48 protein-coding genes and 1 pseudogene (2 of these 49 only partly in view) are annotated in these 57,411 nt (G+C 64.5%); 30 read left to right on the forward strand and 19 right to left on the reverse strand.

What is annotated here, in order from left to right:
* Together BLT08_RS00495 and BLT08_RS00500 are read left to right on the forward strand one after the other, a co-directional pair.
* Positions 1-8 carry the final stretch of an enolase-like domain-containing protein gene (locus tag BLT08_RS00495; protein WP_090302851.1) on the forward strand. The gene continues 1,093 nt to the left of window position 1, outside the view, so the window shows 8 of its 1,101 coding nt (coding positions 1,094-1,101); its start codon lies off the left edge, out of view; the stop codon is at positions 6-8.
* Positions 9-152: 144 nt separating this feature from the next.
* Complete coding sequence (locus tag BLT08_RS00500) at positions 153-1,502, forward strand: metallophosphoesterase (protein ID WP_090302852.1); 1,350 nt, start codon at positions 153-155, stop codon at positions 1,500-1,502.
* Positions 1,503-1,606: 104 nt separating this feature from the next.
* On the opposite strand, the gene BLT08_RS22785 is transcribed toward BLT08_RS00500, so the two are convergent.
* On the reverse strand, positions 1,607-1,756 hold the full coding sequence (locus BLT08_RS22785; protein WP_175529202.1) for a DUF7557 family protein: 150 nt from the start codon (positions 1,754-1,756) through the stop codon (positions 1,607-1,609).
* Positions 1,757-2,037: 281 nt separating this feature from the next.
* Here BLT08_RS22785 and BLT08_RS00505 point away from each other — a divergent pair, with 281 nt between their 5' ends.
* From BLT08_RS00505 to BLT08_RS00515, 3 genes are all read left to right on the forward strand, one after another.
* Positions 2,038-2,277: a hypothetical protein gene (locus BLT08_RS00505; RefSeq protein ID WP_090303887.1), complete on the forward strand. Its 240-nt coding sequence runs from the start codon at positions 2,038-2,040 to the stop codon at positions 2,275-2,277.
* 111 nt (positions 2,278-2,388) lie between these two features.
* Positions 2,389-2,844, forward strand: coding sequence for a hypothetical protein (locus BLT08_RS00510; protein ID WP_090302853.1), 456 nt, complete (start codon positions 2,389-2,391; stop codon positions 2,842-2,844).
* A 47-nt stretch (positions 2,845-2,891) separates the two neighbouring features.
* Positions 2,892-3,356, forward strand: coding sequence for a DUF6653 family protein (locus BLT08_RS00515; protein WP_090302854.1), 465 nt, complete (start codon positions 2,892-2,894; stop codon positions 3,354-3,356).
* A gap of 16 nt (positions 3,357-3,372) precedes the next feature.
* Here BLT08_RS00515 and BLT08_RS00520 read toward each other — a convergent pair whose 3' ends face one another.
* Positions 3,373-4,152, reverse strand: a complete 780-nt coding sequence (locus tag BLT08_RS00520) for a hypothetical protein (protein ID WP_090302855.1) — start codon at positions 4,150-4,152, stop codon at positions 3,373-3,375.
* Positions 4,153-4,303: 151 nt separating this feature from the next.
* Here BLT08_RS00520 and BLT08_RS00525 point away from each other — a divergent pair, with 151 nt between their 5' ends.
* Together BLT08_RS00525 and BLT08_RS00530 are read left to right on the forward strand one after the other, a co-directional pair.
* Positions 4,304-5,416: an aminotransferase class V-fold PLP-dependent enzyme gene (locus tag BLT08_RS00525; RefSeq protein WP_090303888.1), complete on the forward strand. Its 1,113-nt coding sequence runs from the start codon at positions 4,304-4,306 to the stop codon at positions 5,414-5,416.
* Positions 5,417-5,473: 57 nt separating this feature from the next.
* Positions 5,474-6,304, forward strand: a complete 831-nt coding sequence (locus BLT08_RS00530) for a universal stress protein (protein ID WP_090302856.1) — start codon at positions 5,474-5,476, stop codon at positions 6,302-6,304.
* Positions 6,305-6,366: 62 nt separating this feature from the next.
* On the opposite strand, the gene BLT08_RS00535 is transcribed toward BLT08_RS00530, so the two are convergent.
* On the reverse strand, positions 6,367-6,861 hold the full coding sequence (locus BLT08_RS00535) for a hypothetical protein (protein ID WP_090302857.1): 495 nt from the start codon (positions 6,859-6,861) through the stop codon (positions 6,367-6,369).
* A 417-nt stretch (positions 6,862-7,278) separates the two neighbouring features.
* On the opposite strand from BLT08_RS00535, the gene uvrA reads away from it, so the two are divergent.
* The 3 genes from uvrA (at position 7,279) to BLT08_RS00550 (ending at position 11,856) form a co-directional block, all read left to right on the forward strand.
* A complete protein-coding gene (uvrA, locus tag BLT08_RS00540; RefSeq protein WP_090302858.1) occupies positions 7,279-10,242 on the forward strand; it encodes an excinuclease ABC subunit UvrA in 2,964 nt (987 codons plus the stop codon).
* Positions 10,243-10,411: 169 nt separating this feature from the next.
* Complete coding sequence (locus tag BLT08_RS00545) at positions 10,412-11,248, forward strand: proline dehydrogenase family protein (RefSeq protein WP_090302859.1); 837 nt, start codon at positions 10,412-10,414, stop codon at positions 11,246-11,248.
* A 152-nt stretch (positions 11,249-11,400) separates the two neighbouring features.
* A complete protein-coding gene (locus BLT08_RS00550) occupies positions 11,401-11,856 on the forward strand; it encodes a hypothetical protein (protein ID WP_090302860.1) in 456 nt (151 codons plus the stop codon).
* A 30-nt stretch (positions 11,857-11,886) separates the two neighbouring features.
* Here the strand turns inward: BLT08_RS00550 and BLT08_RS00555 are convergent, their stop codons facing one another.
* On the reverse strand, positions 11,887-12,636 hold the full coding sequence (locus BLT08_RS00555) for a helix-turn-helix domain-containing protein (protein ID WP_090302861.1): 750 nt from the start codon (positions 12,634-12,636) through the stop codon (positions 11,887-11,889).
* A 105-nt stretch (positions 12,637-12,741) separates the two neighbouring features.
* Here BLT08_RS00555 and BLT08_RS00560 point away from each other — a divergent pair, with 105 nt between their 5' ends.
* The 3 genes from BLT08_RS00560 to BLT08_RS00570 all read left to right on the forward strand — a co-directional run bounded on the left by BLT08_RS00560 (position 12,742) and on the right by BLT08_RS00570 (position 15,493).
* Positions 12,742-14,277, forward strand: a complete 1,536-nt coding sequence (locus BLT08_RS00560; RefSeq protein WP_090302862.1) for an aldehyde dehydrogenase family protein — start codon at positions 12,742-12,744, stop codon at positions 14,275-14,277.
* Positions 14,278-14,577: 300 nt separating this feature from the next.
* Positions 14,578-14,997: a DUF7994 family protein gene (locus tag BLT08_RS00565; RefSeq protein WP_090302863.1), complete on the forward strand. Its 420-nt coding sequence runs from the start codon at positions 14,578-14,580 to the stop codon at positions 14,995-14,997.
* Between the two features lie 121 nt (positions 14,998-15,118).
* A complete protein-coding gene (locus BLT08_RS00570) occupies positions 15,119-15,493 on the forward strand; it encodes a hypothetical protein (RefSeq protein WP_090302864.1) in 375 nt (124 codons plus the stop codon).
* A 90-nt stretch (positions 15,494-15,583) separates the two neighbouring features.
* Here BLT08_RS00570 and BLT08_RS00575 read toward each other — a convergent pair whose 3' ends face one another.
* Positions 15,584-15,988, reverse strand: coding sequence for a CBS domain-containing protein (locus BLT08_RS00575; RefSeq protein ID WP_090302865.1), 405 nt, complete (start codon positions 15,986-15,988; stop codon positions 15,584-15,586).
* Between the two features lie 197 nt (positions 15,989-16,185).
* On the opposite strand from BLT08_RS00575, the gene BLT08_RS00580 reads away from it, so the two are divergent.
* From BLT08_RS00580 to BLT08_RS00590, 3 genes are read left to right on the forward strand one after another with little or no spacing between them, the layout of a single operon-like run.
* The gene (locus BLT08_RS00580; RefSeq protein ID WP_090302866.1) at positions 16,186-18,498 is read left to right on the forward strand and encodes a PD-(D/E)XK nuclease family protein; all 2,313 of its coding nucleotides are present in this window, start codon (positions 16,186-16,188) and stop codon (positions 18,496-18,498) included.
* Complete coding sequence (locus BLT08_RS00585) at positions 18,491-19,555, forward strand: PD-(D/E)XK nuclease family protein (RefSeq protein WP_090302867.1); 1,065 nt, start codon at positions 18,491-18,493, stop codon at positions 19,553-19,555. The genes BLT08_RS00580 and BLT08_RS00585 overlap by 8 nt, the downstream gene beginning before the upstream one ends.
* Positions 19,548-23,333 carry a UvrD-helicase domain-containing protein gene (locus tag BLT08_RS00590; protein ID WP_090302868.1) on the forward strand — a complete coding sequence of 1,262 codons (3,786 nt, stop codon included), beginning with the start codon at positions 19,548-19,550 and terminating at the stop codon, positions 23,331-23,333. The genes BLT08_RS00585 and BLT08_RS00590 overlap by 8 nt, the downstream gene beginning before the upstream one ends.
* Before the next feature lie 18 nt (positions 23,334-23,351).
* On the opposite strand, the gene BLT08_RS00595 is transcribed toward BLT08_RS00590, so the two are convergent.
* Positions 23,352-23,771: an EamA family transporter gene (locus BLT08_RS00595; protein WP_090302869.1), complete on the reverse strand. Its 420-nt coding sequence runs from the start codon at positions 23,769-23,771 to the stop codon at positions 23,352-23,354.
* Positions 23,768-24,190 (reverse strand): EamA family transporter, encoded by a 423-nt coding sequence (locus tag BLT08_RS00600; protein ID WP_090302870.1) that lies wholly within the window; start codon positions 24,188-24,190, stop codon positions 23,768-23,770. The genes BLT08_RS00595 and BLT08_RS00600 overlap by 4 nt, the downstream gene beginning before the upstream one ends.
* Before the next feature lie 93 nt (positions 24,191-24,283).
* Between BLT08_RS00600 and BLT08_RS00605 the strand changes: the two genes are divergently transcribed.
* The 4 genes and pseudogenes from BLT08_RS00605 (at position 24,284) to BLT08_RS22790 (ending at position 27,283) form a co-directional block, all read left to right on the forward strand.
* Positions 24,284-24,802, forward strand: coding sequence for an 8-oxo-dGTP diphosphatase (locus tag BLT08_RS00605; RefSeq protein ID WP_090302871.1), 519 nt, complete (start codon positions 24,284-24,286; stop codon positions 24,800-24,802).
* A 198-nt stretch (positions 24,803-25,000) separates the two neighbouring features.
* Positions 25,001-25,792, forward strand: a pseudogene (locus tag BLT08_RS00610) (RNA-guided endonuclease InsQ/TnpB family protein); the annotation flags it as partial.
* 121 nt (positions 25,793-25,913) lie between these two features.
* The gene (locus BLT08_RS00615; protein WP_090302872.1) at positions 25,914-26,600 is read left to right on the forward strand and encodes a polymer-forming cytoskeletal protein; all 687 of its coding nucleotides are present in this window, start codon (positions 25,914-25,916) and stop codon (positions 26,598-26,600) included.
* Between the two features lie 182 nt (positions 26,601-26,782).
* Positions 26,783-27,283, forward strand: coding sequence for a hypothetical protein (locus BLT08_RS22790; protein ID WP_090302873.1), 501 nt, complete (start codon positions 26,783-26,785; stop codon positions 27,281-27,283).
* A 45-nt stretch (positions 27,284-27,328) separates the two neighbouring features.
* Here BLT08_RS22790 and BLT08_RS00625 read toward each other — a convergent pair whose 3' ends face one another.
* A complete protein-coding gene (locus BLT08_RS00625) occupies positions 27,329-28,300 on the reverse strand; it encodes a quinone oxidoreductase family protein (protein WP_090302874.1) in 972 nt (323 codons plus the stop codon).
* 114 nt (positions 28,301-28,414) lie between these two features.
* Positions 28,415-30,145 (reverse strand): alpha-amylase domain-containing protein, encoded by a 1,731-nt coding sequence (locus tag BLT08_RS00630; RefSeq protein WP_090302875.1) that lies wholly within the window; start codon positions 30,143-30,145, stop codon positions 28,415-28,417.
* A gap of 355 nt (positions 30,146-30,500) precedes the next feature.
* Here BLT08_RS00630 and proS point away from each other — a divergent pair, with 355 nt between their 5' ends.
* The gene (gene proS / locus BLT08_RS00635) at positions 30,501-31,982 is read left to right on the forward strand and encodes a proline--tRNA ligase (RefSeq protein WP_090302876.1); all 1,482 of its coding nucleotides are present in this window, start codon (positions 30,501-30,503) and stop codon (positions 31,980-31,982) included.
* A 444-nt stretch (positions 31,983-32,426) separates the two neighbouring features.
* Entirely contained in the window at positions 32,427-36,977 is a 4,551-nt protein-coding gene (gene gltB, locus BLT08_RS00640) for a glutamate synthase large subunit (protein WP_175529203.1), read from the forward strand.
* Positions 36,978-37,018: 41 nt separating this feature from the next.
* On the opposite strand, the gene BLT08_RS00645 is transcribed toward gltB, so the two are convergent.
* Together BLT08_RS00645 and BLT08_RS00650 are read right to left on the reverse strand one after the other, a co-directional pair.
* Positions 37,019-37,621 (reverse strand): peroxidase-related enzyme, encoded by a 603-nt coding sequence (locus BLT08_RS00645; protein WP_090302877.1) that lies wholly within the window; start codon positions 37,619-37,621, stop codon positions 37,019-37,021.
* Positions 37,622-37,685: 64 nt separating this feature from the next.
* Complete coding sequence (locus BLT08_RS00650; protein WP_090302878.1) at positions 37,686-38,099, reverse strand: GIY-YIG nuclease family protein; 414 nt, start codon at positions 38,097-38,099, stop codon at positions 37,686-37,688.
* A gap of 110 nt (positions 38,100-38,209) precedes the next feature.
* Here BLT08_RS00650 and BLT08_RS00655 point away from each other — a divergent pair, with 110 nt between their 5' ends.
* Positions 38,210-39,199 carry an NAD-dependent epimerase/dehydratase family protein gene (locus tag BLT08_RS00655; RefSeq protein ID WP_090302879.1) on the forward strand — a complete coding sequence of 330 codons (990 nt, stop codon included), beginning with the start codon at positions 38,210-38,212 and terminating at the stop codon, positions 39,197-39,199.
* 44 nt (positions 39,200-39,243) lie between these two features.
* On the opposite strand, the gene BLT08_RS00660 is transcribed toward BLT08_RS00655, so the two are convergent.
* Complete coding sequence (locus BLT08_RS00660; RefSeq protein WP_245724122.1) at positions 39,244-40,449, reverse strand: MFS transporter; 1,206 nt, start codon at positions 40,447-40,449, stop codon at positions 39,244-39,246.
* Positions 40,450-40,545: 96 nt separating this feature from the next.
* On the opposite strand from BLT08_RS00660, the gene BLT08_RS00665 reads away from it, so the two are divergent.
* Positions 40,546-41,607, forward strand: a complete 1,062-nt coding sequence (locus BLT08_RS00665) for an NAD(P)-dependent glycerol-1-phosphate dehydrogenase (RefSeq protein ID WP_090302881.1) — start codon at positions 40,546-40,548, stop codon at positions 41,605-41,607.
* Positions 41,608-41,643: 36 nt separating this feature from the next.
* On the opposite strand, the gene BLT08_RS00670 is transcribed toward BLT08_RS00665, so the two are convergent.
* Positions 41,644-42,660, reverse strand: coding sequence for a lysylphosphatidylglycerol synthase transmembrane domain-containing protein (locus BLT08_RS00670; RefSeq protein WP_175529204.1), 1,017 nt, complete (start codon positions 42,658-42,660; stop codon positions 41,644-41,646).
* Between the two features lie 487 nt (positions 42,661-43,147).
* On the opposite strand from BLT08_RS00670, the gene BLT08_RS00675 reads away from it, so the two are divergent.
* Positions 43,148-44,902 (forward strand): acetate--CoA ligase, encoded by a 1,755-nt coding sequence (locus BLT08_RS00675; protein ID WP_090302882.1) that lies wholly within the window; start codon positions 43,148-43,150, stop codon positions 44,900-44,902.
* Positions 44,903-44,932: 30 nt separating this feature from the next.
* Here BLT08_RS00675 and BLT08_RS00680 read toward each other — a convergent pair whose 3' ends face one another.
* Positions 44,933-46,768, reverse strand: a complete 1,836-nt coding sequence (locus tag BLT08_RS00680; RefSeq protein ID WP_090302883.1) for a S9 family peptidase — start codon at positions 46,766-46,768, stop codon at positions 44,933-44,935.
* 300 nt (positions 46,769-47,068) lie between these two features.
* On the opposite strand from BLT08_RS00680, the gene BLT08_RS00685 reads away from it, so the two are divergent.
* From BLT08_RS00685 to BLT08_RS00700, 4 genes are all read left to right on the forward strand, one after another.
* Positions 47,069-47,665, forward strand: a complete 597-nt coding sequence (locus BLT08_RS00685) for a hypothetical protein (protein ID WP_090302884.1) — start codon at positions 47,069-47,071, stop codon at positions 47,663-47,665.
* A gap of 397 nt (positions 47,666-48,062) precedes the next feature.
* Positions 48,063-49,259, forward strand: a complete 1,197-nt coding sequence (locus BLT08_RS00690) for a hypothetical protein (RefSeq protein WP_090302885.1) — start codon at positions 48,063-48,065, stop codon at positions 49,257-49,259.
* 141 nt (positions 49,260-49,400) lie between these two features.
* The gene (locus tag BLT08_RS00695; RefSeq protein ID WP_090302886.1) at positions 49,401-50,462 is read left to right on the forward strand and encodes a glycosyltransferase family 4 protein; all 1,062 of its coding nucleotides are present in this window, start codon (positions 49,401-49,403) and stop codon (positions 50,460-50,462) included.
* An 80-nt stretch (positions 50,463-50,542) separates the two neighbouring features.
* Positions 50,543-50,953: an HIT family protein gene (locus BLT08_RS00700; protein ID WP_090302887.1), complete on the forward strand. Its 411-nt coding sequence runs from the start codon at positions 50,543-50,545 to the stop codon at positions 50,951-50,953.
* Positions 50,954-51,035: 82 nt separating this feature from the next.
* On the opposite strand, the gene trpB is transcribed toward BLT08_RS00700, so the two are convergent.
* A complete protein-coding gene (gene trpB / locus BLT08_RS00705) occupies positions 51,036-52,187 on the reverse strand; it encodes a tryptophan synthase subunit beta (RefSeq protein WP_090302888.1) in 1,152 nt (383 codons plus the stop codon).
* A 171-nt stretch (positions 52,188-52,358) separates the two neighbouring features.
* On the opposite strand from trpB, the gene BLT08_RS00710 reads away from it, so the two are divergent.
* Positions 52,359-53,777: a hypothetical protein gene (locus BLT08_RS00710; RefSeq protein ID WP_090302889.1), complete on the forward strand. Its 1,419-nt coding sequence runs from the start codon at positions 52,359-52,361 to the stop codon at positions 53,775-53,777.
* Positions 53,778-53,832: 55 nt separating this feature from the next.
* Here BLT08_RS00710 and BLT08_RS00715 read toward each other — a convergent pair whose 3' ends face one another.
* The 4 genes in view from BLT08_RS00715 to BLT08_RS00730 are tightly spaced (at most 2 nt apart) and all read right to left on the reverse strand, a layout consistent with a single transcriptional unit that may run on beyond the window.
* Entirely contained in the window at positions 53,833-54,666 is an 834-nt protein-coding gene (locus BLT08_RS00715) for a phosphate ABC transporter ATP-binding protein (RefSeq protein WP_090302890.1), read from the reverse strand.
* Positions 54,663-55,520 carry a PstA family ABC transporter permease gene (locus BLT08_RS00720; protein WP_090302891.1) on the reverse strand — a complete coding sequence of 286 codons (858 nt, stop codon included), beginning with the start codon at positions 55,518-55,520 and terminating at the stop codon, positions 54,663-54,665. The genes BLT08_RS00715 and BLT08_RS00720 overlap by 4 nt, the downstream gene beginning before the upstream one ends.
* On the reverse strand, positions 55,520-56,467 hold the full coding sequence (gene pstC, locus BLT08_RS00725; RefSeq protein WP_090302892.1) for a phosphate ABC transporter permease subunit PstC: 948 nt from the start codon (positions 56,465-56,467) through the stop codon (positions 55,520-55,522). The genes BLT08_RS00720 and pstC overlap by 1 nt, the downstream gene beginning before the upstream one ends.
* Positions 56,468-56,469: 2 nt before the next feature.
* A protein-coding gene (locus tag BLT08_RS00730; protein ID WP_090302893.1) for a PstS family phosphate ABC transporter substrate-binding protein crosses the window boundary here: on the reverse strand, positions 56,470-57,411 show its 3' portion. The gene runs 42 nt beyond the window's last position; 942 of the gene's 984 nt are visible here — the last part of the coding sequence; the start codon falls outside the window, past its right edge; its stop codon occupies positions 56,470-56,472.

Genomic DNA, 57,411 nt, shown 5'->3' on the forward strand with positions numbered 1-57,411 from the left:
ACGCGTAGCCGAGCGGGACGGTCCGGTGGGGGCAGACGACTGTCGACTCCTGTGCGCAGGCGACGCCGAACTGGTGTGAGCCGGCTCGAGTGCGTATCGCCGTGTGACGAGCGGGATTAGCACTATACCCGTCGAAGTCGAACGTCGAGGCCATGGCCGATACTGTCGCCGATCCGGTCTACTACGTGATCAGCGACCTCCACATGGGCGGCGACGAGCAACTGGGTGAGATCGACTTCCTCGATGAGTTACTCGCGTTTCTCGAGCGGTTGGAGACGACCGACGAGGATGTGGAGTTGATAATCAACGGCGACGCGTTCGGACTGTGGGAGTACACCGAGACCGAGGGGGTGGCGAAGTTCGACCGGCTCACCGAGCGCTATCCCGATCTGTTCGAGCAGTTGCGCGCGACCGGCGATTCGATACCGATAACGTTGCTGCCGGGCAATCACGACAGCGATCTCGCCGCCTACGACGAGTACGTGAGCCGGCTGGCCGACTACAACGTCGACCTCGTCCAGGACCAGTCGGTCGTTCGACCGGTCGGCGACCGAACGATCCACTTCGAACACGGGCACCAGCAGGATCCAAACAACCGATTCAGGGACTTCGGCAACCCCTTCGAGACGCCGCTTGGCTACTTCTACAACGCGCTCGTCACGAGCCGAGCCGGTCAGCTTTCCGACCGGGGACGGTACAACTGGCTGAAAGACGTCCAGGCGGTCACGCCCACCGAGCGGGTCCCGAACTGGCTCCTCTCGAAGTACTTCTACCGCGAGATGAACCCGCTCTTGCGCTACGCCGTGATTCCGTTCCTGTTGCTGTTCTACGTTAGCGTCATCATCGCCGTACTGGCGGGGCTGGACGTCGCCGGTATCTGGACGATGCCGGTCGAGCGGACGGACGCAGTTCTCGACCGGATGGGACTGGTCGGCGAGACCGTTCACTTTCTCCTCGTCGTCAACGCGGCGATCACCGGCATGATCCTTCTCGTCGGCATTCCGGTCTACTTCGTCTTCCGCGACGTCGGGAAAACCGTCGATCGGTTCGGCGTGTTCGAGACGGACCTCACCGTCGACCCCGAAACGCCGTATATCGAGGCCGCCCGCGAGGTGTTCGCCGAGCGTCCGGAGACGGCGATCTTCTGCTACGGCCACACCCACCGACCGTCGGTGACAGAGATCGACGGCCGGCTGCTCGTTAACACCGGCACCTGGCTGAAACGCCTCCACCGTCGGGACGTCGTCGCGGGGCTGCTCCCGCCGGTGTTCTATCCGTCCTACCAGCTCTGTGCCGTCCGAATATCGGACGGTCCCGACGGTGTGGCCGTCGAGTACGAGGAGATCGAGAAAGCAAACCCCAGTTCGGAGGAGATCACCCGAACGGAACGCCTGCTCACGCTGGGACGGGCACCGACGCCGACGCTGCCGGATCGAGCGGTCGTCACCGACGAGCGACCGGACTCGACGACTGACGCGGATCGAGAGGCGGATCCACCGTGAAAACGCCGTACAGCGGGCCAGAGTCGTAAACCGGCCATCGTCAACTCGCTATTCGCGACGAGAAATCGAACGAAAACGGAGGGTGTCGGCCGCCATCGCTCGAGTCACTCGGAGTAGCCTTCCTGGAGGAACGTGCCTTCGGTCTCGTAGATCGAGACCAGTTCCTCGAGGAGCTCCTCGATGGTCTGATCCTCCTCGCAGTGGCTGTCGAGTCGGTCCTTCAGGTCGTCGCTGATCTCGATGGTGTGAGTCATGGGTGGAACGAGGCGTCGTCACTAGTCACGCCAGCCGGCGTCAAATACTCCGGGGGCGCGTGTGCAGTGGGTCACATCGGCCGAAGGGACGTCCCTCGAACCGACTGGCGGGACGGCCGTCGCTCCGATCGACGGGACGATACTTCGCCTCGGGCCGCCGGAGGAAATCTGCACAGACTGGCACGGGAGTACGCCCACCCGGACTGGCACGGGTGGATCACCCGCCCGAACCGGCACGGGACGGCCACGACGTTATCCCGGCGGTCGTGATACTGTCCGGTATGACAGCGACACTGACTGACGACGAAGTCGGGAAGACAGTGATCGACGCGGAAGGGAAAGAGCTCGGAATCGTCGCGCAGGTCGACGGTGGCCGCGCCGCCGTCGATCCGAACCCCTCCGTCGCGGAGCACGTGCTCGCGAAGATCGGCGTGGAAGGGGAGGACGACGAGGACTACATCGTCACGGAAGACATGCTCGAGACCGTCGGCGAGGATATCGTGCTGCGCGGCGAACTCTGAGTCGGCGTTCCGAGCGCGCGAGACCCGATCGATACCCACGATTCGCGTACCGTCTGTGAAACCCGCGAGATGTGTTATCGTGACTGAGCGCGAGAGATACGGCGAGAAGCGATGCGCCCAGTCGTCACATACGGACTCGGTGTCGGCGCGGTCGCGGTCGTGGTGTTCGTCCTGTTCGTCGCCTTCGTCTCCGGTGTCGGCGGCCTCTACACGCACGATCACGGAACGCTCGAGGTGTCGATCGACGGGGAGCGAATCGACTTCGACCAGCCGCAGTACCACGACCGACACCCCACGTTCCACTTCCACGAGGGCGGGGGCCAGGAGTGGCACCACCACCCCGAGAGCCCGTTGGCGGTCCTCGAGTTCGAGCGGCTGTCGGTCGCGGAGGCGCTTGGAACGCTGGAGATCGACGTGACGGACTCGAGCGTCACGATCGACGGGAGGATCTACGAGGATGGCGAGCCGGGAACGACGGTTTCGATCACGGTCGACGGCGAGCCGGCCGATCCCGACGCGCACCTGTTGCAGGACGGTGACGACGTCGTCCTCGAGGTGGTGTCGTGATTCGTACGGACGGAAGCGTCGGCCGGTGACCCGAGTCCGTCGCGTCGATGGTCGTCGAAACGCGTTTGCAGATCGCGACCGTCTGTTCGTCCGTGCTCCCCGAAACCGTCTGGGACCGTCACTCGAATCCGAAAAGCGGCTGGAGCCGACTGCTCTCGTATCCGGTCCTGATTGTCGCGCTGTACGCTCGAAACTGGCGGCTGCTCGGAGCGACCTGTGTCTTCCTGTTGATCAACCCGATCCTGTTTCCCGCCCCCGAGTCGGACTCGAAGGCCTGGATGTCTCGAGTCGTCCGCGCCGAACAGGAGTGGACGGACGCCGGCAACCCCCTCGTTGGACTCGGATTTCCGCAGGTGCTGAACCTCGTCCAGATACCGGTGTTCTGCTACAACGTCTACGCCGCGTACAGGCGATATCCGTTCCGAACGGCGGTGTTCACGGTTGCGACGATGATCCTCAAGCTCTGGTTCGTCGCCGAACTCGTCGAGCGATCGTCGCCTGCCGAGACCTGAACAACGAACTACCGGATTAGTCGTCGAGCGACTGCTCGCGCCAGGTCGTCCAGTCGTACAGCCGCTCGAGTTCGCCGCCCTGCTGTCGGATAGCGACGGCGGTGTTGAACAGGAAGGCGGCGACGAGCGTCGTACCAACGATCCAGGCGGCGTCGGCGAGCGCGCCGTAGCCGGCGAAATACCCCGTCACCAGGTCGACGAAGACGACGGCAACCACGACGACGATAGCCGGTAGCAGGTGGCGGGTCAGCGCAGCCAGGGTGGTTCCCTCGTGGACGCGGACGGCCTGCACGCCGTAGAGGATCGCCCAGCCGGAAGTGAGGATCCAGCCGACCGCGACGACCGGGCGCGTCCAGTCGGTGTCGACGAGAAAGGTCCCCCACCACGCGGCGACGAAGACCGCGATGACGGCGACGTCGGCCCACGCGGGAAGCACTCGAGAACGCCCTTCCCCCGGCCGTTCGGCGTGGTACAGCGCTCGGATACCCAGCGTGAGAAAGAGGATGAAAAACAGCACCGCGCCCTCGACGAACGAACTGGGCCAGTCGGACTCGAGCAACAGCGTTCCGACGCCGGCCGCGGCGTAGACGATCGCGGCGCCGATACCGGCGAACAGGTACCACTGTGCCTCGCTCACGTCGGCCGCGAGCACGTCGCGGACGTAGACGGACGTGTAGTACAGCAGGACGACCGCGGCGACGGCGATCGCGAGGTAGGCGAACAGGGAGCCGATCGCGACCGTCGTTTCCGGATCGCTGGCGTCGAACGCGATCGACGGTGCGGAGACGAACATCATCGGCTGCTAGGTGATCGCCAGACCGGTAAAAGTCCACCTTCGGTTACCGCCTTTCGGGAACCAACTGGTGGCGTACGGGACGGCGACACGAGAACTGAACGGAGCTGCGCGAAAGCGAGTTGCTAACACGATGGATCGCGAACGGCCCGTTATGACACCGCTGGAGCTTCGCGAGACCGTTCCGGCCCTCGAGTCCACCGCCTACCTGAACTGGGGTGCGGGCGGACCGAGTCCGCGACGCGTCGTCGACGCGGCCGAATCGGCCCTCGAGTACCACGAGTACGAGGCCCCTGCCAACGAGGGACAGTACCCCGCGGCGTTCGACGTCTACGACGAGGCGAGAGCGTCCGTGGCCGACCTGCTCGGCGCCGACGCGGACGAAATCGCGCTCACCGAGAGCACGACGGACGGGATCAACCGGGTCGCGGGCGCCATCGACTGGGAGGCGGGCGACGTCGTCGTCCGGACCGACCTCGAGCACTCCGCAGGGATCCTCCCGTGGCAGCGTCTCGAAGACGAACGCGGGATCGAGGTTCGGACGCTCGAGACGGAACGCGGGCGCCTCGATCTCGAGTCCGTGAAAGCGGCGGCGAGCGAGGCGACCCTGATCTGTGTGAGTTCGCTCACCTGGACGCACGGCACCCGACTACCGATCTCGGATATCGTCGACGTCGCCCACGATGCGGGTGCGCTCGTGCTCGTCGACGCCGTTCAGGCCCCCGGACAGCTGCCGGTCGACGTTGGACAGTGGGGTGCCGACTTCGTCGTCGCCGCGGGCCACAAGTGGCTCTGTGCGCCGTTCGGCTCCGGCTTCCTCTACGTTCGAGAGGGACTCGTGCGCGAACGAAATCTCGTGCCGCCCGCGATCGGCTACCGCAGCGTCGTCGACGAGAACGCCGTCGACTACCGATACGAATCGGGGGCGAAGCGGTTCGAGGTCGCGACCTCGAGTCCGGCCCCCTACGCCGGATTGACGGCGGCGATCGACTGCCTCGAGGAGACCGGTATCGAGACGATCGGCGACCGAATCGAGACGCTGACGGACCGGCTCAAAGCGGGCCTCTCCGACGAGCAGTTGCTGAGTCCGCGACGCTACGAGTCGGGCCTCGTGACCATCGCGGTCGACGAACCGGAGCCGACCGTCGAGCGGCTCTCGGAACGCGGAATCGTGGTTCGGTCGCTTCCCGGCCCCGAGGCGATTCGCGCGTCGGTCCACGCGTTCAACACCAGGGAAGAGGTGGACGCGCTGCTCGAGTGCTTGTAACTCCCGATCGACTGGAACGAGAGATAGCTGTAAGGTGCACCGGGCTGTCGAGTACGTATGTTCGACCGGATCCTCGTTCCGACCGATGGCAGCGGCCCAGCGAACGCGGCGCTCGAGTACGCCGGCGAAATAGCCGCCGTCGAGCAGGTGACCGTCCACATCCTGTACGTGGTCGATCCCGACGAGACTGACGAGACGGACGACCCCCTCGCGGTGAGTCGCGACTGGACGGGGGAGACCGGCTCGCCCATTATCGAAGAGATCGAGACGGGCGAGCCGCGGGACGCGATCCTCGAGGCCGCCGCCGAGCACGACGTCGACGCGATCGTCATGGGGACGCGCGGCCGACGCGGCGTCGGTCGACTCCTGCTCGGCAGCGTAACCGAGTCGGTCGTCCGGGACGCCGACGTCCCCGTCCTCGTCGTCCGGGGTGCGCCCGAGGTCAGACGCCCCTACCCGATCGAGACGATCGTAGTTCCGACCGACGGCAGCGCGCACGCGGACGTCGCACTCGAGCGCGCACTGACGGTCGCAGCCCACCACGACGCGACCGTTCATCTCCTTTCGATCGTCGACGTGACGCCGGCGGGAATCGAAGATCAGAACGATCTCAGACTCGATCGACTCGAGCGGTACGCCCGCCGAGTCGTCGAGGAGGGCGTCGAGCGGGCGGCAGACCTGGGTGTCGAGACGGAGGTGACGGTTACGTACGGCTCGACGCACCAAAAGATTCGGACGTACACGGACGCCGTCGATGCTGATCTCCTCGTGATGGGAACGCACGGACGCAGCGGCCTCGATCGACTCCTCCTGGGAAGCGTCACGGAACGTGTTCTCCGGACGGCGACGACGCCGGTGCTGACGGTTCGTGCAGCGAGCGAGGAGTGAGCGGCCGGTTGTTCCGGCATTGCTGCCTCGGGCAGTCGACCTCGAGTCCGCGAGTGCCGGTGTCAGTCGGGATCGGTCTCACTCGAGTCCGCCGCGGCTTCGACGAGGGTCTGTCGTTCCTCGAAGTACGCCGGGGCGTCGTGGTCCGCTTCGAACTGGATGACGCGTTCCAGCGCGGCCGACCCGTCGTCGTCGGACTCCAGGTCCTCGGCGAGATCGGTGTACGCCGCCGCGAGATCCTGAAAGGCCTGCATGCGCGTTTGCTTTGCCTCGACGAGGAGCTGTTTCTCCTTGACCTCGCTCTCTAACTCCTCTAAGGCGTCGATGTCGACGTCACCGGGTCCGGCCGGGGTCGACGGGCCGCCGACGCCTTCGACGCCCGACGCGTGCTCCTCGAGTCGCGTCCGAAGTTCGGCCATCTCCTCGTCGATTTCGGAGAGCAGGTCGTCCGCTTCGTCGCGCATCGTCTCGACGCGGCCCGAGAGCAAGCCGGCCTGCGTGTGACAGTAGTCGACGAACTCCTCGACGACCAGTTCCGGGCCGCTGTCGTCGCTCATAGCGGTCCGTTCGTGCTTCTACCCGAAGTCAGTTTGGACTGAGCGGTTCGGCGGCTCGAGGGTGCCTCGAGGAGGGGTGTCGACACTCGTACAATACCGATGCAGCAACGGTTTTATTGGTGGTTCCAGAACGCTATGTTACGTGGTTGCTGACGCCGTCGATGCCGTCTCCTACGTGATCGGGGGGCTTTCATATCGGTGGCAAGCAACTCGAGCGGGCGTTTCCTCGCTGTTCGACGGTTCCGGGCACGCGGCGAGAACTCGATCGATATCTCCGATCTTCCCGAAGATCCATTTGCTAGCATAGCCCACGCTACGGCGGTTCCAGACCCGTTAAGTCCCTTCGGCCACTGACTCACTCACAGTGAATCGAGCAGCGAGTCGCGAATATCTGCAGTCACCAGTCACCACCCATACATGAGCAAAGACTACATCGAGGTACGGGGGGCGGAGGAGCACAACCTCAAGGACCTCGACGTCACGATCCCCCGCGAGGAGTTCACCGTCGTCACCGGCCTCTCCGGATCGGGGAAGTCGTCGCTGGCGTTCGAGACGATCTACGCCGAAGGCCAGCGCCGGTACATCGAGAGCCTCTCGGCGTACGCCCGAAACTTCCTCGGCCAGATGGACAAACCCCAGGTCGAGACCGTCGAAGGCCTCTCGCCGGCGATCTCGATCGACCAGAAGAACGCCGCGAACAACCCGCGATCGACGGTGGGGACGGTTACGGAGCTCCACGACTACCTCCGGCTGCTCTACGCCCGCGTCGGCACCCCGCATTGTCCCGACTGCGGCCGCGAAGTCGGCGAGCAATCGGCTCAGAACATGGTCGAACGCATCCTGGAGCTCCCCGAGGACACCAAGGTCAAACTCGCGGCCCCCGTCGTCCGCGACCAGAAGGGGGCTTTCGAGGACCTGTTCGACGAACTCGTCTCGGAGGGGTACGCCCGCGTCGAGGTCGACGGCGAGGAACACGACCTCACGCTCGACAAACCCGAACTGGACGAGAACTTCGACCACACCATCGACGTGATCGTCGACCGCATCAAGGTCTCGACCGAGGCCCGTCCGCGGATCATCGACAGCGTCGAGACGGCGCTCGAGGAGGCCGAGGGCGTCCTGAAGGTCATCCTCCCCGACGCGCCGAAAGACGTCGCGAGCGATCTGGGCGACGCGGCCCGCCGGACCGGCGCGTTGGGCGACGAGACCGAGGAGGACGACCGCTTCGTCGTCGAGTTCTCGAAGGACCTCGCCTGCACCCACTGCGGGATCGACGTCCCCGAGATCGAGACCCGATCGTTCTCGTTCAACTCGCCCCACGGTGCTTGTCCCGAGTGTGAGGGGCTCGGCGAGACGAAGGAGATCGACGAGAGCCTCGTCATCCAGGACGAGTCCAAGTCACTGAAACACGTCTTCGAGCCATGGAGCTACAACCGCTCGTACTACCAGACCCGGCTCGACGCCGTCGCCGAGCACTTCGACGTCTCGCTGTCGACGCCGTTCGCGGAGGTCGACGACGAGATCCAGCAGGCGTTCCTCTACGGCACCAGCGAGAAGGTGACGTTCGAACGGCACACGAAAAACGGCACTCGGCGCAAGCGCAAGCGCTTCGAGGGCGTGATCCCGAACCTCGAGCGGCGCTACCTCGAGACCGACTCCGACTCGACGCGCGACCACATCGAGGACTACATGTCGGCGACGGAGTGTCCGGCCTGCGACGGCACCCGGCTGAAGGCCGCGAGTCGGGCCGTGCTGGTCGACGGCACCGCCATCACGGAGATCAACGGACTGAGCATCGGCGACGCCCTCGAGCACTTCGAATCGATGGAAGCCGACCTCACCGAACGCGAGAAGGTGATCGCCGAGGAGATTCTCAAAGAAATTCGATCGCGGCTCGGCTTCATGTGCGAGGTCGGCCTCGAGTACCTCACGCTCGACCGCGAGGCTGCGACGCTCTCCGGCGGCGAGAGCCAGCGAATTCGACTGGCGACGCAGATCGGCTCCGGTCTCGTCGGCGTCCTCTACGTGCTCGACGAGCCCTCGATCGGGCTCCACCAGCGGGACAACGACCGACTGCTCGACACCTTAGAGGAGCTGCGCGACATCGGCAACACCCTGATCGTCGTCGAACACGACGAGGAGACGATGCGCCGGGCCGACCAGGTCATCGACATGGGGCCCGGCCCCGGCAAGCGCGGCGGCGAGGTCGTCGCGAACGGGCCCGTCGAGGAGGTCAAGTCGACCGAGGGCTCGATCACCGGCGAGTACCTCTCCGGAAAGCGACAGATTCCGGTTCCCGACGAGCGACGCGACCCCGACGGCGCGCTGACGATCCGCGGGGCCCGTCAGCACAATCTGGCCGACGTCGACGTCGACATTCCGCTCGGCAACTTCACCGCGATCACCGGCGTCTCCGGCTCCGGCAAGTCCACCCTGATGCACGAGGTGCTCTACAAGGGACTCGCTCGCCAGATGAACGACAACACGAGCGTGATTCCGGGCGAGCACGACGCCCTCGAGGGGCTCGACAAGATCGAAACCGTACGGCTGATCGACCAGTCGCCGATCGGTCGAACCCCCCGGTCCAATCCGGCGACGTACACCAACGTCTTCGACTACATCCGCGAGCTGTTCGCCTCGACGAAGCTGGCGAAACAGCGCGGCTACGAGGTTGGACGCTTCTCGTTCAACGTCAAGGGCGGCCGCTGCGAGGAGTGTGGCGGCCAGGGAACGGTCAAGATCGAGATGAACTTCCTCTCCGACGTGTACGTCCCCTGTGAGGAGTGCGACGGCGCGCGGTACAACGACGCCACGCTCGACGTTACCTACAAGGGCAAGACGATCGCCGACGTGCTCGAGATGGAAGTCGAGGAGGCCTACGACTTCTTCGAGTCCTCGAGCCAGATCCGGCGTCGCCTCCAACTCCTGAAGGACGTCGGACTGGGCTACATGACGCTCGGCCAGCCCTCGACGACGCTCTCCGGCGGGGAGGCCCAGCGGGTCAAGCTTGCGGAGGAACTCGGAAAGAAGGACTCCGGCGAGACGCTCTACCTGCTCGACGAGCCGACGACCGGACTCCACAGCGAGGACGAGCGGAAACTCATCGACGTTCTCCACCGGCTGACCGACAGCGGCAACACCATCGTCGTCATCGAGCACGAACTCGACCTCGTGAAGAACGCCGACCACGTCATCGATCTCGGTCCCGAGGGCGGCGAGAACGGCGGCGAGATCGTCGCGACCGGGACGCCGGAAGACGTCGCCCGACTCGAGGCTTCGCATACGGGACGGTACCTGCGCGATCTGCTGCCGAAGATCGACCTCGAGGGGCCGCGCGGCGAGCGCGTCGAACCGGTGTCGGCACCGATGGACGACGACTGAGCCTCCAATCCGCTCTCGAGCCGTTTTCCCGTGTCGCTCCGTCCGGAGCCAGTCTCGAGTCGAAACGCGAACGGTCGGTCGCTGCGCGGACATCTCGTGAGTCGGCCGCGATCTGGGGCGTCTATGGTCGGGTGGCCGTTTACACCGTACTCGTTCTAACCGTCGGTCAATGCTCCCGCCAATCGCGAGCAACTTCGTCGCGGCGGAGGACCCTTCCGGGGCCCTTTCTCACGTCGAGACGCTCAACGGCGACGGTATCAGCGGCATTCTGAATCTACTCGGCGAACACTACGACGATCCGTCGGCGGCCGCTGCGGACGCCGACGCCTACGTCGACTTAATTGAGGCTATCGACGACGCCAACCTCGACTGTTGCGTCTCGGTCAAGCCCTCCCAGATCGGACTCGACATCGGCGACGACGTCTTTCAGACCCACCTCGAGCGAATCGTCGACGCGGGCGTCGAGCACGACGTCTTCGTCTGGATCGACATGGAAGATTACACCACGACCGACGTGACGCTCGACGCGTTCGAACGGCACGCCCATGAGACCGACGGGAACGTCGGCGTTTGCGTGCAGGCGAACCTGAAGCGGACGCGGGAAGACGTCGAACGACTGGCCGACGTCCCCGGTAAAGTACGCTTCGTCAAGGGGGCGTACGACGAGCCGAGCAGCGTCGCCTACAAGCAAAAAGCGCGGGTGAACGAAGCGTACCGCGAACTGCTGGCGTTCGCCTTCGAAGCGTTCGACGACGGGATCGCGGTCGGCAGCCACGATCCGGAGATCGTCGAGTACGTCGAGGGGCTCTCGGAGGCCCACGACACGCCGTTCGAGTTCCAGTTGCTCATGGGCGTCCGCGAGGGCGCACAACACGACCTCGCTGCGGAGTACGAGGTCTACCAGTACGTCCCCTACGGCGGGAAGTGGTTCTCGTACTTCTACCGTCGCGTCCGCGAGCGTAAGGAGAACGCCCTGTTCGCCCTTCGAGCGGTCGTCGGGTCGTAGCGAGCGACTCGAGCGCAGCGCGCGGCCGATCGCCCGATAGCCGCAATTCGTCTCGGAGACACCTCTACTGGTGTCTCTCGAGCAACCGAGAATGAACTCGGTTCTGTCAACCGCTCCACAAACTATTTGATCGCCTTGTGAAAGATACTCGTATGGAACGGCGCGAACTCTCTCGCAGAACGATCGCACTCTGTCTCGCTGGCGGGGTCGGTCACGCTCTCTTTGCGCTCTGGCTGATCGGATTCGTCCGTGAGGGATCGTTTTGGGGAACGAACACGCCAGAATCGCCCTCGGGAGCGGCGTTCCTTTCGGTTACGATCCTCGGGCTCGTTTTACTCGGCGGTGTTCCATTCGTGTTGTTCTTCCGTTATCGGCTCCTGTCACCGTTCGTCGCCCTCTTCACCCTTTTCACGTGGGCGTTCTACGGCAGCTATCAACACTTCGAGGAAGCGCGCGCCACCGGTGCAACACCGATCGGTCTCTACGCCGATTCGCTGTTCGGCATTCTCTGGTTCGTTCCGCTGGCGATCGTTCTTCTCGTCGGGCTGGTCGAGTATCTTGTTCGTAGCCGTTTCGATAGCCGTCCGCTCGAGGCTCCCTCCGATTGAGACGACCGACCGCGTCGCTATTGAACTTCGTCAGCCTTCGCCGCCGAGGTCGTCGGGATCCAACAGTTTCGATTCGGCCTTTCGCAGGTGGTCGAGTAACGTGGTCTTCGAGATATCGAACTCGCTCGCGAGTTCGCGGGTCGAGACGCCGCGCGGCCACTGGTAGTAGCCCCGTTTACGCGCGAGTTCGAACACCTCTCGCTGGGTACTGGTGAGCGCGTCCATTCGACGCTTGCGCTCGGATTCGCCCGTCGGCGTGCTCGTGACGGTTTCGACCGAGACGTCGGCGTTCCCGTCCTCGCAAATGCTCTCGATCGCGGTTTCGATCCGCTCTCGATCGCCGGCGAAACAGACTTGCCAGTGTTCCCGGCCGTTCTCGATCCGGACGGGTGCGCTGTGGACGAACCCGTGTTCTAACAGCGTCGGACAGATCATCTTCTGGGGGTCGTACTCGAGGAAGAACTCGCGGGCGACGTTTCCCGGGAGGGACGACGATTGCCGTCGGCCGAACCGCTCCTGAAGCTCGAGCACGTCGCCCGCCAGCGACGAGTCGTCGATCTCGGTGAGCAACGCCTCGACCTCTTCGGTCGTCTGGCCGAACGCGGTGAACAGTCCGTTGACCGAGGCCGACTCCGTTTCCGCCGTCGGCGCGGTGTACACCGCGTGCGCCAGAATACCGCCGCCGACCCGATCGGTCGCCTCGATCGCCCAGCAGTTCGGATGCCAGACCTCGAAGGACAGCCTCGTCCCCTGGACCGGCTGATCCCAGTTCGTTGCCATTCTACGGTACTTCTTTGCAGTGATCACCAAGAAGGTCTCGTTTCGCGAGGCGACCCTCCCATGGACGGGTGACGTTATTCGAGACGCACGGCCCAATCGGTATCCATGAGTCAGCAATCCTCAGATCAGCTGTACGGCCACCACATCGACGGTGAGTGGACCGATGGTAGTGGCACCGAAACGTTCGCGAGCGAGAATCCGGCGACGGGCGAGGAACTCGCACGGTTCCACCGGGGGACCGACGCCGACGTCGACGCCGCGCTCGAGGCCGCCGAAGCGGCGACCGACGAGTGGCGCGAACTCTCCTACATCGACCGCGCGGAGTACCTCTGGGACATCTACCACGAACTCCGCGAACGCACCGACGAACTGGCCGAAATCGTCACGAAGGAGTGTGGCAAGGAGATCAGCGAGGGCCGCGCTGACGTCGTCGAGGCCTACCACATGGTCGAGTGGGCGGCGGGCAACGCTCGCCACCCCCACGGCGACGTCGTCCCGAGCGAAATCGGGAGCAAAGACGCCTCGATGCGCCGGAAACCTCGCGGCGTCATCGGCTGTATCACGCCGTGGAACTTCCCGGTCGCCATCCCGTTCTGGCACATGGCTATCGCCCTCGTTGAAGGGAACACGGTCGTCTGGAAGCCCGCCGAACAGACGCCGTGGTGCGGGCAGATCATCGCCGAGATGATGGACGACGCCGGAATTCCGGACGGCGTCTTCAACATGGTTCAGGGCTACGGCGACGCCGGTGCCGCCATCGTCGACGACGACCGCGTCGATACGGTGCTCTTCACCGGCTCCGCGGAGGTCGGCCACGAAATCGCGGGCAAAGTCGGCGGCCAGCCCGGCAAACTCGCGGCCTGCGAGATGGGCGGCAAGAACGGCACCGCCGTCACCGAGAAGGCGGACCTGGACATCGCCGTCCACTCCGCCGTGATGTCGAGTTTCAAGACGACGGGACAGCGCTGCGTTTCGAGCGAGCGCCTGATCGTCCACACGGACGTCTACGACGAGTTCAAAGAACGGTTCGTCGCAGTCGCCGAGGAGATCACCGTCGACGATCCGCTCGAGGAGGACACGTTCATGGGGCCCGCTATCGAGCCCGAGCACGTTGAGAAGATCCACCGCGCCAACCAACTCGCTCGTGACGAGGGCGCCGAGGTGCTCGTCGACCGCGCGGAGCTCGACGCCGAGGAGATTCCCGAGGGCCACGACGAGGGCAACTGGGTCGGCCCGTTCGTCTACGAGATCGAGTACGACACCGACCTGCGCTGTCTCAAAGAGGAGGTGTTCGGTCCGCACGTCGCCCTCCTCGAGTACGACGGCGACATCGAAGACGCCGTCGAGATCCACAACGACACGCCGTACGGACTTGCAGGGGCCGTCATCTCGGAGGACTATCGCCAGATCCACCACTTCCGAGATCACGCGGAACTCGGCCTCGCGTACGCGAACCTGCCGTGTATCGGCGCGGAGGTCCAGTTGCCGTTCGGCGGCGTCAAAAAATCCGGGAACGGCTACCCGAGCGCCCGCGAGGCTATCGAAGCCGTCACGGAGCGGACCGCCTGGACGCTCAACAACTCGAAGGAGATCGAGATGGCCCAAGGGTTGTCGGCGGATATTACGACGAGCGACGACTGATCGGCGAGGTCGGGTGGAGCGACCGAGCTGCGGTCTCGCTCGGCTACCGGCGACGACTGATCGGCGAGGTCGGGTGGAGCGACCGAGCTGCGGTCTCGCTCGGCTACCGGCGACGACTGATCGGCGAGGTCGGGTGGAGCGACCGAGCTGCGGTCTCGCTCGGCTACCGGCGACGACTGATCGGCGAGGTTGTGCGGAGCAACCGAGCTGCGGTCTCGCTCGAGTAGGGGTGATGTCTGGACGAAGACACATCAACGTGATCCGAACGGTTAACGCCGACGGGCTGCGAACGACGCGCGTATGAACTCGAAGAAGGCCGTCGTCCGGCACGGGCTCGTCGGCGGCGGCTTCGTCACCCTGTTGCTGGCGGGGTCGCTCGTCGCCGCGCTCGGCGTTCCGACGACGCCGTCGATGCTCGGTGTGGTCTCGTGGCTCGTTTTCGTCGGCGCGACGATGCTCGTCGCGGGACGCAGGGAGCGCGTCAGGATCGGCTCGAGAACGATCGGGTGGCCGCGCGTCGCCGCCGTCGCAATCGCGACGATCGCCGTCGGCTGGGGCGCGATCAGTCTCGGGAGCCTGCTCGTGGCCGACGGCATCACCGGACTCGGCCCGATCGAAGCCGTCCTCACGGTCGCGATGGTCGGCTACTTCGCGTGGTTCGCCCGCGAGTGCTGGGTCGGCGGGGCGCGAATCGACGCGGAGACGTTCGTCGTCGACTGAGCAACCGATGCCGGTGGGGCGGTCCACCGAGGAAACCGTTTGCGAACGGTTCCGGCTACCGGAGGAGCGGTGGGAGCCATCCGGGAGTACAGCCAAGGCGAATGCGGTTGAACCGACGAGTATGTCGGACGATACCACGACCGATCGGCTCGAGGAGACGGAGCGAGAGCGCGAGCAGGAACGGATCGACGAGAAGCCGACGGATTCGATCGATCTCGAGCACGCAGACCGGGTGCAGGTGGGCGTTACGCGTGGCGAAACCGATCTCGAACTCGGTCCGCCGCGGGACTATCCGGACCGAGCAGACGTTTCGGTCCGGCCCGAGTCGGCCGACGGTCACCGGCTGGTTCTGAGTATCGATGCCATGGCTGGCGATCACGGAACGGGCCACGCGGACGTCGAACTGACGCCCTCGGAGGCGCGGGCGTTATGTGAACAACTCGACGAGACAGTTCGCTGGATGACCGAAGACGACGGTCCGGAAACCGACCGCTGATCCGTTCCGTCAGATCGGCGAGGGAAGTGGCCGTCGGTAAAAATGTGCGGACTGCGACTCGCCTCCCCCGATTCGCTTGCGCTGGTGAGTCTACTCCGGGCTCGGCGTCTCTTCGCGCGAGAGGTACGCCGCCAGATCGGACGTCGTGACGATGCCGATGACACCCTCGTCCTCGTCGACGACGGGGAGGTGGTGGAAGCCGTGTTCGACCATCAGATCCGCGGCGTCGCGGATGGTCTCCTGTGCCGTCGCCGTGGTGACGTTTCGGCTCATGTACGTCGAAACCGGCGTCTGGTCCTTCGGCTTGCGTTCGGCGACGATCTTGACGAAGTCCGTGTTCGTCAGGATCCCCTCGAGTTGGTTGTCCTCGTCGACGACCATCACCGAGCCGATCTCGTTTTCGAGCATCTGTTGTGCTGCCTCTTCGACGAGCGTGTCGGCGCGGACCGTCTCGAGCGACGTGGACATGACCCGTGCGACGAAAATATCCTCCATACACCCGTGTACTCTTTATACATTATAAGAATTGTCGAAGCGGATAGCATCGTCCATCGGGGAAGACAACGCGGCTGGAGTCCGAGCAGCTGTGTGGACGTCCTCCCGATCCCATCGACGCCGTAACCGACGACCACGTTCGGTCTCCGCCGGACATTTAAATACCAACCCGGCCATACTCCGTGACGTATCAACCGATGGCGTCCCCTCCACCAGGTCTCGACGGGACCTGCAAACTCCTCTCCGAACCTGTACCCAGCACTGAGCTATTCGACCGCGTTGCGGCGGAGTACGCCACCCTCGCCGACGAGTACGGTCCCCGGAACGTACTGGTCCTGAAACGCCACCCTGCGGGTCTCGAGTCGCTCACCGAAGCCCTCGCCGGCATCGATGCCACGAGCGGTTCGCCTCGATCGCCGCGCGTCGAGTCCCTCCCGGAACACGCCTCGAAGGTGCTCGAAGCGTACGATCCGACGCTGGACCGACTCGAGTACGAGGAGCGTATCGAACTCATCTCGCTGGTGATCGACGGCGCCAGCCGCGACGTTCCCGAGTACCTCGAGCGGGCGGCGAACCACGAGAGCTTCGCCCGCGACGTCGGGCAGCTGCTGCTCGAGGCGACGCGCCAGCAGCTGCGACTCGAGGACGTGGCGGACCGCGACCCACACGACTCTCTGGCCTTCCTCTACGCGATGAACGACCGGTTCCACGCGGAACTCGAGTCACGGGGGTACGTCGAACGAGCGGACGTGATCCCGCGGACCGTCGAGTTGCTCGAGTCGGATACGGACGGGCTCCGCACGCGCGTGACGGACTCGATCGACGCCGTCCTCGCCGTCGAGTTCGAGGAGTACCGCCGACTCGACCGACGGTACCTCGCCGCACTCACGCGAGATGCGGACCTCGTCTGTCTCGGAGAGCGCCACGCCAGCGTCGAACGCACGCGCGTCGAACCGGGCTGCATCGAGGATCTCGTCGGGGACGAGCTCGAGGTGGAGATCGTCGACTCGCGGCTCGAGCAACCCGACGACGACCGCGTCACGACACCACCGCACCACGCGATTACGCGGCTGTTAGCGACGGGAGCGCCGCCGGAACCGGCAGAAACCGGTGGACGACAGTCGGTCGGCACCGGCGACCGAGTCGAAACAACGGAGCGCGGACGGGCCCGACGCCTTCGGTCCCGAACGGCCCGCGATCAGGTCGGCGCCGTCGCGAGCGAGATTCAGGCGCTTCGGGATCGCCACGACTGGCGCTTCGACGCGTTCGCCGTCGCCGTCCCGCGGATCGAACGCGTCCCCGAAACCAGACGACAACTCCGCGAGGCCGGGATTCCGACGGCGACGATCGGCACGCCCTCGCTCGCCGAAGACCCGGTCGTCCACGAACTCTACGCGTTCGTGACGCTTCAGTGCGAACGCGAGCGCGACCCCGACAGAATCGACGCCGAACTCGTCGACGCCGTCACCGATCGCGCCGCTCGCGGTCGAGACGGGACGGCGACGACTGAACCGCGAGACGTCTCGATCGAGCGCCTTCACGCCCGCGTCGCCGACGTGACGCCCGAGTTACTCGCGTCCTGTACCGACTCGAGCGTCGCCCGATCGCTCGAGCGCTGGATCCGACTGACGGACCTGAAGGGACGCATCGCCCGCGAGGAGGCGTGGGTCGACGCCCGCGAGCAGTACGCGAGCGTCCGTCGGGTGCTCGAGATCGCCCGGTTCGTCGAGGAGACTGACCTCGTCGGCCCGGACTGGCAAGGGCTGCGGCGGATGCTCCGGCGAACCATCCAGTACGACGCGCCGTACGTCCACGCCGTCGAGGCCCAGCCGCCGACGGGCGGCGTCACGGTCTGTGCCGTCGACGACTGTAAGTACGACTCCTGGGAGACCGTCTTCCTGCTCGATCTGCTCGACGAGAACTATCCCGGCGAACAGTTTCTCACGCAACTGTTCCCGACGGCGTGGCTGCGCGGAATGGACAGCTATCCCGCGGTCACGGATCCGTCCGTGAACGACGTACGGGAGACGTTCGCCACCGTCGATGCCGACGACGATGACGATACCATCGCGGACCCGTTCACAACCTATCACGCCCAGCGATCCCGACGGCGACTCGCCCTCGGCACTCGCGCCGCGCGAACCCACCTCTACTGTTGCTCGTACGAACGGGGCTCGGGCGGCCTGCGTCGGACGTACGACGAGTCGCGCTACCTGCAACTGATCGATGCGACCGCGGGTCTCGACCTGCCGGACGTCGAAACCGATACCGCCGCGGCGATCCACGGCGAGACGAACGCCCTCGAGGCGTTGCTCGCCCAACCCCACGGCGAACTCGAGCGGATCCTCCGGGAGGCGAGCACCGGCGGCGAGGCCGACCTCGGCGCGACCGAGGAGCTGTTCGAGGAGATCGCAGTCGTCCTCGAGGACGGCGACATCGACCCGGAGTTGGCCGAAGCCGTCCGTTCGCAGTTCGAGTTCGCCGCGGGGGAGGTGGTGCGGGATGACTGAGGGGGACGCCGAAGTCGACTCGAGGATGCGGAGTCCGGGAACCGACAGCCTCGACGTCGACGGGCTCGAGACCTACCTCCACTGTCCCCGACGGTACGAGTTCGCCCACGTCGACGGGCTCGAGGGGAGCGACGACGGGACGACGATCGACGACCGGATCGCCCTCTTGCGAACGGCGATCTGCGACGCGTTACGACGCGGCGAGACGGGCCGCGAGGCGTTCGCCGACGCCGCAGGGGAGCGACTCGAGGCACTGTGGGCCGACCACGACGAGCGCTTCCACTCGAGGACACAACGGCGACACGAACGACGGGTGCTCGAGGCGACGCTCGAGGCGTACGTCGAAACCGTCGGCGTCGACCATGCTGAGGGGGTCGAGCGACTGACGGCCGAGTCGACCGACGGCGAGCTGGTCGGTCCGGATCTCCCGCTCTCGAGTACTGTTTCGCTTCCGGCGACCGAGACCGACACCGAATCGGTCACGATCGACGCAAGCGTCGACTACGTCTACGCCGACGGCCGATCGATCGTCGGCGTCCAGTTCGTCCCGACGCTCAGATCGCTCGGTCTCCTTCGGTACCGGTCCGACTGGGAGCGAGGGATCGCCGAACGGTTTACCGACCACTTCGATCCGGACGCGGGCGTCTTCGATCCGTCGTTCGTCGCCTCGCTCTTCGAGACGGCGGTCGTCATCGACGGACTTCGAACCCGCTGTCAGCAGTTGGGCCTCGAGGACCGAACCTGCCGATACGTCCAGATCCCCCTCGCCGATCGCTCGGGGACCGCGATCAACTGGGTCCGCGAGACGGTCGAGACGAGCCTCGAGACGAAGGATCTGACCGACGGCTACATCGACCACCACACCTACGGAATGACCCACGAACACCGAAACCGAACGGTCGACGACCGACTCGCGGACGTCGTGAGCGAGATCGCAGGTGACGCGTTCGATCCGACCGATCGCTGGGACGATATCTCGAGCGACGCCTGTCCGGACTGTGGCTACACGGTCTGTTGTCAGGACTACATCGCGGAGGAGGTGCGATTCGATGGATAACCCGAATCGAGACCGGACTGTCGACACGGACGACGGTAATTCCGAGAGCGACTCGCTCGATCCCAAGGGGAACCAGCCTGCCGTCATCGACAGCGAAGCGGCCTGTACCTCCGTCGATGCCGGTGCGGGGACCGGGAAGACGACGACGATGCTCATGCGGATCGAGCGGGCGATCGAACGCGGCGACGCCGATCCAGAGGACGTCCTCGTCCTGACGTTCGCGAACGAGGCCGCGGGGAGCATTCGGGACGCGGTCGCCGATCGACTCGACCCCGAAGCCGCCGCGGCGATCGACGTCTACACCTACCACTCGTTCTGTTACCGGTTGGTCCGGGAGTACGCCTACTACCTCGGCTACTCGCCGGAGTTCGACGTCGTCACCGAGCGCAAGCGCCGTCGGATCGTCGGCCGACTGCTCGCGACCAACGACTACGACTTCGCGACCGTCGGGCGGGGCTCGCCGGACGACCTCGCCGCCGGCGTCGATCGATTCATCCAGGCCATGAGCCAGGAAGACATCACGCCCGAGCAGCTGGAAGCGCAGCTTCCGGCGGTGCGAACCCTCGAGCTCTGCAACGAGTTCGTCCTCTGGCTCGAACGGACCGCGAGCGACGAACTCTCATTCGATAACGAGGCGCTGCGCTACTTCAACGCGGACGACCACCTCGAGGCGTCACGGCAGTCGCTGGTCGGCTACGGGAAACTCATCACCTACTGTCGCGAGAAGATCGCGGAAGCCCCGGCGGAGTTCCGCGACGACGACGTCGTCCGCGACGTCGATCGCTACCTCCGGGTGCTCCAGCAGTGCGTGACGAACACGATCGAGGTGCTCTCGCTCGAGGAGCCGACGACGAAACAGCTGCCGCGAGCGCTGTTCGGCAACGAGATCTGGCGCACCGCGACGAGTCGGATCGAGCAGAGCCCGTTCGGTCGGCTGAAACACTACGTCGAATTCATGCGCCTGGCGCGCCACTACACCGCGGTCTACGCCGACTACCACGAGCACCTCGAGGACGAGCGAACGCTGGACTTCGACGAACTGGTTCGGACGGCGACCGAGCTACTGACGGACGACGAGATCGCGACCGAGATCACGGACCAGTGGACGCAGGTCTACTGCGACGAGTTTCAGGACACCGACGAGACGCAGTTCGCCCTGATCACCGAACTCACCGACGGCTCCGACCGGCCCGACCTGCTCGCCATCGGCGACAAGGATCAGGCGATCTACGGCTGGCGGGGCACCGACCGGGAGGGGCTCGACCGGCTCGCCGAGACGTACGACGATCACGAGGCGATCGAACTCGAACTCAACTTCCGGTCGCGTCAAGAAATTTTGGACCTCACGAACCACTGCGACTACGGACCACAGTCCTCGAAGACGCTCCGCGAAGTCGGAAGGGAAACGGGCGAGTACGGAAGCGGAGCGGACGCCACAACCGAGAACGGAGGCAACGCCACGGACGAGAGCGGAAGCGACGCCGCGACCGAAATCGAAGACGGCAACGCGGAACAGCTGCCGGATCGCGTCGTCAAAGTCGAGAGCGACGAGATCGATCGGCCGACGGCCGAACAGGTCGCGACGACCGTCTCGCGGCTGTTGAACGACGAAGCGGAGAACGTCCCCAAACGCTCACTCGAGGATATCGCCGTCATCGTTCGGACGAATCGTCACGCGCAGGCAGTGGCTGACGAACTCCGCAACCGACAGATCCCCTACGAGATTTCGGGCTCACCGCGGGGCGAAATCTCGCCGGGAATGCAGACGCTGCTCTCGTACTTTCGCGTGCTCGTCGATCCGACCGCCGACGCTCACCTTCGGCGCGTGTTGCTCTACCGATACCGGCTCACAGAGAGCGATCTCGCGACGCTTCAACAGCGCGACGGGTCGCTGTACGACGCGGTTCTGGACTGCGAGCCGGACGAACTCGACCATCCGGATCGGCTCGAGCGGGCGCGCGATCACCTCGCCGAACTGGAGACGCTACGGGACGTCTACCCGCTTTCGGGCTTCATTCGCCGGTTCCGCGAGGTGACGCGCCTCGAGTGGTTCCTCACGAGCGACGAACGCGAGGAGTTCCAGCGCCTGGAACGGTTCGTCGAGGCCTACACCGCCGATTCGGTTGTCCAGACGCTGACGCCGGCGTTCGTCGACGCGCTCGAGGGAACCCTCCGCGGGAGCGGGAGCGAACGAACCCGCGGCACCCAGTCGTCGGACTCGATCGACGTGATGACGGTCCACCAGGCAAAGGGGCTCGAGTTCGACACCGTGCTCGTCCCCTATCTCTCGGACGAAGAGTGGTGCGTCGATCGCGATTACGCCGAACGCGCGCGCTATCGACTGCTCGCGGCGACGCTCGACGACGAGGTGGACTCGCCGCTGCTCGCGAACCTCGCAGCCGAGACGGTCGGCGAGGAGTGGCGCGTGCTCCACGTCGCGCTCACGCGCGCCGAAAACCACCTGTTCATCTTCGGCGCCGAGTACGAGTACGACGGCGACGAGACCGAACTCGGCGTCTCGACCGCCGAGGCCTGTTTGTCGAACGAGATCGAGTGGTCGGTCGCCGGTCAGCGTATGAATCTCTGGGCGTCGCTGACCGAGAGCTTCCAACGGGTTCGAGAGACCTACCCCGAAACGGTCGTCGACCGGACTGAAGAGATCGGTCGCTCCGCCGGCATCAGCCCGGGAACGATCACCTACTACGCCGGGTACGAGGATCGGTTCGTCGAACCGCTCGAGACGCGGGAGGCGATCGAGACGGTACACCGATTAGGTCGGCAATTGCGCAGCGGGACGCTGTTGCCGGCAGCCGACACGGCGAGCCACGGCGGATCCGTCGGTGCCGATTCCGGCCACGGAACGAGGCGACAGGTGCCGACCGGCCGTCGACCGTCGGCGCTTTCGACCGACACCGTCCGATTCCCCGTTGAGACGCTCTCGAACGCGACCGAGGTGCCGGCCGCGTTGCGCCACAGCTACACGGCGATGGAGACCCACGAGACCTGTGCGCGGAAGCACTACCTCGATCACGTCGTGCGAGCGATCGGCGATGCGACCGAGCCGTCCGGAGAGTCGGCGGACGAGGGGAACGAGGGAGACGACGAGACGGGATCGAGGATCGTCGGAACGATCTTCCACGACGTCGCCGAAGAGGCCTTCTACCGCGACTATCGGACTCGTGAGGAGTGGCGCGAGGCCGCTGTTCGACAGCTGACGGCCCGGGATCTGCTCGAGTACCGCGAGGCCGTCCTCGCCTGTGTCGATCGCTACTTCGAGGCCACCGCACCCGCGTTCGACGAGCGGATCGCCGACTGGGAACAGCTCGCCGCGGAGCTCCCGTTCGCACTCGAGGACGTGGCCGGGGTGAACGGCGAGGTCGTCGGCTTCGTCGATTCCGTTCGTCGGGCGCCCGACGGCGACGTCGTGATCCTCGACTACAAGGCGACGACCGATCGGATCGACCCCGACGAGGCGACGCAGTTGGCGCTGTACGCTCGCGCCTGTGAACGGCGGTTCGACGAACCGGTCGCTGCCGTCGGCTACGTCTACGTCGGCGCAGTCGGCGGACCTCGAGTCGATCTCGTGGCACCCGAGAAACTCCCACCGTGGCCGTCGGTGCGCGAGACGCTCGAGGCGGTCGACGATCCGTCTTTCGACGAGACGACGCCCGGCGACCACTGTCAGTACTGTCCGCATCGATCGCTGGGTTGTGGTCCCGCGGAGTACACGGCTGACGCGCTCGCCGCGTTAGGGAGCGATATCGCCGACGACGATTGAGCGGCGTCGACGAGCGCGTTACAGGGACATTAGAACCACCGCGAGCACGGCGAACACGATTCCCAACCCCTTTCTGAGCGTCAGCGACTCCTCGAGTGCGAGAATGCCGATCACCGAACTGACCGCGATGAACAGGCCGTATATCGGGACGACGACGCTGACGGGACCGAGGGCGAGCGCTCGGTAGTACGCCAGCAAGCCGACGGCGAGCAACACCCCCCAGCCGACGATATGTGGCAGTTTCGGATGCGAGAGATACTGATGGGGGGACCGTCCCTGATAGACCAGCAGACCGCCGAGGAGGACGAGCATGACCGTGTTCGACATGAAGACCGCCGTCGTGCTCGGAATCGTCTCCATCGCGACCTTCAACAGCGGTGCGACCAGGCTGTACGCGACGAACGCGACGAACGAGAGCAGCAGATACCCTCGGTTCATTTGCCATCACCCGCGCTACAGACGATCGCGAGCACGGCACAGACGATTCCAGCCGCCCGGGTTGCCGACATCGTCTCGCCGAGAAAGAGAATGCCGAGTATCGAACTCCCCACGATGAACATGCCGAAGATCGGGACGACGACGCTCACGGGACCGGTCTCGAGGGCGGCCGTGTAGGCCAGAATGCCGACCGTAAGGAAGGCTCCAGCGACGTAGACGTAGCCGGCTTCGACCGCCACCGCGTGAGAGAGGTCGGCGGTTCCGGTCAGGACCATCACGCTGCTCGCGATCACGAGAAAGACGCACGTCGAGAGAAACAGCCCGGGCGTTGCCGGGACGTCCTGCATGATAACGCTCGTGAGGGGTGCGACGAACGAGTAGGCGAGGAGTGCTATCAAGACCCACAGCAAATACTCCATACCACGATGGTACTGGCGGTGCGGCCTTAAACGCCACGAGAACGTCGCGAATCGATACTGACACTTTATTTTCCGCCAGTCGAACGAATTCGTATGATCGAAGCAACGCTGTGTTTTCCGAGGCGCACGCGCGATACCGAGAGCGGCACCACGGAGGAGGTGCTTCTCATCGAGAAACGGCGCGGGCTCGGCGAGGGCTGGTACAACGGCCCCGGTGGGAAACTCGAGGCCGACGAAACGCCCCGCGAGTGTGCCGTTCGCGAGACTCGCGAGGAAGTAGGGCTCGAGATCGATCCCGAGTCCCTCGAGAAGGCGGGCGAACTCACCTTTCTGCTGGACGGCGAGGAGCACACGTTCTGTCACGTCTATCGGACGCGCTCGTTTGCGGGTGAGCCGACTCCGACCGAGGAAGCCCGACCGGAGTGGGTGGCTGTCGACGACGTCCCCTACGATCAGATGTGGGAAGACGACCAGTTCTGGCTACCCGGCGTCCTCGAGGGGAAGACGGTCGTCGGCGAGTTCCGCTTCGAGGGCGGGCCGCCGCTGGACGAGGCGGCGTTCGTGGGTCACGATCTCGAGTGGAACGAGCACCTCGAGCCGACGGACACGTGAAGTAGCAGACGATTTGTCACGAACGTGCAGGTAGAGCGCGTGCGGTGCCATTATATGCGGAGCAGGCGCAATACCACGGGCTTTAGCCCGTGGATACGCGCCGTCACTTGATGACGCCAGCTACCAAGAACAGCACGGCTGGATATTCCACCGTTCTCAATCCTAACTTTTACAATAAAAGTGAGAATAAGTGATTAGGTTCGTGCTGTCTACGACAGAGCGAACGGGCGGTGGGAACTGCATCTCGTCTGCAAAGACGAGATCGAGACACCCACCGCACCCGGCAACGAGACCGCAGGAATCGACCTTGGAATCAGCAACTTCGCCGCTGTCGCGTACAGCACGGAAGAAGCCGACCTGTATCCCGGCAACCGCTTGAAACAGGACGGATACTACTTCCCGAAAGAAATTGCCAAATGTGATGACAGCGGTGGTGAACGAGCTACGCGGTTGCATCACAAGTGGTCGGAACGCCGCACCCACTTTTTCCACGCCTTAGCGAAGCACATCGTCCAACGATGCGTGGAGAACGGCGTTGGCCGCATCAACGTCGGTGACTTGGAGGGAGTCCGAGAGGACGAGAACGGGGACTCAAAGAACTGGGGTCAGCACGGCAACCTCGACTTGCATGGGTGGGCATTCGACAGGTTCACTCACATTCTCACCTACAAAGCGAAGATTGAGGGTATCGATGTCGTGGAAGTGTCCGAGCGAGACACGAGCAAGACGTGTTGCATGTGCGGTAGGGAAGATGATGACCAGCGTGTTGAGCGCGGGTTGTACGTGTGTGAAGAGTGCGATGCGGCGGTCAACGCTGATGTGAATGGGGCGGAGAATATCCGTCTCGACGTAAACCAAAGTAACTCCGAGTCTTCGGCCAGTTTGGACGAGGATAGGAGTACCGGCTGGTTGGCACAGCCCGGAGTCTACCTTCATGACTTGTCCAACGGATTCCAACCGAGGGAACAAGTGGTAGACTGCAAACCCTAATATCCCAACTACGGTCGGGATTCCTCCGCGTGAACGCGGAGGAGGATGTCAACGGATGACCCGCCTGCCGAGTACAGGACGAATACTCTTTTACCCTTTTCTGGTAGCCCGAGTCGAGAACATGACCGATACGACTCGTCGACGGACGCTCGTCGCTGTGGCCACCGGAACTGTCGGCGCACTCGCGGGCTGTCAGGACCTCTCGTCCGACGACGGCTCCGACGCCGAGACCGACACTGAGGAAGAGATCTTTTTGAACGGGTCGGAAGCGGACGACGATGGCGACGAGGACGGTGACGTCACCGTGGCGGAAGATACCGACGACGACATCTCGGTCGAGGGAACGGTCGAGGTCCTCGCCGACGTCACGGTCGACGGCTCGGTCGAAGCCGCCAGCGTGCTTCTCGAAGAGGATGCCGCGGTCGACGGAACGATCGACACCGGCGGTACCGTCGATCTCGGTGAGGACAGCGAAGTCGACGGGGACGTCACTGCCGGCGGTGACGTGACGACTGCCGAAGACGCGGAGATCGATGGCGCGATCGATACCGACGGCGCCGTCATTCTCGGTGAGGACAGCGAGGTTGACGGTGACGTGACGGCAAGCGGATCGGTGACGACCCGTTCAGACGTGGAGATCGACGGCTCGGTCGACGCCGGCGGAGAGGTGTATCTCGGGAACGGCACCGAAGTCGACGGCGACGTGAGCGGCGAGTCGGTCGACGAAGGTGACGACGTCGAAATCGACGATGACGATGACGACGATGGGATAGGGTGGTTCAGCTTCGGCAGCGATGACGACGAGTAAGTCGAGCGGTCTTTTCACAGGTCGCCGGAGTTGCCTCGCGAGAGGGAACACAGGTTAGGACCCTTCCACGAGAGAATTGTTACAGCCGTAGAGAACCGTTGTTTCCACGCAGTGGGAGAGTTGGTCGTCTGAGTACGGGACTAATACTCTTTTATCCCTTCGTGATAGCCCGACGTGAGAGCATGACCGAGACGACTCGTCGGCGGCCGGTCCTCGCAACGATAGTCGCAACTGTCGGCGCACTCGCAGGGTGTTTAGACGAGACGTTCGACGAGGACCCCGACGAGGACAGTGGCGACGAAGAAGAAGAGATGTTCGGGGACGACACGGAGGACATCGGCGACGACGCGGACAGCGACGACGATACCGACGCGGACGACGAAGAGAGTGACGACGACAGCGATGGATCGGTGGACGATGAAGACGACGACGGGGACGGCGAGGACGAGGAAACCGACAACGAGGATGATGAAGAAGACGATGACGACGAGAATGGCGATGATGACGATGACGATGATGGCGAAGATGATGACGACGACGATGACGATGACGGCGAAGATAATGACGACGACGATGACGACGATGACGATGACGGCGATGACGATGACGGCGAAGATGATGACGGCGAAGATGACGACGACGACGATGACGACGATGGCGACGAAGACGATGACGGCGATTAAGAAGCCGGTCGGTTACTGATCGGCGTCACTCGAGTCTGCTCACACTCAGGGCTTCAGGACGACCTTTCCAGAGCTTTTGCGATCCTCGATGTACTGGTGGGCCTCGGCAGCGTCCTCGAGTGCGAACGACTCGCCCAGAATCACCTCGAGATCGCCGTTCGTCAGTCCCTCGGTGAGATCGGGAACGGCTTTCATCACTGTACTCGGGTCGTGATAGGAGGCCTGTCCGAGGTGGAACCCCTTGATCGTCTTGTTCTCGAAGAGGAGCCGCCGGTTCTCGATTTCGCCGGGGACGCCGCTGGCGACGCCGTAGGTGACCATCCGGCCGAAGTGTTTCATGGCGTCGAGGCTGCGCTCGAAGACGTCGTCGCCGACGCTCTCGAGGACGAGGTCGACGCCCTCGCCGTCGGTTTCCTCGTCGACGATTTCGCGGAAGTCCGTCTCCGTGTAGTTGATCGGGTGGTCACAGCCCAGATCTTCGGCGAGGTCGAGCTTTTCCTGCGTGCTCGCGGTGCCGAAGACCTCCGCGCCGTGGTTCGAAGCTAACTGCACGGCAGCCGTCCCGACCCCGCCCGCGGCGGCCTGGATAAGGACCGTTTCGTCCGGTTCGAGTCCGCCCCACTCGAACAGACAGCTGTGGGCGGTGAGAAACTGAACGGGGAAGCCGGCGGCTTCCTCGAAGCTCATCCCCTCCGGAATGGGAAAGAGCATCTGGGCGTTCGCGACGGCGTACTCGGCGTATCCGCCGGTGTTGAGCATCGCGACGACGCGGTCACCCTCGTCTAAGCCGACGCCCTCACCGGTTGAATCGATCGTTCCCGCGGCTTCCATTCCGGGGACGTAGCCCGCGTCGGGACCGCCCGGATAGACCCCGCGGCGTTGCATGATGTCCGCGAAGTTGATCCCGGCTGCCTCGACCTCGATACGAACCTCGCCGGCACCCGGCTCCGGGAGGTCGGCGTCGGTGGCCTCGAGCTGGTCGCTGTCGCCGTACTCCGTTACCTCGATAACTCGCATACGTTTCCATTTGTAACGCACTCGCTTAAAGGTCGGAGAACGTGGAAGAACTGGTCGGCCGTTGTCGGCGGGCGATCCGACGGGAACAGCCGAGACCGGTTCCGACGGACGCGACTACTCGGACCAGCCCTGGTGGGTGGGGTGGAGATCGGTTTCGTCGTGATTCGCTCCGTGCTCCCAGACGTCGCCGGTTCCGTCGCTCGGCCCGCGACGGGTCTTCCACTCGAACGCGCCGGGATCGTCGATAGTGACCTCCCAGACGTTGCCCTCCGTCCAGGTCCCTTCGACGCCACTGCCCCAGTTCGTGAGTTCGTCGGTGCTTCCGGTGAAGTAGACGGAGTCGCCGTGACCGACGTCGACCGTCATCTGCAACGTCATCTCGCCGGACTCGCCGTTGTCCTCGTCATCATCGTCGTCCTCTCCGGGAACGTACATAACCCAGCCGTCGGACGGAATCTCGATCGTGACCTGCCCGCTGCCGTCGGTGGTGACGGTCTCACCGCTGCCAGTCTCGTCGACGAGGGTCTCGTCGCTCCAGGCGGTTTCGACGGTGTGTTCTGCCGCCGAACTGCCCTTGTTGATACCGGCCAGCAGGTTGCCGTCGCGTTCGAAGACGTATGTGTCGTCGTCGACGTGGCGGTCGATCACGTCGCCGTGTGCGAACTCCTGCGAGACGGCGACGAGGTCTCGGAACGCCTCGTCGTCGAGTTCGGTCCGGTCCTCGGGCCCGGAGCGGTACACCATCGGCATCCCCGCGTACGCGAGAATGAATACTTCCGCGAGTTCGACCGCTCGGCCCTCGGGTTCGTTCGCCTCGACGCCCGGACCGACGGTATCGTGGTTTTGTGCGAAGGTAACCGCGACGTTCGGATCGTGGTGTACGACGCCGTTGGCCGCGTCCTGGGAGAGCCCCTCCATGCTGCCGCCCTCGAAGGCGTCGACGATGGCATCGTACAGCGGGAAGTCGAAGACGGTCATCCCGGTGTCGGCGAACTCGAGCAGCCGATCGATATCGTAGTCCCAGATCTCGCCGACCCGCCAGAGGTCGAGATCGTCCACGAGCGCGTTGATCTCGTATTCGAAGTACCACGGCCAGACGTGGCCCGCAGCGTCGTACCGAAGCCCGTCGGCACCCAGATCGGCGATCCGCTGGAGATAGTCCCGATGGGCGTCCTGTACGTACGAGCGTTCGACGTCGAACGACGGCAGTCCGAGGAGATCGCACTCGTACTCCGCGGCCTCGCCGTCCAGTTGACAATCCTCGCCCAGCGTGCCGTTGTCGTGGAAGTGCTCGTCGCGGTCGAACTGCGGTAACTCGACGTGGCCGTCGGGACCGTCTGCGGCCGCCATGTGGTTCAACACGACGTCGACGATGACCTCGATCCCGTGGTCGTGGCAGGTCTCGATCAGCGACTCGAGTTCGCTCTCGGTGCCGAGGGTCGAGTCGAGATCCGTCAGGTCGACGGGCTGATAGCCGAGCGGCGGATGTGGATCGCGAAAGCCGAACGGCGACGTTTCGTCGTAGAACCCGTACTCGCCGTCGTACGAGAGGTCGTCCCAGTCGAGTTTTCCCCGCGCCGGCTGCTGGATCCAGATCGCGTCGACGCCGACCTCCTCGAGGCGGGCGACGTCGGCTTCGATATCAGTCCACTCCGCGTGGAAGTACTGGTAGGCGACCGTCCCGTCCTCGGCGTCGGGCCGGTCTGGCAGCGAGTTCGCGTTGACTGCTCCCAGCGACGCGCCGCCGATCGCCAGCGTTCCGAGGGCTGCGCTCGTCTTCAGCAGCGTTCGCCGTTCGATACCGTCCGCACGGGTATTCTCACCCTGTGTGTGGTTATCTCCCATTGCACCCGACGATATAATGTATGATGTAATAAAACATAATACTTTTATCTCCCGTTCGAAACGGAATAGTATTGGTGAGGAATAGTCGTGTAAAATTACGTCTGGTAAACACTCTCAGCCAATCACTGTCGGTGGGCGGGAGTAGTATCGGCAACGAGGTTCAGGGCCCGTTGTCGAGGACGGTAACCTGGATCGTGAGGGGGTGAAGCCGTCAGCAGATCCGTACGGCCCACGATTTCCGAGACGTTTCGGTGTCGAGACCCCGATCGACGGATTTGGTTCGACACCGATCGATCACGGGGTCGACCACCGCACCTTCGTATCGTTTAAGCGTGCGGTGCCAGTGAGTCGATGTATGAGCGACGAGAGCCAGGAACTCGGAATCACCGAGTCGAAATCGCACAAACCCGGCGAGTGGTACGCCGAAGTCGTCCAGAAGGCCAACCTCGCGGACTACGCCCCGATGGGCGGCTTCATCGTCACGAAACCGCGCGGCTACGCCCTCTGGGAGGCCATTCAGGACGCCCTCGATGGCTGGTTCAAAGAGACCGGCGTCGACAACGTCTACTTCCCGCTGTTCATCCCGGAGAGCTTCTTAGAGCGCGAGAAGGACATCGTCGAAGGCTTCGACCCCGAAGTCGCGTGGGTGACCCACGGCGGCCACGAGGAACTCGAGGAGCGACTCGCCGTCCGGCCGACCAGCGAGTCGATCATCGCGCCCTTCATGGCCGACTGGACCCGCAGCCACCGCGACCTGCCGCTGCGGCTCAACCAGTGGTGCTCGGTCGTTCGTTGGGAAGCCACCGAGACGAAGCCGTTCTTCCGAACGAAGGAGTTCATGTGGCAGGAGGGCCACACCGCCCACGCCGACAACGAGGGGGCCTGGGAGGAGGTCTGGACCCGACTGGGCCAGTACGAACGCGTCTACGAGGACGTGCTCGCGATTCCGGTGATGCGAGGAAAGAAGCCCGAACACGACAAGTTCCCCGGGGCCGACACGACGACGACCGTCGAGGCACTGATGCCCGACGGCAAGTCCGTCCAGGGCGGGACGAGCCACAACTTGGGCCAGAGCTTCGCCGAGGCGTTCGACATCACCTTCTCGGGCGAGGACGAGGAGGATCGAACCGCCTACACGACCTCCTGGGGGCTCTCGTGGCGGGCGATCGGGGCGCTCATCATGACCCACTCCGACGATCAGGGCCTCGTGCTCCCGCCGACGGTCGCGCCGACGCAGGTCGCCATCGTCCCCATCTGGCAGGAGGACACGAAGGAGGACGTGCTCGAGTACTCCGAAGAAATCGCCGAGGAGCTCGAAGATGCCGGCTTCCGCGTCGAACTCGACGACCGGGACGAGCGCAATCCCGGCTTCAAGTTCAACGAACACGAACTCAACGGCGTCCCCCTCCGGCTGGAGATCGGCCCCTACGAGGTCGAAGACGAGGAAGTGACGCTCGTCCACCGCCCGGACAACGAGGAGGCAGTCGAGGATCGAGACGAGATCGTCGACGCCGTCGACGAGCATCTGGACGAAATCTTCGACAAACTGTACGATGCGGCCGAGGAGAACCTCGAGGAGAACGTTCGCGAAGCCTACAGTCCCGAGGAGATCCTCGGCACGATCGGCAAACACGGCGGCTACGTGAAGACGTCGTGGTGCGGCGACGAGGCCTGCGAGGAGGCCATCAAGGAGAAGATCGCGGCCGAGATCGTCATGCAGCCACTCGAGGACGAGGGCGGGAAGACGGCCGGGGAGGTTCCTGAGCCCGAGCACGACGAGTGTGGCGTCTGTGGCGAACCCGCGGACGAAATCGCGTACTTCGCGAAGTCGTACTAACGCGCGGCCCACCTCACCGGTCCGTTTCGATTTCGTCGCGAATCAGTCCGATTCACCGTCGTTCGTGGCCGTGTACGTGTTCCGACGCGGGAATTCGACCGGAAGTTTGTGTACGTTTATCACACTCAAACCTAACTCTTTAACCCAATACTGCTTACGGCTGGCGGGAAATAGCACAGATGTGGTGTTCACTCTGGTGGGTGAGCACTACGTGCCTCTGACACTTCTGCCCTGATCGGGCAGTTCATTCGTTCCCCGCTACTCGATGTCTTCGACGCCACTCGAGACGAACGGCTGGCAGCGACATCGCTCACACTTGCGACACGCAGCGAGCAGTCGCTACGGATATGAGCACTGATAGACCTTATATCCCATTATATGTGTGTATAATACACTTAGTCATTATGGGACAGCCTCTTATAGCAGTTTTTGCTACGAGAGTGTATGCCACAGCCACAGATAGCGTCATCCACCGAGCGTTCGAAGGGGCTTGCAGACCCCACGGACGAACGGTCGAACTGCGGCGTCGGCGTCGTCATGGACCTCGATGGGGATGGGGGACACGATGTCGTCGCCGACGGATTGGAACTTCTCAAAAATCTCGAGCACCGCGGGACTACCGGCGCGGAGAAAAACACCGGCGACGGTGCGGGCATCATGCTCCAGACGCCCGATTCGTTTTTCGATAGCGTTCTCGAAGCCGACCTTCCGGACACCTACGCCGTTGGTTCGCTCTTTTTCCCACAGGAGGAGGCGGCACGCACGGAACTCGTCTCGATCGTCGAGGAGGCCTTCGAGACGTACGACCTCGAAGCCCTCGAGTGGCGCGACGTGCCGACGAACAACGCGGATCTCGGCGCCACGGCCGTCGATTCCGAACCCGACGTCTGGCAGGTCGTCGTCACGCCCGAGGACGATATCGACGACGAGACGTTCGACCGACGGCTCTACGTCGCGCGACGCGCACTCGAGAACGCCGTCGAGGACGCCGACGTCGAGAACGCGGAGCGCTTCTACGTTTGTTCGCTCGACTCTGACACGATCGTCTACAAGGGCCTGCTCAAGGGGGTGCAGGTTCCGTCTTACTACGAGGATCTGACCGACGAACGCATCGAGTCTACCTTCGCCATGGTCCACGAGCGGTTCTCCACGAACACGCTCGGCGCCTGGCATCTCGCTCATCCGTACCGAAACATCATCCACAACGGCGAGTTCAACACCATTCAGGGCAACATCAACTGGATGCGCGCCCGCGAGACCGACATCGAGAGCGAGGTGCTCGAGGATCTCGAGGCGGTCAAACCGATCATCGACGATCCCGACCAGTCCGACACCGCGAGCGTCGACAACGCGCTCGAACTGCTCATGCAGGACGGCCGGGATCTCGAGCACGCCCTGCGGATGCTCGTCCCTGAGGCCTGGCGCGGCGACGACGCGATGGATCAGGACCGCAAGGACTGGTACGACTTCCACGCCTCGCTCGTCGAGCCCTGGGACGGCCCCGCACTCGTGGCTGCAACCGACGGCGAACGCGTCGGCGCCGTCCTCGACCGTAACGGCTTGCGCCCCTGTCGCTACGACGTCACCAAGGACAACCGACTGATCGTCGCCAGCGAATCCGGCGCGCTCGAGCCCGACCCCGACGAGATCGAAGAGCGAGGTCGACTCCAGCCCGGCCAGCTGTTCCTCGCCGATCCGAACGAGGGCCGCGTCATTCCCGACGACGAAGTCTTCGAGGACCTCACCGACGACCGCTACGGCGAGTGGGTCGAGGCCGAACAGGTATCTCTCGACGATATCCGAACCGCCGGCGACAGTTCGCCGCGCCAGCCCGTCGACGGCCTGCGCGACCAGCAGGCCGCCTTCGGCTACACCCACGACGAACTCGAGAACATGATCGAGCCGATGACCCAGAAGGGGAAAGACCCCGTCGGCTCGATGGGCGACGACACGCCGCTGTCCGTCCTCACCGAGTTCAACCGCCCGCTGTTCTCCTACTTCAAGCAGCTGTTCGCACAGGTCACCAACCCGCCGCTGGACTACATCCGCGAGGAGCTTGTGACCTCGATGGAGAGCCGACTGGGCTACCAGCGCAACCTGCTCACTGAGTCCCCCGAACACGCCCGCCAACTCGTCCTCGACTCGCCGATTCTCACCGACGCTGAACTCGAGTCGATCCGCGACTGTGACGCGAACGGAATCACGGCTGCCACGATCGATATCACCTACGAGCCGACGAGCGAGGAACCCGGCGACGACCTCGAGGCGGCGATCGAACGTGTTCGGCAAGAGAGCGTCGAAGCTATCGAAGCGGGCCACGAGATCCTCGTCCTCTCGGATCGCAGCGTCGACGCGGATCGAGCGGCGATCCCGAGCCTGCTCGCGACCGGCGGCGTCCACCACCACCTCGTGCGCAACGGCCTGCGCAACCACGTCGGGCTCGTCGTCGAGTCCGCCGATCCGCGCACGGTCCACCACTTCGCGACGCTCGTCGGCTACGGCGCCGGCGCGGTCAACCCGTACCTCGCCTACCAGACGATCGAGGACATCACCGCCGGCCCCGATGGCGCGGACACCGAGGTCGCCATCGACGCCTACGTCGGCGCCGTCGAGGACGGCCTCCTGAAGATCATGGCTAAGATGGGTATCTCGACGGTCGAGAGCTACCAGGGCGCCCAGATCTTCGAGGCTGTCGGGCTCGATAGCGATCTCGTCGCAGAGTACTTCGAGGGAACCGAGAACCGAACCGAAGGCATCGGACTCGCCGAGATCGAAGCGGACGTTCGCGAACGCCACGAGGCCGCCTTCGGCGAGGAGGAGTCCAAACTCGACCGACAGGGCGAGTTCGAACACCGCTCGGACGGGATCTACCACCAGTGGAACCCACAGACCGTCGGCGCGCTCCAGCAATCCGTCCGCTCGAACGACTACGAGCGCTACCAGGAGTTCGCCGAGTTGATCAACGACCAACAGCAGAACCTCCAGACGCTCCGGGGGCTGCTCGAGTTCGACTCGGACCGCGATCCGGTGCCGATCGAGAACGTCGAGCCGATCAAGGACATCGTTCAGCGCTTCTCCACCGCAGCGATGAGCCTCGGCAGCCTCTCGCCGGAGGCCCACGAGAACAACTCGATCGCGATGAACCGCATCGGGGGCAAGAGTAATTCGGGCGAGGGCGGCGAGCCGCCGGAACGGTTCGACACCGAACGCGAGTGTAACGTCAAGCAGGTCGCCAGTGGCCGCTTCGGCGTCACCTCGACGTATCTCTCGAGCGCCGACGAACTGCAGATTAAGATGGCCCAAGGGAGCAAGCCCGGTGAAGGTGGCCACCTGCCCGGCGAGAAGGTCAACGAGATGATCGCCCACGTCCGCAAGTCCACTCCCGGTGTGGGGCTTATCTCCCCGCCGCCGCTGCACGACATCTACTCCATCGAGGACCTCAAGCAGCTGATCTTCGACCTCAAGGCAGCCAACGAGCAGGCGGACATCAACGTCAAACTCGTCTCCGAAGCCGGCATCGGCACGGTTGCCGCCGGCGTCGCGAAGGCAAACGCCGACGTGGTCCATATCTCGGGTCACTCCGGCGGGACGGGTGCCTCGCCGCGCACCTCGATCAAGAGCGCCGGCCTCCCCTGGGAACTCGGCCTCGCCGAGGCTAACCAGATGCTCTGTCAGACCGGGCTGCGCGACCGCATCCGCGTCTCCGCGGACGGTGGCATGAAAACCGGCCGCGACGTCGCCGTCGCCGCCTTACTCGGCGCCGAGGAGTACATCTTCGGGACCGCCTCGCTCGTCACCGGGGGCTGCGTGATGGCCCGGCAGTGTCACAAGAACACCTGCCCCGTCGGCGTCGCCACCCAGCGCGAGGACCTGCGCAAGCGCTTCCCCGGCGAGCCCGAACACGTCATCAACTACATGACGTTCATCGCCCAGGAACTGCGCGAAATCATGGCCGAACTCGGCTTCGAGACGATCGACGAGATGATCGGCCAGGTCGACGTCTTGGAGCAGCGGACCGACGTCGACCACCCGAAGGCACGTAACGTCGATCTCTCGGACGTCATCGCGGACCCCGGCAGCGACGTCCGCCGAAAGATCCGCGAGCAGGATCACGAACTCGAGGAGCAACTCGACCGCGATCTCATCGAGGCCGCGGCCGACGCCATCGAGGACCAGGAGCCGGTCACGCTCGCGGCCGACGTCTCGAACGTCGATCGCACCGTCGGGGCGATGCTCTCGAACCGCATCACCAGCCGCTACGGCGAGCCCGGTCTCCCCGAGGATACCATCACGGCCGATCTCGAGGGAACCGCCGGCCAGAGCTTCGGCGCGTTCCTCGCGAGCGGCGTCTCGATGCACTTAGACGGCAGCGCCAACGACTACGTCGGCAAGGGGCTCTCCGGCGGGAAGATCACGATCCGCACGCCGGAGACGGCGACCTACGATCCGACCGAGAACATCTCGATCGGCAACGTCGCCCTCTACGGCGCGACCGACGGTCAGCTGTACGTCAACGGCGTCGCCGGCGAGCGCTTCGCCGTCCGCAACTCCGGCGCCAAAGCCGTCGTCGAAGGCGTCGGCGACCACGGCTGTGAGTACATGACCGGCGGTGTCGTCGCCGTCCTCGGCGAGACGGGGAAGAACTTCGCGGCCGGGATGTCCGGCGGCGTCGCCTACGTCTACGACCCCGACGACGAGTTCGAAGCGAAGGCCAACACCGGAATGGTCTCGCTCCACGACGAACTCGAGGAGAAAGACGAGGAGATGCTGCGCCGACTCGTCGAGAACCACGTCGCGTACACCGGTTCCGAGCGGGGCGAACTCCTCCTCGAGAACTGGGAGCGCGCGCTCGAGGCCTTCGTGAAGGTCATGCCGGAGGCCTACTACGAGGCGATCACCGAGCAGGGATCGGACGACGTCCGCAGTGAGCTGCCGGGAACGCCCGAGGCGACCGTCGAAGCCGAGTCGGCGAACTACGCCGCGAGCGACGACTGATCGGCTGGTTCATCCATTTTGACTGCTTTCGGTTCGGTTCGTTACTCGCGTCCCAGCGTGTGAAACTCGTCGTTGGGTCGCATTCCGGCGAACATCGCGAGCCGATTGCTCAGGTTGTAGAAGGCCGTGACGGCCGCGATATCCCAGAGCGCCTCCTCGCTGAAGCCGGCCTCACGCAGGGCCTCGAGGTCGTCTTCCTCGACTTCCGTCGGCCGTTCGGTGAGTTTGACGGCGACGTCGAGCATCGTTCGGTGGGCGTCGTTGATGTCCGCGGTCCGATAGTTCGCCACAAGTTGGTCGGCCAACAGCGGATCGTCGGCGTAGATCCGGACGAGCGCGCCGTGGGCGACGTTGCAGTAGTAGCAGTGGTTGACTCCCGAGACGGCGACGACGATCATCTCGATCTCCTCGCGCTCGAGCGCGGTGTCATCGACCAGCGCGTCGTGGTAGTCGAAGAACGCCCGGAAGTGGGAGGGTTTGTACGCCATCGCGGCGAAGACGTTCGGCGTGAATCCCGCCCGCTCGGTCTCGTCTTCGATGCGCTCGCGGAGGTCGTCGGGAAGGTCCTCGAGGTCGGGGACGGGGAACCGACCCATCGCGTCGTCGTTTAGCGTCGGATCGTCAGCACTGTCGTGTTCGGTCATAGCTACCACTTCACGGTAGTGGGTCATAACTCGTGGTGGGTGGCCGCGATCGACGACGCTCGGTCTACTCGCTCTCGAACGTGCCGCCCTCGGCTACAGCGGCGTCGCGGACCGTTTCGAGTCCGGGTGCGGCGAGCAGGTGGGCCGAACAGTCGCAGTCGGAGGCACCGAAGTCCGCGACCGGTTCCCCCGGGAGCGTCGCGGCCAGTTCGCACTCGCGGTCGGCGTCGGGGAACGTCATCGCGGTTTCGAGGGTCGTCTCGGCGTAGCCGAGCAGGTAATCGATGTGCCAGTGCCGTGCGTTGCGCTCACCTGCAGCGAGTTCTCGATGTCGATCGACGCGAGCGAATCCGCCGGGACCGAACGCACTGCCGACGTAGGCGTAGGTCCCGGCGTCGAACTCGATCTGGCCCAGCGCGCCGACTTCGATCGTCGTCGCTCGAGCGAGGTCGAGGACGAGAACGTAGGTGCCGCCCATAGCGGACGGACGGCCACGACGACAAAAACGAACTCGATTTGTGCCCGACGTGATCGCGACCCGACGCCGTCGACCGCTGGACCTTTCAGCCACAGCGACGAGGCTCAGACATGGACACGGCACTCGTCATCGGCGGCACGCGCTTTATCGGTCGGCATCTCGTCGACGACCTGCTCGAGCACGGCTACGACGTCACGATACTCAATCGCGGGAATCACGAGAATCCGTTCGAGGGCGACGACCGGGTCGAACGCGTCGAAGGCGATCGAACGAACGACTCGGTGCTCGAGACGGCCGCGAGCACGGTCGACCCCGACGCCGTCTTCGACTGCGTCGCTTACTACCCGAAGGACGTCCACGCGGCCACCGGCATCTTCGCGGACTGCGAGGCGTACGTCTACATCTCGAGCGGCGCGGCCTACGGCTCCGAGGAGATCCCGAAACGCGAGGGCGTGACGCCGCTCGAGCCCTGTACGTCCGAGCAGGCCGTCGACGACGCCTACGAGACGTACGGCAATCGAAAAGCGGCGGGCGACCGTGCGGTCGTCGCAGCCGCAGACGAGGGGATCAGGGCGATGAGCGTCCGTCCCTGTATCGTCTACGGCCCCCACGATTACACCGAGCGACTCGACTGGTGGATCGACCGGGTGAACCGGTTCGACCGCGTCGTCGTCCCGGGCGACGGGACCAACGTCTGGCACCGCGCGTACGTCGAAGACGTCGCGAGCGCGCTGCGGATCGTCGCCGAAGCGGGGACGGCCGGCGAGGCGTACAACGTCGGCGACCGACGGCTGGTGACGCTCGCAGAGATGATCGACCTGATCGCGGAGAAACTAGCAACGGATGTCGAAGTCGTCACCGCCGGTGCTCGCGAACTCGCGGCGGGCGACATCGCTCCCGAGGACTACCTCCTCTACCGGGAGTACCCCCACGTCCTCTCGACGGCGAAACTCGCCGCGCTCGGCTGGGAGTCGACGCCGCTCGAGGAGGCGATGGAACGGGCGGTCGACTCCCACCTCGAGAGCGACCGCGACGGCAGCGAACACGGGCCGGACCGGGAGGCCGAAGAACGGGTGCTGGGCATTTTGGATACCTTTTGAATCGCGGCGCTCGAGGGCGCGTCAGAGTCGACCGGATCGGTCCTTCAGTTCCGGCGGGCGATGGCGAGTCCGGCGACGGCGGCCACGAGGTTCAACGCGCCGATGAGGACGAACGCCAGCGTGTACTCCCCCGTCGCGTCGCGAACGTGGCCGGTGATCGCGGGGAGGGAGAGCGCGGCGACGTTCCCGACGGCGACGACGAACGCGACCGCCGTTCCGTCGCGACTCGAGGCCGTCGACGCCGTCTTGAATATCGCCCCGAACGGAAGCGAGACGGCCGCGAGCGCCACGATCGGGAGGACGACGAGAACGAGTCCGTCGCCGACGAGCACGGCGAACAGGCTCGCCGCACCGACGGTCGCTGCGCCGGCGATCACCCGACCGTCCGGGAGGCCGGGGCGGAGCACCGCGATGCCGCCGCCTAACCGACCGAGCGAGGCGATTCCGAGAGCGACCGCGCTTATCGGTCCGGCGATTCCGAGATCGCCGAAGTACGCCGCCACGAACGTCGAGAGGGTGACGTACGCACCCAGCGTCGCGAAGTTGCAAGCCGCCGCCAGGAGGACGACCGGCGAGCGCAGGATCTCGAGGGTAGAGACTGTCTCCCCGCCGTCGGAGCGCTGCTGTGTCCCCGTGGGCTTCGAATCGGGGCGGGTTCGATCGGCACGATTCCGGTCGATCCAGAGCACCAGCAGGGCCGGGAGCGCGACGACCGCGCCCGCGGCGTGGACGCCGACCCAGCCGGTGACTCCGACGAGCGTCGGCGTCACGAGGAATCCGACCGCCCCGCCGCCGGTGAACATGCCGCCGTTGAGCCCTTGGTGCCACGTCGCCTGCGGTCCCTCGTAGACCCTGGAGATGTGGGTCGCACACACGGTCACCCCGAGTCCGCCGGCCAGGCCCCAGAGGCCGCGAAGGGCGAGTAGCGTCGAAAACGAGGACGTGAAGTCCATGACCAGCGCGAGCGCGATGTTGGCTGAGACGACCGTGAGGAGGATGGTAATCGTTTCCCGTCCGTCGACGAGCCGACCGCCCAACGGCTGGACGATGACGAACGCGGCGAGCGCCGCGCTCATCAGCAGTCCGACCGCGGTGTAGCCGACGCCGAACCGATCGACGACCGCGCCGGGAACCGACGCGTACGAGAAGAGGACGTAGCCGACGCTGAACGCCGCGAGGTGCGGTCCGTACCTGATGCCGGTGCCCTGAATCGCCATCCGAGTTGCCGTTCGCTCGGACGAACAGGGCACCCAAATACGTCACTATTCCCGACGGGACGGTCTTTCCGGGCTTGGTGCTCGGGCCGACGAGAACGATTTTATGTGTTCCCTTCCGTGGTCAGCAATATGTTCGAGAAATCGACGTGGATTCGCTTGCCGCGAAACGTCGTCGTCGGCCACGGCGTCATCGATCAGGTGGTCGACGTCATCGACGACCTGCACCTCCAGGGCCGGCCGCTGTTCGTGACCAGTCCGACGCCGCGCGAGGTCGCCGCGGACCCCATCGCCGCCGATTTCGAGGCCGCGGGGATCGACCCCGCGATCGTCACCGTCGAGGAGGCGACGTTCGACGCCGTCGAGGACGTGATCGAGATCGCCGACGCGGAGGAGGTCTCCTACCTCGTCGGCATCGGCGGCGGGAAGGCCATTGACATCGCCAAGATGGCGAGTCACCACCTCGAGATGGGCTTTCTCTCGGTTCCGACGGCGGCCAGCCACGACGGCGTCATCAGCAACCGCGGCTCCGTTCCGGACGGCGACACCCGCCACAGCGTCGCGGCCGAACCGCCGCTCGCGGTCATCGCTGACACCGAAGTGTTGGCGCAGGCACCCTGGGAGCTGACGACCGCCGGCTGTGCCGACATCATCTCGAACTACACCGCGGTGATGGACTGGCGGCTCGCGAATCGGCTGAAGAACGTCGAGTACTCCGAGTACGCGGCCGCACTTTCCGAGATGACCGCCGAGATTCTGGTCGACAACGCGGATCTCGTCCGGCCCGGCCTCGAGGAGTCGGCCTGGATCGTCAGCAAGGCGCTCATGTCCTCGGGCGTCGCGATGAGCATCGCCGACTCCTCGCGACCCGCGAGCGGGGCCGAGCACCTTTTCTCGCACCAACTCGACCGACTGGCACCCGGCGCAGCGCTCCACGGCCATCAGGTCGGCGTCGGCTCGATCATGACGGCCTACCTCCACGGGGGCGAGAAGGGGATCTGGCGCGATATCAGGGACGCCCTCGACAGCATCGACGCGCCGACGACCGCCGACGAACTCGGCATCGACGACGAGACCGTCCTCGAGTCGCTGACGACCTGCCACGTGATCCGCGACCGCTACACGATTCTGGGCGACGGGATGGACGAGCGGGCCGCCCGCGAGGTCGCGACGGTGACTGGCGTCATCGACTGATTCTGAGATACGGACCGGTCGGCAACAGCGACGTTCTCACACCCAGGCGCGTTCCGTTCCCGCGACCGTGAGGTAGACGGCCCCGAGGCCCCCGACGCCGAGGTGGAGCCAGTAGGTCGTCAGCCGGTAGAGGATCGCTCCTGCAGTGGCGGCGTCGCCAGCGATTCCTGCGGTCGCGACGAGCAGACTCGCGAGCACGACTTCGATACCGCCGGTGCCGCCGGGGAGCGGGATAATCCCGCCGAACGAGGCGAGGGGCGCACACAGCAGCGCCAGCGCGAGCGGTGCGTCGACACCGAGGGCGAGCAGGCAGAAGTAGAGGGGAAGTGCGTTGGCGACCCAGCCCGCGACCGCGATACCGGCAGCGGCCGTAAGCGTCCGCCGAGAGGCCTGAATCGTCTCGAGCGTCTCGAAGAAGCCGTCGATCCGTCCCGTGAGGGTTCCGTCGATGTCCGGCACTCGGGGGAGCTTCCCGACGATGGTTTCGACTCGAACGGCGAACTCGAGGGAGGCTGTCCGCGCGAGCCCGCGATTGAAGACGACGACGAGCGCGCCTGTCGCGAGGAGTCCGCTGCCGCCGACGATGGCGACGGTCGTGTCGGCCGTGTCGATAGCTCCGGCGGCGCTCGTGAGCGCGAGGAGTCCGACGGCGGCGACGACGAGGCTGGCAGCGAGGTTGAACCCCTCCGCGACGGCGACGACCGCGAGGTTGTCTTCGAACTCCGAGTCGGAGTTCGCGGCGAGCAGGTAGGCCATGATCGGCGTCCCGGTCGAACGACCCCACGGCAGCGCACTCCGGGCGAAGTAGCCCGAGAGGAACGCCGTGAGGAACCCACCGCCGCGTGCGGAGCCGTCGACGGGGTGGAGGAGCCGCTTGACGAGCGCGCCTCGAAGGGCCAACATGGCGAGACCGGTGCCGGCGGCCGCGGCGAGCATCGCGGGGTGGGCGCCTCGAGCGTGCTCGAGGACGTCCTTCCAGCCGACGCCGTAGACGAAGAGTGCGACTACGGCGACGGCGATGACGAGTCCGGCCACCGCTCGCAGGCGGCGCATACGGGCCGTACAGTGAGCGGACGGGTTAACGACTCTGAATCGGTAAGGCTGGCCGTTTGTTGAATTGTATACCAGTTGGTTGCAGAAATATAACAATTGTTCCGCGTTCGGTCACAATCTCGTGACCGCTTCCGCCGGTCGAGCACGGACACCTCACCGGCCGAACGTGGCCCTTCGCTGGTCGAACGCGGACTCATCGGCGGCCGAGTGTGATCCCGTCATCGGTCGACCGCGGATCCGGGCCCTCCTCGTCTTTGTTGCCGTCTCGAGGGCCGCGAATCGACCGGCCGTCCTGCACCGACCCAAACAGTTATCGCCACCATCGTGGCCAGTGTCTTGTGGTAGCAATGCTCCAAGGAACCGTCGGGGTACTCGAGGAGGTACCGACGGCGGGAGAGACGGACTCCTCTACGTCGGCGCGCTGCTGAAGATCGTCCGCGGTAGCGACTTGCCGGCCACTCTCATCGCGATCAAGCAACTCAATACAATGCCCGAGACACCACGACTCGACGCGTACCACTTCGACGAGACCGAGTGGGACGACTACGATCACCTGCGCGAGGAATTCGAGTGGAAGGTACCGGATCGGTTCAACATGGCTGCGTACGTCTGCGATCGGTGGGCGACGACGGACCCCGTCGACGGCGGCGAGAGCGGCGACGAACGTGTAGCCCTCTACACCGAAACGGCGGCCGGCGAGCGCGAACAGTACACCTACGAGGAGTTCCACGAGGTAACGAACCGGCTGGCGAACTGCCTCGCCGACGCCGGCATCGAGCGCGGCGACCGAATCGGCGTCAACGCACCGCAGACGGCGGAGACGGTGTTCACGCACGTCGCCGCCTGGAAACTCGGCGCCGTCTCGATCCCGCTGTCGACCCTGTTCGGCCCCGACGCGATTTCGTATCGCCTCGACGACAGCGAGTCGCGCCTTTGCGTCGTCGACGAGTCCAACGTCGACGCGGTTCGCGAAGCCGCCGATGAGGTTCCCTCGCTCGAGCGGATTTTGACGGTCGGCGACGTTGATACTGCGGGAGGGGGTGATGGGGCCGTCGACGCAGAGACCGACTTTTGGGAGGCACTCGAGGGCTGCTCGAGCGAGTTCGACACCGTCGACACCGAGGCTGAAGAGGACGCGATCATCATGTACACCAGCGGAACGACCGGCGAGCCGAAGGGCGTTCGCCACGCCCACCGGATGCTGCTCGGCCACCTGCCGCTGTTTCTGACGACGTTCTGCAACCTCGAACTGGCCGACGACGACGTCTACTACACGCCCGCGGAGTGGGCGTGGATCGCCTCGCTGTTCGACGTCGTCGTGCCGGGACTGTACTACGGGAAGCCGATCGTCGCCTACGACGGCGGCCAGTTCGATCCCGAGGTCGCGTTCGAGATTCTCGAGCGCTACGACGTCACGAACTTCTTCGCGCCGCCGACGGCGTTACGAATGATGATGCAGACCGAGGAGCCGAGCGAGCGGTACGATATCGACTCGGTCCGGGTGATTCCGAGCGGCGGCGAGTCACTGGGTCAGAGCATCGTCGACTGGGCCGAGGAGACGTTCGACGGCGCGGCGGTCCACGAGGGGTACGGCCAGACCGAGGCGAACCTCCTCGTCGGCGACTGCACGGCCCTCGCCGAGTTCCGGGAGGGGAAGATGGGACTCGCTGCGCCGGGTCACGACGTCCGGATCGTCGACACCGAGACGGCGGAGCCGACCGTCGAGACGGGCGAGATCGGCGAGATCGCGGTCAGGTACGAGGGGAATCCGGTCTGTTTCAAGGAGTATCTCAACAAGCCCGAGCGCACAGAGCGGAAGGTTCGCAACGGTTGGCTGCTCACGGAGGACCTCGGAACGGTCGACGAGGACGGCTACTTCACGTTCAAGAGCCGCAAGGACGACGTGATCATCAGCGCGGGCTACCGCATCGGTCCCGAGGAGATCGAGGAGAGCCTGGCCGGCCACGAGGCCGTCGCCGACGCCGCCGTGATCGGGGTCCCGGACGACGAGCGCGGTGAAGTTCCGAAGGCGTACGTCGTCACCGCGGCTGGAACCGATCTCGCGGACGCCGAGGGGGACGACGGGACCGACTCAGATTCGCTCGAGGACACCTTACAGGAGCACGTCAGAACCCGACTCGCCCAGTACGAGTACCCCCGCGAGATCGAGTTCGTCGAGGAACTGCCGAAGACGGCGACCGGCAAGGTTCGACGGGCCGATCTTCGCGAGGCGGAGGATTGAAACAGGACTCCGAAACGATGGCCGCGACGATCAGACGTGCTCGTCGAGGAACGCCGCGATCGCGGAGTAGGCCTCGATGCGGTTCTCGAGTTTCGAGAAGCCGTGCCCTTCGTCGTCGAAGATCAATTTTCGGACGGGAACGCCCTGTGATTCGGCCTTCTCGGCGATCTGTTCGGCCTCGCCGACGGGGACTCGCGGGTCGTTCGCACCGTGGAGGACGAACAGCGGCGCGTCGATATGCTCGATGTTATTCGTCGGCGAAATCTCCGCTAAGAACTCGCGGTCCTCGGCGAGGCTGCCGTACTCGGCCTCGCGGAGTTCGCGCCGCCAGTCGCCGGTGTTCTCGAGGAACGTGACGAAGTTGGCGATGCCGACGATGTCGATGCCGGCGGCCCAGAGATCGGGGTACTCGGTCAGCGCAGCGAGGACCATGAAGCCGCCGTAGGAGCCGCCTTTGGCGACGATTCGGTCGGGGTCGACGGCCGGATTGTCCTGCAGCCACTTCACGCAGGCCTCGATGTCGGCGACCGAGTCCATCCGCTTCTCGACGTCGTCCAGGGCCGCGTAGTCGGCCCCGTAGCCCGCCGAGCCGCGGACGTTGGGTTCGAAGTAGGCGTAGCCGCGATCGGTAAAGTACTGTTTGACGCTCGAGAACGACGGCCGGCGCTGGCTCTCGGGACCGCCGTGGATGTCGACGATGACGGGGACGCCGTCGCCCTCGTGAGTCCCATCAGCGTAGCCGTCGGGAAGCGTAAAGAAGCCGGGGATCTCGAGCCCATCGAAGCTCTCGACGTGGACGAGTTCGGACTCGTCGAACGTCTCGCGGGGGATACCTGCCGTCGGCGCGCTCGTCCATCGCTCGGTCTCGCCGGTCTCGAGATCGACCACGAAGACGTTCGTGTTGACCGTATCGCCGGTGGTCGACAGCGCGAAGCGCTCGGCGTCGGGATCGAAGCTCACGCCGCCGGAGATCCCGCCCGGAAGGTCGGGTTCGGAGAAGGTCTCGAACGCGGTGGGATCGTCGGCATCGAACTCGCCGACGGTGAGGTCGGTGTACCCCTCCACATTCCGGGAGAAGACGAACCGCCCCGTCTCGTCGTCCAGCGCGATGCCGCCGACGTTCCAGCCGTCGCCATCCGCGACGGTTTCGAGCTCTCTGCGCTCGAGATCGAGGTAGCCCAGATAGAGCGTGTCCGCGCTCCCCTCGTCCGTCGCGAGGTAGATGCCCTCGCCGTCCGGCGCCCAACTGGCGCTCTGATACCGGACATCGCCCTCGTGAGGTGTGAGGTGCTCGAGCGTGGGGTCATCCTCCTCGAGGTCGAGCACGTAGAGGTCCTGGTCGAAGTTGGAGTACGCCTGCGAGACGAGGAGCCGAGAGTCGTCGGGACTCCAACCCGATAGCGAGAGCCAGCCGTCGCCCTCGTAGACGAGCGTCGCGTCGTCTCCGGTCTCGTCGCGCTGTTGGACGTACAGGTCGAAAACCGACTCGTCGCGGCGGTTCGAGGCGAACGCGAACCGCTCGCCGTCGTGGCTCCAACCGCCCCAGCGGTGTTTGGCGTCGGGTTTCGCGGTCAGGTTCACGATTTCGCCAGTTTCGGCGTCGAGTTTGAAGAGTTGAGCCCGCTCGTTGCCGCCCTCGTCCATTCCGAAGATCAGCTCCGGCCGCTCCGGCGACCAGGAGGCGAACGACACCTGTTCGTCGTAGAACGTTCGCTGTTCGGGCCAGGACTGGGCCTCCTCGAGCGTCCAGATCTGTGCGGTGCCGGTCGTGTTCATCAGAAACGAGAGCCGGTCTCCGTCGGGGCCGAACGACGTGCCGTACGCGCTTCGGATGTTGAGATAGCGTTCGATCTCGTAGCTGTCCATACCACAGCCTCTCGACTCGGCGCGGTAGTGGTTTTGGTTGCGGAACGTCCATCACAACCGCGAAAGACAGAACGAAGAGATAGTCTCTCCCAGCCTACACTCAAAATGACAGAACTATTATGGTCGGAATACCAGCCTAATCCACCCTTACACCGTCTCTCGATTGCGGCGGCTGAATCCGGTATTCTGGATTGTCAGGCCATATTTGACGCGCTCGAGTCTCCGAACCGTGTGTCAGTGTGTGTCACGAGATGGTTTGCTACGCGTAACAAAACACCTCGGGACGAGTAGTTTCGGGCAATGCAAGATACGGGTGAAGACGGCGATGACGGACATAGCGTCGCCTCGAGCGCGGCCGTCCTCGTGACGGTGCTGGTCGTGCTCGTCGCGTTCGGCGTAACCCTGGCCGTCGTCGGCACCGGACTCTCGCCTGGAGAGACGACGCCAGCTAACGACACCGAGACGCCGACGAATCTCACCGAAGAGCACAACGAGCCGGTCGATCTCGGTGAGGAACTCGGCGGTAACGAATCGAACGAGAGCGACGATCCGGACGACTTCGGTGACGAGGGTAACGCCACGGACGAGGACGAGAACGGCGACGACACGGCCAATGGTGACGACGCCGAGGACGACGAGGGAAATGAGAGCGAGGGGGTGGACGATGACGCAACCGACGACGAGGGAAATGAGAGCGAGGATACCGAGTCGGAGGACGATGACATAGACGAGGGGAGCGATGCGGACGACACGAACGAGAGCGACGACGATATCGGAAACGGGAACGATGCGACCGACGACGACGAAGACGACACCGAAGCTGATGACGACGATGGCATCGTCGATCGGATTACCGGCTTTTTCAGCGATATGCTCAACTTCGGCGACGATAACTAACTGATCGACGACGACCGACGCTTTCGGTGACGCTCGTCGATTCACAAATCCCACCGATGCGGTACCTTCCACACCGTTGAGCGTCTCTCTTGGATTCGGGGACGCGGGTAATACGAAATGTGTCGCCAGTGCAACAATAGAAACAGCCGGATCACCGCTCGAGCACTAGTTATCCTTTCTGTGAGCCGAATTCGGCGTTTGAGCGGTTCAATATCCACCTCTCGAAACCTCGTTCGCGACGTAACAGTTCGAAACCGAAGGTTGTCGACAATTCATTTCCGACATCTACGCATAATATGATCGCGCCCTGGATAGAGACAAACGCCCGCTGAACAGCTTGCTGTCTGCTTGTCATAACAAAGGTGGGTTCTCGCATGTGTTCTCACCGTACGAAGTCATGAGAGACACGAGTACGAAACAGAACGGACGGATAGCGGGGCCGAAATCGACACGAATCTTGGGCGTTATCTTGCTCACTTTTCTGGTCGCGGTCGGTCTGACGGTCGCGAGCGTAGGCGGTGTCGCGACCGCACAGGAATCGACACACGACTCACTGGCCATCGAGGGCGAGTGCGTAGACGACGCGGGCGTCGTGACGATTACGAATCCGAACGACGAACCAGTCGAAACGAACGTCACCTGGGACGGAGCACAGTCCACGATTCAGGTGACCTCCGAAAGCGGAACACAAACGGGCGACGCGGTCGATCGAGTGCTCGCGACTCAACTCGAGCCCGAGTCGCTGAACGTGACGCTTCCGGCGGACGAAACCGTCACGATCAGCGGACTCGCGGACGGCACCTACGAGTTCTCGGCGGTTATCGACGGGAAGGAGCTGACTCTCGACGAGAGTGAGCTGACGCTCGAATGTGCCACCGATCACGCCGACAAGCCGTCGACGACTGATACGACCACGGACGGTGCGACGACGACTGTCACGACGACCGAGAAAACTGACGACGATCGAGACGACAAACCTGACGAGCTAACAGACGAGCAAGACGACAAGAAGGACGACGACAAGAAGGACGGCGAAGTAGCCGACAAAGACGACGATAAGAAGGACGACGACAAGAAGGACGACGACAAGAAGGACGACGACAAGAAGGACGACGACAAGAAAGACGGTGAAATAGCTGACAAAGACGACGACAAGAAGGACGGTGAAGTAGCCGACAAAGACGACGATAAGAAGGACGGCGATAAGAAGGACGACGACAAGAAGGACGGTGAAGTAGCCGACAAAGACGACGACAAGAAGGACGACGACAAGAAGGACGACGACAAGAAGGACGATGACAAGAAAGACGGTGAAATAGCTGACAAAGACGACGACAAGAAGGACGACGACAAGAAGGACGACGACAAGAAGGACGGTGAAGTAGCTGACAAAGACGACGATAAGAAGGACGACGATAAGAAGGACGACGACAAGAAAGACGACGACAAGAAAGACGGTGAAGTAGCCGACAAAGACGACGATAAGAAGGACGACGATAAGAAGGACGACGACAAGAAGGACGGCGAAGTAGCTGACAAAGACGACGACAAGAAGGACGACGAGGGCGCTGACAACGACGGTGATGACAAGTAACCGTCGACTGACTACACACTAAGACCTCGAGTCCAACGCTGCGCCCTAGTTTCGGGCGTCAGCTTCCCATCGAAGCGTCGGTCCGAACGCCAACTGGCCGAAAGAAGTGACTTTTTATCCCGGCGCTACGTTCCGCGCCACATGCGCATTGCGTTCGTCTCGATCGACACGGTACACCACCGCGAAACCGAGACGAACCAGCGGTTCCAGACGATTCTCGAGGTGCTTCGCGATCACGGCCACGACGTCCACTGCTTTTGTGCCGGATTCTGGGACGACGAGTCGCCGACGCTCGAGCGAGACGAGATTACGTACCACGCGGTGACGGACGACGTCGACGCACGCCGGTCGTTCTGCCTGCGACTGCCGTTCGATCTGGCGGCCGCGGGAGCCGATATCGTTCACGCGAATGCACAGCCCCCGACGGCGGTTCTCGCGGCCAATTGGGGGGCGACGCTCGCCAGGGCTCCGTTGCTCGTCGAGTGGTACGGCGACGGCGGCGTCGACGACGACCGATGGACGCGGCGAGCGACGAAACGCGGCGACCGGCTTGTCACCCCGTCGGAACTCGTCGCCACGTGGGTTCGCGAGCGCGGGGCCGACGGCGACGACGTCGAGACCGTTCCGAACCCGATCGACGTCGACCGCATTCAGTCGGTGACGCCGGCGGATCGAGTCGACGTGGTCTACGCCCGCCGACTCGACGAGGGGGCGAACCTCGAGAGTCTCCTGCTCGGACTGGCGGAGCTTCGCGGCCGGGACTGGTCGACGACCGTCGTCGGCGACGGTCCCGAACGAGCGGCGTACGAACGCCTCGCGAGCGACCTTCGGATCGAAGACCGGATCACGTTCGTCGGCGACCTGTCGCTCGAGGAGCGCATCGCGGTCTACCGCGGCGCGCACGTCTTCGCCCAGACGGCCGAACACTGCGTGTTCCCGACGGAGATGTGCTGGGCGCTGGCGTCGGGCTGTGTCGGCATCGTCGAGTACCACGCCGACTCGAGTGCCCACGAACTCGTCGAGGGCTGGGACCGAGGGTTCCGGACGACGAGCGAGGAGGAGCTGGCCGACGCGATACTCGAGGCCGGCGACCTCGAGTATCGCGAGTTCGACGACCGGTTCGCCGACTACGACGAGTCGGTGGTCGCCGATCGATACCTCGAGCAGTACCGGACGCTTCAGGACGAGCACGGACTGCTGTAGCCCGATCTCTCAGCACGTTCTGCATCGGATCGCCGTTCGTACAGAGATACCTATATGTTCGTTCGCGAGCAGAACCGGGTATGGACGACGAGTGTGAGTTCTGCCGGATCGCCGCCGGTGACCGACCGGCGCACGTACTCTACGAGGACGACCGAACGATCGCGTTTCTCGACGCCAACCCGGCCGTGAGGGGCCACAGTCTCGTCGTCCCCCGCGTCCACGAACCGGAGTTACTGGCGGTCGACGACGCAACGTCGACGGCCGTCTTCGAGTCGGTTCGAACCGTCGCGAACGCGCTCGAGGCGGTGCTCGACCCCGACGGCTTCAGCGTCTTCCACACCAGCGGTCCGCTGGTCGGGACCGTCGATCACGCACACGTTCACCTCCTGCCGCGGACCGGAGACGACGACGTGTCGCTCTCGCTGTCGCGAGATCGACTCGAGTCCGACGACGCGTCGACGCTGGCGACTCGCGTGCGAGAGTCGGTGTGACGGCGACGTCGCTCGTCGTTGGGGTGCCGTTTCTGGAGGACGGTGTGGCCGTCGCTGGAGTGACGCGACGGCGGTCGACCAATTACAGATCGAACTTCGACGCCGCGGTCTCCATGTCCTTGTCGCCGCGCCCGGAGAGGTTCACGAGGATCGTGTCGTGGTCGCCGTCCTCGGCAAGTTGGATCGCCCGCGCGATGGCGTGGCTGGACTCGAGGGCCGGAATAATGCCTTCCGTCTCGCTCAACTCGCGGAACGCGGCGAGCGCTTCCTCGTCCGTAATACCGGTGTACTCACAGCGGCCCACAGCACGGAACATGGCGTGTTCGGGGCCGACGCCGGGGTAGTCGAGGCCGGCGGAGACGGAGTGCACCTCGACGTCGTCGTCGATCACTCGCGTACGCATGCCGTGGATGACGTCGTCTCGCCCCTTCGCGAGCGGGGCCGCGTGTCGGCTCGAGTCACTCCCTTCGCCGCCGCCCTCGGCGCCGTAGAAGTCCACCGGGTCCTCGCGGAAGGCGTGGAAGAGCCCGATGGCGTTCGAGCCGCCGCCGACGCAGGCGACCGCGGCGTCGGGCAGGTCGCCCGTGCGCTCCTGGAACTGCTCGCGGGCCTCGCGGCCGATGACGCTCTGAAAGTCCCGAACCATCCGCGGGAACGGGTCCGGTCCGACGACGCTGCCCACGAGGTAGTGGGTGTCGTCGACGTTCTGTGCGAAATCCTCGAGCGCGGCGTCGACGGCGTCGGCGAGTCCCTCGTTCCCGCGCGTAACCTCGTTGACCTCGGCGCCCATCAGCCGCATTCGGAAGACGTTCATCTCCTGGCGGGCGACGTCTTTCGCGCCCATGTAGATCTCCGTCTCGAGCCCCAGCAGCGCACCGACCATCGCTGTTGCGGTCCCGTGCTGGCCGGCACCCGTCTCGGCGATGAGCCGCTCCCGGCCGGCGTGTTTCGCGAGCAGCGCCTGTCCGAGACAGTTGTTGATCTTGTGCGCGCCGCCGTGGAGCAGATCCTCGCGCTTGAGGTAGATTTCGGCGCCGTAGCGCTCGCTCAGATTTCCAGCGTGATACAGCGGGGTCGGTCGGCCGGCGAACGTCTTCAGTAAGTCGTCCAGTTCCGCCTGGAACGCGTCGCTCTCGGCGACGTCGTCGTAGGCCGCCGCGAGTTGTTCGAGCGGTTCCTGCAGTGGCTCCGGGACGTGTCGTCCGCCGTAGCCCTCGAATGCGCCGTCAGACATACGTCGAGAGTGGAACGCCGGTGGCAAATACGTTCTGTACGATCGGGACGACAATCGGCGTCTCCTGCCGGCTTCAGCCTTATCCGACCGTTCGTGGAAGGAGCGACCTGAATCAGCCATGTCTCCAGCGAGCCCCGACGCGAGCCGACGAGCGACCGAGGTGACGGCGGCGTGAGAATCTCGAGCCTGCTTGCGGGCGAGCGCTCGACGCCGCCCGCGCTGCCGAACTTCGATTCGACGACGGTGTTCGTCCGGGCGGCGGCCAGCTACCTCCGCGGGGAGGAGTTCCCGGGCCTCGGGATGATCCACCCCAAACTGACGCCGGTCGGGGCACAACTGAATCACCTGCCACGGAAAGCGCGAACCGGGATCTACACCCGGGGTGGCGCGAACGAGGGCGTCTCGCCCGACGACCTCGGCGACGTCGACGTGGAGGCGTTCCGGGAGTGGGTCGTCGACCAGTACCCCGAGAAGGGCTACCCCGCGGTCGTCGTCGGCTCGAGCAACGGCGCGGCGGTCTACCTCGCCGCCATGCTCGGTGTCCCCTACCTGCCCCAGACGTTCCTCGTCCCCGTTCGTCGGGACGTGGACCCCGACGCGATCCGCGAGGACGTTCAGTGGGGGATCGACCACGCCGAACCGTTCCTCGAGGCGAACCCCGACGTCTCCGTCCACCAGATGCACGATCCGAACCAGGATCGGCTGATGGTCCAGAAGCTGGCCTACTTCAGGACGAAATCCCGCACACTGGGCGACGCCTACGAGGAGTTCATCGACACCGTGCTCTCTTCGGACGGGGCGATCATCTCGCTCGAGTGCGAGTACGACTGGCCGAAGATCGAACTGGGCGACCGCCACAGCTTCCAGGTCGGTGGTCTCGGCGGTCTCTCGCCCGAAGAGTACTACGAAGGCAGCGAGCAAGTCGCAAACTTCCTCGCACGACAGGACGCCGGCATCCGCGAGTGGGACGTCCCCGAGACCGACGGCCGAATGCCCGAAGCGGAGTGGGGGTTCGATACGGCGCTTCGGGAAGATCTCGAGCGAGTCGCGGACGAGCAGGGGTACGACCTGCGTCGGCTCTCGTTCGACGACCCGCGGGAGCTGAGCCCGTTCGTCGCGGACTGGTACCGGGAGCGCTACGCCGAGCGGGACCGGCCGGTCGAACGCCTGTTGGTCCAGTCGTTCGCGCTGGTCGAACCGTGGTGGACCATCCGAACCGGCTCGATACCCTACTGGGCCGCGTTCAACACCGAATCCGACGCCGACTTTCTGGAGGCGTATCTCGAGAACACTGACCCCTACGACGAGGTTCGAGCGACGCTGTTCGGCCACGGCGTCGAGTCGGCCGGACTGGCATCGACGGATCGCTGGCTGGAGGTCCTCGCGAACGCGCGGGAGGACTACGGGTTCGTCGGCGTCGACACCGACGAGTTCCCCTACGACATCGAGACGCACGTCCGCTACCACCGCGACTTACCCGAAGAGATCGAGGATCGACACGCGCATCTGCCGCCGCTGTCGTTCGATCGGTTCGACTCGATTACGAGCGATATCGCGGACGAGTACGCGATCGAGTGGAAGGAAATTTGAGCTCCGAGGCGGACGAAAGCGAGGGGCGGGAGCGTCGTTTAGGTGCTGCGTTCGCTCACTCTGCCGGCGGCGCATCCGCGGTCGAGTCCGGTGCGGTGTCGTCGCCGTCGTCGTATTCGACCGCGGCGTGGCCTTCGACGAACTCCTGGGTCCGTTCGTTCTGCGGGTTCTCGAAGAACGTCCGGGCGTCGTTCGTTTCGATCACGTCGCCGAGGTAGAGGAAGATGACGTCGTCCGCGAGGCGTTTGGCCTGTTCCATGCTGTGGGTGACCATGACGATCGTGTACTCTTCTTTGAGGTCGGCGAGCGTCTCCTCGACCTGCTCGGCGGAGATTGGATCGAGCGCCGAGGTCACCTCGTCACAGAGCAGGACGTCGGGTTCGGCGGCCAGCGAGCGCGCGAGACAGAGCCGCTGGATCTGCCCGGTCGAGAGTTCGGCACCGGGCGAGTCCAGTCGGTCCTCGACTTCACTCCAGAGGTTGACCTTCCGCAGCTGCGTCTCGACGATGTCGTCGAGTTCCTCTCGCGAGTAGTCGCCGTGGATCTTCGGCCCGTAAGCGACGTTGTTGTAGATCGAGACCGGCAGCGGCGTCGGCTTCTGGGGAACGTAGCCGACCCGCCGACGAATCTCCGGCAGCGGCTCGTCGGTCTCGTAGACGGGGTCGTCCTCGAGATACACCTCCCCGGTGATTTCGGCGTTGGGCTGGATCTCGTGGAGTCGGTTCAGCGACTTCAACAGCGTCGATTTCCCACAGCCCGAGGGACCGATGATAGCGGTCAGTTTATTCTCGCTGAAGTCGACGCTCACGCCGTTTAGCGCCGTTACTTCTCTCTTTCCGGTGTACGTTACTTCGAGGTCGTCGGTTCGGATGACGGTGTCGTGAGTCATTGTCTTCCTCCTGGGGCGAATCGGGCGTATCTTCCCGCGAGTAGTTTCGATGCGATGATCAGCGCGAGTACGGCGACGATGAGGACGAACGACGCCGCGTAGGCGTGCGAGCGGACCTCGGCGTTGAACGACGCCGCCTGCTCGAAGATGAGAATCGGCAGCGTCGTCGCCGGTTCGAACGGTCCGCCGGGCATCTGCGTGCTCCGACCGGCGGTAAAGAGCACCGTCGCGGCGTCGCCGATCCCGCGAGCGAAACCCATGATGACGCCGGCGATGATCCCCGGCAGCGCCGCTCGTATCGTTACCCGCGCCGTCTCGAAGCGCGTCGCGCCGAGTCCGTACGACGCTTCTTTCACCGCGTCGGGGGCGGACTGGAGCGCTTCGTCCGCATACCGGGTCATGATCGGATACTGGAAGATCGCGATGGCGACGATCCCGAAGATCAGGCTCGTCTGCGCACCGACGGCGATGATGACCGTCAACACGAACACACCGTAGACGATCGGCGGCGTTCCCCAGAGCACGTTGAGGAACATGTTGATGACGTCCGAGGTGCGCTCGCTCGAGTAGTCGCTCTGGAGGAACACGGCCGTCGAGAGCGACAGGGTCGTCGCGACGACGGTCGCCGGCACGACGATGAACAGGCTCCCGAGCACCGCGTGCAGGAACCCGCCGCCGCCGTCTAACATGTACCTCGAGCCGGGCGGCGTGATCGCGACGGCGGGATCGGTGAGGAACACGCGGCCGCCGCGGAATATCGTGACGCCGACGACGAGCAGCAACACCGCGACGATGAGCGCGGCGCTCGCGCGAGCGAGGAATCCGAAGAGGCGCTGTTCGGCGTATCGGTCCATCAGTACTGCCACCTCCGCTGAAGGCGACGACGGACGAGCATCGCCCCGAAATTAAAGAGCCAAACGATCACGAGCAACAGTAGGCCGACGAAGATCAGCGCGGACTGCGTAAGCGGGATCGACATCAGTTCGCCGAAGTCGTTGACGATCAGCGACGGGAGCGTCTCACCGGCGTCGAACGGGGATTCCGGGATGGCCGTCTGGCCCCCGATGAGCATGGCGGGAACGATCGTTGCCCCGAAGACGCGACCGAAGCCGAGGAGAATCGCCGAAAAGATCCCTGGCCCTGCGGCTCGGAGCAGGACGGATCGAATGGTCTCCCACTTCGTCGCGCCGACGCCGAGCGAGGCCTCGCGCAGTTCGTCGGGCAGCGCCTCGAGCGATTCCACCGTCAGCGAGATCATAAACGGCGTGACGATGATCGCCATCACCAGACTGACCGTGACGATTCCGAGCCCGATGCTGTGCGTGCCGAGTGCGGGCGCGAGGTAGTCGCCGACGAACGGGACGACGACGATCAGCCCCACGAGCCCGAAGATGACGCTCGGAATCGCCGCCAGTACGTCGATGAACGAGGAGACGATCACCTTCATCCGTCCTTCGGCGTACTCGGCGATGTAGATCGCCGCGAGAATCGCGATCGGCGTCCCCATCGCCATCGAGAGGACGGTGACGTAGATCGTGCCGACGATGGCTGGCAGGTAGCCGAACTCCTCGGAAGCGGGATCCCAGTTCGAGGAGGTCAGCATCTCGAGCAGGGAGTGTTCGGAGACGATCGGGATCGACTGCTGGACGAGCGTCAGGACGATCAGCGCGAACAGCGCGACGGCGAACAGACCGGCGCCGATCAGCCAGTAGCTACTGAGTCGTTCGATCAGCAGTCGGCGATCGAGTCGCTCCGGTCGATCCGCCTGCGCGTTCGATCCGCTGTCGGTCGTCGTATCCATCGTCAGGTCCCCTCCTCGGCCAACGCTTCCCGTTGTTCGGCGAGTCGATCCTCGGTGAGCGTGGCGTAGCCGTTGTCTCGCACGTACTCCTGGCCGTCCGTGAGTACCCACTCGGCGAACTCGGCAGCTTCGTCCTCGAACGACTCGTTGGCCGCGATGAACATCTCGCGGGCCGGCGGCGCCGGATAGACGTCCTCCTCGACGGCGGTGAGGAACTCGTCTCGCGTATCGTAGAAGTCCTCCTCGGCCGACAGCGTCCCGCTCTCGGTGAGATCGAGCGGGACGGGTCGAATGTTCATCTCGAGGTCGCCGGTGTTGAAGTCGTAGACGTAGTTGATGTTGTTCATCGACATCCCCAACGAGTCGTTGTTGATCGCCTGGGCAATCTGCTGGTCCCCGTCGAAGTTCCCGTCGGCGAAGTCCTCGAGTTCGTTCTCGGTGTAGGCGTCGTCTTCGCCGCCGAGGAAGTCGCCCCACTGTTTGTAGGCCGCAGAGGAGTCCGATCGACCGTAGACGTAGATCGGTTCGTCGACCTCGCTATCGACGAGTTCGCCCCAGTTGGTGATCTCCCGCGTGAAGACGCCCTCGAGTTCGTCCGGGGTCAGACCGTGCGCTCGGATCTCGTCGTAGACGGGATTGTTGACGTTGATCGTCCCGACGACGGTGTCGATGAGCATGGCGACGGCGAACAGTCCTCGATCGATCTCGGCCTCGTCGGGGGTCCGCCCCATCATCGCGATGTCGACCTGCTCGTTCAGTACGTCCGAGACGCCGACGCCGGTTCCGCCGCCGGAGACGTCGATTCCGACCCCGGTCTCCGACTCGTACTCGTCGGCCCAGACCTGCATCATCGGCAGCGGGCCCACGCCGCCGGAGATGCGTATGTCCGAGCCGGAGCTAGATCCGGACAGACACCCTGCAACCGCAAGCGTAGACCCGGCGCC

The organism is Natronorubrum texcoconense (genome assembly GCF_900100335.1).
GTDB lineage: Archaea > Halobacteriota > Halobacteria > Halobacteriales > Natrialbaceae > Natronorubrum > Natronorubrum texcoconense.

Excerpts from the sequence above, each read along its gene's own strand:
- BLT08_RS00525 (WP_090303888.1), top strand. The coding sequence starts at position 4,304 with ATGACACCGCTGGAGCTTCGCGAGACCGTTCCGGCCCTCGAGTCCACC.
- BLT08_RS00695 (WP_090302886.1), top strand. The coding sequence starts at position 49,401 with ATGCGCATTGCGTTCGTCTCGATCGACACGGTACACCACCGCGAAACC.
- BLT08_RS00650 (WP_090302878.1), bottom strand. The coding sequence starts at position 38,099 with ATGGGCGGCACCTACGTTCTCGTCCTCGACCTCGCTCGAGCGACGACG.
- BLT08_RS00680 (WP_090302883.1), bottom strand. The coding sequence starts at position 46,768 with ATGGACAGCTACGAGATCGAACGCTATCTCAACATCCGAAGCGCGTAC.
- BLT08_RS00595 (WP_090302869.1), bottom strand. The coding sequence starts at position 23,771 with ATGAACCGAGGGTATCTGCTGCTCTCGTTCGTCGCGTTCGTCGCGTAC.
- BLT08_RS22785 (WP_175529202.1), bottom strand. The coding sequence starts at position 1,756 with ATGACTCACACCATCGAGATCAGCGACGACCTGAAGGACCGACTCGAC.
- BLT08_RS00665 (WP_090302881.1), top strand. The coding sequence starts at position 40,546 with ATGTTCGAGAAATCGACGTGGATTCGCTTGCCGCGAAACGTCGTCGTC.
- BLT08_RS00530 (WP_090302856.1), top strand. The coding sequence starts at position 5,474 with ATGTTCGACCGGATCCTCGTTCCGACCGATGGCAGCGGCCCAGCGAAC.
- proS (WP_090302876.1), top strand. The coding sequence starts at position 30,501 with ATGAGCGACGAGAGCCAGGAACTCGGAATCACCGAGTCGAAATCGCAC.
- BLT08_RS00500 (WP_090302852.1), top strand. The coding sequence starts at position 153 with ATGGCCGATACTGTCGCCGATCCGGTCTACTACGTGATCAGCGACCTC.
- BLT08_RS00555 (WP_090302861.1), bottom strand. The coding sequence starts at position 12,636 with ATGGCAACGAACTGGGATCAGCCGGTCCAGGGGACGAGGCTGTCCTTC.
- BLT08_RS00655 (WP_090302879.1), top strand. The coding sequence starts at position 38,210 with ATGGACACGGCACTCGTCATCGGCGGCACGCGCTTTATCGGTCGGCAT.
- BLT08_RS00585 (WP_090302867.1), top strand. The coding sequence starts at position 18,491 with ATGACTGAGGGGGACGCCGAAGTCGACTCGAGGATGCGGAGTCCGGGA.
- BLT08_RS00505 (WP_090303887.1), top strand. The coding sequence starts at position 2,038 with ATGACAGCGACACTGACTGACGACGAAGTCGGGAAGACAGTGATCGAC.
- pstC (WP_090302892.1), bottom strand. The coding sequence starts at position 56,467 with ATGGATACGACGACCGACAGCGGATCGAACGCGCAGGCGGATCGACCG.
- BLT08_RS00645 (WP_090302877.1), bottom strand. The coding sequence starts at position 37,621 with ATGACCGAACACGACAGTGCTGACGATCCGACGCTAAACGACGACGCG.
- BLT08_RS00700 (WP_090302887.1), top strand. The coding sequence starts at position 50,543 with ATGGACGACGAGTGTGAGTTCTGCCGGATCGCCGCCGGTGACCGACCG.
- BLT08_RS00670 (WP_175529204.1), bottom strand. The coding sequence starts at position 42,660 with ATGCGCCGCCTGCGAGCGGTGGCCGGACTCGTCATCGCCGTCGCCGTA.
- BLT08_RS00600 (WP_090302870.1), bottom strand. The coding sequence starts at position 24,190 with ATGGAGTATTTGCTGTGGGTCTTGATAGCACTCCTCGCCTACTCGTTC.
- BLT08_RS00625 (WP_090302874.1), bottom strand. The coding sequence starts at position 28,300 with ATGCGAGTTATCGAGGTAACGGAGTACGGCGACAGCGACCAGCTCGAG.
- BLT08_RS22790 (WP_090302873.1), top strand. The coding sequence starts at position 26,783 with ATGACCGAGACGACTCGTCGGCGGCCGGTCCTCGCAACGATAGTCGCA.
- BLT08_RS00560 (WP_090302862.1), top strand. The coding sequence starts at position 12,742 with ATGAGTCAGCAATCCTCAGATCAGCTGTACGGCCACCACATCGACGGT.
- BLT08_RS00575 (WP_090302865.1), bottom strand. The coding sequence starts at position 15,988 with ATGGAGGATATTTTCGTCGCACGGGTCATGTCCACGTCGCTCGAGACG.
- trpB (WP_090302888.1), bottom strand. The coding sequence starts at position 52,187 with ATGTCTGACGGCGCATTCGAGGGCTACGGCGGACGACACGTCCCGGAG.
- BLT08_RS00520 (WP_090302855.1), bottom strand. The coding sequence starts at position 4,152 with ATGATGTTCGTCTCCGCACCGTCGATCGCGTTCGACGCCAGCGATCCG.
- BLT08_RS00675 (WP_090302882.1), top strand. The coding sequence starts at position 43,148 with ATGCCCGAGACACCACGACTCGACGCGTACCACTTCGACGAGACCGAG.
- BLT08_RS00550 (WP_090302860.1), top strand. The coding sequence starts at position 11,401 with ATGGAACGGCGCGAACTCTCTCGCAGAACGATCGCACTCTGTCTCGCT.
- BLT08_RS00715 (WP_090302890.1), bottom strand. The coding sequence starts at position 54,666 with ATGACTCACGACACCGTCATCCGAACCGACGACCTCGAAGTAACGTAC.
- BLT08_RS00630 (WP_090302875.1), bottom strand. The coding sequence starts at position 30,145 with ATGGGAGATAACCACACACAGGGTGAGAATACCCGTGCGGACGGTATC.
- BLT08_RS00565 (WP_090302863.1), top strand. The coding sequence starts at position 14,578 with ATGAACTCGAAGAAGGCCGTCGTCCGGCACGGGCTCGTCGGCGGCGGC.
- BLT08_RS00545 (WP_090302859.1), top strand. The coding sequence starts at position 10,412 with ATGCTCCCGCCAATCGCGAGCAACTTCGTCGCGGCGGAGGACCCTTCC.
- BLT08_RS00535 (WP_090302857.1), bottom strand. The coding sequence starts at position 6,861 with ATGAGCGACGACAGCGGCCCGGAACTGGTCGTCGAGGAGTTCGTCGAC.
- BLT08_RS00605 (WP_090302871.1), top strand. The coding sequence starts at position 24,284 with ATGATCGAAGCAACGCTGTGTTTTCCGAGGCGCACGCGCGATACCGAG.
- BLT08_RS00720 (WP_090302891.1), bottom strand. The coding sequence starts at position 55,520 with ATGGACCGATACGCCGAACAGCGCCTCTTCGGATTCCTCGCTCGCGCG.
- uvrA (WP_090302858.1), top strand. The coding sequence starts at position 7,279 with ATGAGCAAAGACTACATCGAGGTACGGGGGGCGGAGGAGCACAACCTC.
- BLT08_RS00580 (WP_090302866.1), top strand. The coding sequence starts at position 16,186 with ATGGCGTCCCCTCCACCAGGTCTCGACGGGACCTGCAAACTCCTCTCC.
- BLT08_RS00685 (WP_090302884.1), top strand. The coding sequence starts at position 47,069 with ATGCAAGATACGGGTGAAGACGGCGATGACGGACATAGCGTCGCCTCG.
- gltB (WP_175529203.1), top strand. The coding sequence starts at position 32,427 with ATGCCACAGCCACAGATAGCGTCATCCACCGAGCGTTCGAAGGGGCTT.
- BLT08_RS00570 (WP_090302864.1), top strand. The coding sequence starts at position 15,119 with ATGTCGGACGATACCACGACCGATCGGCTCGAGGAGACGGAGCGAGAG.
- BLT08_RS00510 (WP_090302853.1), top strand. The coding sequence starts at position 2,389 with ATGCGCCCAGTCGTCACATACGGACTCGGTGTCGGCGCGGTCGCGGTC.
- BLT08_RS00615 (WP_090302872.1), top strand. The coding sequence starts at position 25,914 with ATGACCGATACGACTCGTCGACGGACGCTCGTCGCTGTGGCCACCGGA.
- BLT08_RS00690 (WP_090302885.1), top strand. The coding sequence starts at position 48,063 with ATGAGAGACACGAGTACGAAACAGAACGGACGGATAGCGGGGCCGAAA.
- BLT08_RS00590 (WP_090302868.1), top strand. The coding sequence starts at position 19,548 with ATGGATAACCCGAATCGAGACCGGACTGTCGACACGGACGACGGTAAT.
- BLT08_RS00515 (WP_090302854.1), top strand. The coding sequence starts at position 2,892 with ATGGTCGTCGAAACGCGTTTGCAGATCGCGACCGTCTGTTCGTCCGTG.